Annotated in this window: 52 protein-coding genes (2 of these 52 cut by a window edge); 49 read left to right on the top strand and 3 right to left on the bottom strand. The window is 39.4% G+C overall.

Annotation, left to right across the window (positions count from 1 at the left end):
- Both BLS20_RS07570 and BLS20_RS07565 read right to left on the bottom strand, forming a co-directional pair.
- Positions 1 to 2,570, bottom strand: partial view of a pyruvate carboxylase gene (locus BLS20_RS07570; protein ID WP_090173770.1) — the 5' portion only. The gene continues 901 nt to the left of window position 1, outside the view; only the first 2,570 of its 3,471 coding nucleotides appear in the window; the start codon lies at positions 2,568 to 2,570; its stop codon lies off the left edge, out of view.
- A gap of 105 nt (positions 2,571 to 2,675) precedes the next feature.
- Positions 2,676 to 3,908: a tRNA(Met) cytidine acetate ligase gene (locus tag BLS20_RS07565; RefSeq protein ID WP_176762335.1), complete on the bottom strand. Its 1,233-nt coding sequence runs from the start codon at positions 3,906 to 3,908 to the stop codon at positions 2,676 to 2,678.
- A gap of 205 nt (positions 3,909 to 4,113) precedes the next feature.
- Between BLS20_RS07565 and pta the strand changes: the two genes are divergently transcribed.
- From pta to BLS20_RS07335, 46 genes are all read left to right on the top strand, one after another.
- Complete coding sequence (gene pta / locus BLS20_RS07560) at positions 4,114 to 5,118, top strand: phosphate acetyltransferase (protein WP_090173768.1); 1,005 nt, start codon at positions 4,114 to 4,116, stop codon at positions 5,116 to 5,118.
- An 87-nt stretch (positions 5,119 to 5,205) separates the two neighbouring features.
- Positions 5,206 to 6,396 carry an acetate/propionate family kinase gene (locus BLS20_RS07555; protein ID WP_090173767.1) on the top strand — a complete coding sequence of 397 codons (1,191 nt, stop codon included), beginning with the start codon at positions 5,206 to 5,208 and terminating at the stop codon, positions 6,394 to 6,396.
- A gap of 170 nt (positions 6,397 to 6,566) precedes the next feature.
- Positions 6,567 to 7,268 carry an ABC transporter ATP-binding protein gene (locus BLS20_RS07550; protein WP_090173766.1) on the top strand — a complete coding sequence of 234 codons (702 nt, stop codon included), beginning with the start codon at positions 6,567 to 6,569 and terminating at the stop codon, positions 7,266 to 7,268.
- Between the two features lies 1 nt (position 7,269).
- Complete coding sequence (locus BLS20_RS07545; protein ID WP_176762334.1) at positions 7,270 to 9,723, top strand: ABC transporter permease; 2,454 nt, start codon at positions 7,270 to 7,272, stop codon at positions 9,721 to 9,723.
- Positions 9,724 to 9,811: 88 nt separating this feature from the next.
- Complete coding sequence (locus BLS20_RS07540; protein WP_090173764.1) at positions 9,812 to 10,339, top strand: YceD family protein; 528 nt, start codon at positions 9,812 to 9,814, stop codon at positions 10,337 to 10,339.
- A gap of 4 nt (positions 10,340 to 10,343) precedes the next feature.
- Complete coding sequence (rpmF, locus tag BLS20_RS07535; RefSeq protein WP_090173763.1) at positions 10,344 to 10,523, top strand: 50S ribosomal protein L32; 180 nt, start codon at positions 10,344 to 10,346, stop codon at positions 10,521 to 10,523.
- 180 nt (positions 10,524 to 10,703) lie between these two features.
- Entirely contained in the window at positions 10,704 to 11,297 is a 594-nt protein-coding gene (locus BLS20_RS07530; protein ID WP_090173762.1) for a cytidylate kinase-like family protein, read from the top strand.
- Positions 11,298 to 11,319: 22 nt separating this feature from the next.
- Entirely contained in the window at positions 11,320 to 11,937 is a 618-nt protein-coding gene (locus BLS20_RS07525) for a flavin reductase (protein WP_090173761.1), read from the top strand.
- Between the two features lie 120 nt (positions 11,938 to 12,057).
- Entirely contained in the window at positions 12,058 to 13,098 is a 1,041-nt protein-coding gene (gene rsmH, locus BLS20_RS07520; protein ID WP_423230176.1) for a 16S rRNA (cytosine(1402)-N(4))-methyltransferase RsmH, read from the top strand.
- An 18-nt stretch (positions 13,099 to 13,116) separates the two neighbouring features.
- A complete protein-coding gene (locus tag BLS20_RS07515; protein ID WP_090173760.1) occupies positions 13,117 to 13,599 on the top strand; it encodes a MazG nucleotide pyrophosphohydrolase domain-containing protein in 483 nt (160 codons plus the stop codon).
- Positions 13,596 to 14,426, top strand: coding sequence for a deoxyribonuclease IV (locus tag BLS20_RS07510; RefSeq protein ID WP_090173759.1), 831 nt, complete (start codon positions 13,596 to 13,598; stop codon positions 14,424 to 14,426). Before BLS20_RS07515 ends, BLS20_RS07510 begins: the two co-directional genes overlap by 4 nt.
- Complete coding sequence (gene ybaK / locus BLS20_RS07505) at positions 14,427 to 14,909, top strand: Cys-tRNA(Pro) deacylase (protein ID WP_341443199.1); 483 nt, start codon at positions 14,427 to 14,429, stop codon at positions 14,907 to 14,909.
- Between the two features lie 36 nt (positions 14,910 to 14,945).
- Positions 14,946 to 15,791, top strand: coding sequence for a Rossmann-like and DUF2520 domain-containing protein (locus BLS20_RS07500; protein WP_090173758.1), 846 nt, complete (start codon positions 14,946 to 14,948; stop codon positions 15,789 to 15,791).
- Positions 15,792 to 15,947: 156 nt separating this feature from the next.
- Complete coding sequence (locus BLS20_RS07495; protein ID WP_090173757.1) at positions 15,948 to 16,586, top strand: GDSL-type esterase/lipase family protein; 639 nt, start codon at positions 15,948 to 15,950, stop codon at positions 16,584 to 16,586.
- Between the two features lie 106 nt (positions 16,587 to 16,692).
- Entirely contained in the window at positions 16,693 to 17,625 is a 933-nt protein-coding gene (locus BLS20_RS07490) for an AEC family transporter (RefSeq protein ID WP_090173807.1), read from the top strand.
- An 81-nt stretch (positions 17,626 to 17,706) separates the two neighbouring features.
- Positions 17,707 to 19,785 (top strand): helicase-related protein, encoded by a 2,079-nt coding sequence (locus tag BLS20_RS07485; RefSeq protein ID WP_090173756.1) that lies wholly within the window; start codon positions 17,707 to 17,709, stop codon positions 19,783 to 19,785.
- 100 nt (positions 19,786 to 19,885) lie between these two features.
- The gene (gene plsX / locus BLS20_RS07480; protein WP_423230175.1) at positions 19,886 to 20,893 is read left to right on the top strand and encodes a phosphate acyltransferase PlsX; all 1,008 of its coding nucleotides are present in this window, start codon (positions 19,886 to 19,888) and stop codon (positions 20,891 to 20,893) included.
- Between the two features lie 33 nt (positions 20,894 to 20,926).
- A complete protein-coding gene (locus tag BLS20_RS07475; protein ID WP_090173755.1) occupies positions 20,927 to 21,157 on the top strand; it encodes an acyl carrier protein in 231 nt (76 codons plus the stop codon).
- Between the two features lie 84 nt (positions 21,158 to 21,241).
- Positions 21,242 to 21,925 carry a ribonuclease III gene (rnc, locus tag BLS20_RS07470; RefSeq protein ID WP_090173754.1) on the top strand — a complete coding sequence of 228 codons (684 nt, stop codon included), beginning with the start codon at positions 21,242 to 21,244 and terminating at the stop codon, positions 21,923 to 21,925.
- 15 nt (positions 21,926 to 21,940) lie between these two features.
- On the top strand, positions 21,941 to 25,504 hold the full coding sequence (gene smc, locus BLS20_RS07465) for a chromosome segregation protein SMC (protein ID WP_090173753.1): 3,564 nt from the start codon (positions 21,941 to 21,943) through the stop codon (positions 25,502 to 25,504).
- 11 nt (positions 25,505 to 25,515) lie between these two features.
- The gene (gene ftsY / locus BLS20_RS07460; protein ID WP_090173752.1) at positions 25,516 to 26,469 is read left to right on the top strand and encodes a signal recognition particle-docking protein FtsY; all 954 of its coding nucleotides are present in this window, start codon (positions 25,516 to 25,518) and stop codon (positions 26,467 to 26,469) included.
- A 14-nt stretch (positions 26,470 to 26,483) separates the two neighbouring features.
- Entirely contained in the window at positions 26,484 to 27,695 is a 1,212-nt protein-coding gene (gene ilvA, locus BLS20_RS07455; protein WP_090173751.1) for a threonine ammonia-lyase, read from the top strand.
- Between the two features lie 116 nt (positions 27,696 to 27,811).
- Positions 27,812 to 28,144 carry a YlxM family DNA-binding protein gene (gene ylxM, locus BLS20_RS07450; protein WP_090173750.1) on the top strand — a complete coding sequence of 111 codons (333 nt, stop codon included), beginning with the start codon at positions 27,812 to 27,814 and terminating at the stop codon, positions 28,142 to 28,144.
- Positions 28,145 to 29,497 (top strand): signal recognition particle protein, encoded by a 1,353-nt coding sequence (gene ffh, locus BLS20_RS07445; protein ID WP_090173749.1) that lies wholly within the window; start codon positions 28,145 to 28,147, stop codon positions 29,495 to 29,497.
- Between the two features lie 60 nt (positions 29,498 to 29,557).
- Positions 29,558 to 29,803: a 30S ribosomal protein S16 gene (gene rpsP / locus BLS20_RS07440; protein ID WP_090173748.1), complete on the top strand. Its 246-nt coding sequence runs from the start codon at positions 29,558 to 29,560 to the stop codon at positions 29,801 to 29,803.
- A gap of 20 nt (positions 29,804 to 29,823) precedes the next feature.
- Entirely contained in the window at positions 29,824 to 30,054 is a 231-nt protein-coding gene (locus BLS20_RS07435) for a KH domain-containing protein (RefSeq protein ID WP_090173747.1), read from the top strand.
- A gap of 53 nt (positions 30,055 to 30,107) precedes the next feature.
- Complete coding sequence (rimM, locus tag BLS20_RS07430; RefSeq protein ID WP_090173746.1) at positions 30,108 to 30,617, top strand: ribosome maturation factor RimM; 510 nt, start codon at positions 30,108 to 30,110, stop codon at positions 30,615 to 30,617.
- Positions 30,618 to 30,626: 9 nt separating this feature from the next.
- Complete coding sequence (gene trmD / locus BLS20_RS07425) at positions 30,627 to 31,367, top strand: tRNA (guanosine(37)-N1)-methyltransferase TrmD (protein WP_090173745.1); 741 nt, start codon at positions 30,627 to 30,629, stop codon at positions 31,365 to 31,367.
- A gap of 135 nt (positions 31,368 to 31,502) precedes the next feature.
- A complete protein-coding gene (locus BLS20_RS07420; protein WP_090173744.1) occupies positions 31,503 to 31,733 on the top strand; it encodes a hypothetical protein in 231 nt (76 codons plus the stop codon).
- An 84-nt stretch (positions 31,734 to 31,817) separates the two neighbouring features.
- Complete coding sequence (locus BLS20_RS07415) at positions 31,818 to 32,231, top strand: TM2 domain-containing protein (protein ID WP_090173743.1); 414 nt, start codon at positions 31,818 to 31,820, stop codon at positions 32,229 to 32,231.
- 162 nt (positions 32,232 to 32,393) lie between these two features.
- The gene (locus tag BLS20_RS07410; RefSeq protein WP_090173742.1) at positions 32,394 to 32,858 is read left to right on the top strand and encodes a hypothetical protein; all 465 of its coding nucleotides are present in this window, start codon (positions 32,394 to 32,396) and stop codon (positions 32,856 to 32,858) included.
- Positions 32,859 to 32,879: 21 nt separating this feature from the next.
- Complete coding sequence (gene nrdR, locus BLS20_RS07405; protein ID WP_090173741.1) at positions 32,880 to 33,332, top strand: transcriptional regulator NrdR; 453 nt, start codon at positions 32,880 to 32,882, stop codon at positions 33,330 to 33,332.
- Between the two features lie 94 nt (positions 33,333 to 33,426).
- The gene (locus BLS20_RS07400; protein ID WP_090173740.1) at positions 33,427 to 33,819 is read left to right on the top strand and encodes a hypothetical protein; all 393 of its coding nucleotides are present in this window, start codon (positions 33,427 to 33,429) and stop codon (positions 33,817 to 33,819) included.
- A gap of 134 nt (positions 33,820 to 33,953) precedes the next feature.
- On the top strand, positions 33,954 to 34,397 hold the full coding sequence (gene rpiB, locus BLS20_RS07395) for a ribose 5-phosphate isomerase B (RefSeq protein ID WP_090173739.1): 444 nt from the start codon (positions 33,954 to 33,956) through the stop codon (positions 34,395 to 34,397).
- On the top strand, positions 34,375 to 35,109 hold the full coding sequence (locus BLS20_RS07390; RefSeq protein WP_090173738.1) for a class I SAM-dependent methyltransferase: 735 nt from the start codon (positions 34,375 to 34,377) through the stop codon (positions 35,107 to 35,109). The genes rpiB and BLS20_RS07390 overlap by 23 nt, the downstream gene beginning before the upstream one ends.
- Before the next feature lie 202 nt (positions 35,110 to 35,311).
- Entirely contained in the window at positions 35,312 to 39,193 is a 3,882-nt protein-coding gene (locus BLS20_RS07385; RefSeq protein WP_090173737.1) for a fibronectin type III domain-containing protein, read from the top strand.
- Positions 39,194 to 39,344: 151 nt separating this feature from the next.
- Positions 39,345 to 40,394 (top strand): FecCD family ABC transporter permease, encoded by a 1,050-nt coding sequence (locus tag BLS20_RS07380; RefSeq protein ID WP_242870544.1) that lies wholly within the window; start codon positions 39,345 to 39,347, stop codon positions 40,392 to 40,394.
- Entirely contained in the window at positions 40,391 to 41,206 is an 816-nt protein-coding gene (locus BLS20_RS07375) for an ABC transporter ATP-binding protein (RefSeq protein WP_090173736.1), read from the top strand. Before BLS20_RS07380 ends, BLS20_RS07375 begins: the two co-directional genes overlap by 4 nt.
- On the top strand, positions 41,203 to 42,318 hold the full coding sequence (locus BLS20_RS07370) for an ABC transporter substrate-binding protein (protein ID WP_090173735.1): 1,116 nt from the start codon (positions 41,203 to 41,205) through the stop codon (positions 42,316 to 42,318). The genes BLS20_RS07375 and BLS20_RS07370 overlap by 4 nt, the downstream gene beginning before the upstream one ends.
- Positions 42,269 to 43,816, top strand: a complete 1,548-nt coding sequence (locus tag BLS20_RS07365; protein ID WP_090173734.1) for an Ig-like domain-containing protein — start codon at positions 42,269 to 42,271, stop codon at positions 43,814 to 43,816. The genes BLS20_RS07370 and BLS20_RS07365 overlap by 50 nt, the downstream gene beginning before the upstream one ends.
- Positions 43,817 to 43,823: 7 nt before the next feature.
- Positions 43,824 to 44,456 (top strand): MotA/TolQ/ExbB proton channel family protein, encoded by a 633-nt coding sequence (locus BLS20_RS07360; protein ID WP_090173733.1) that lies wholly within the window; start codon positions 43,824 to 43,826, stop codon positions 44,454 to 44,456.
- Positions 44,446 to 44,781 carry a DUF2149 domain-containing protein gene (locus BLS20_RS07355; RefSeq protein WP_090173732.1) on the top strand — a complete coding sequence of 112 codons (336 nt, stop codon included), beginning with the start codon at positions 44,446 to 44,448 and terminating at the stop codon, positions 44,779 to 44,781. Before BLS20_RS07360 ends, BLS20_RS07355 begins: the two co-directional genes overlap by 11 nt.
- A gap of 2 nt (positions 44,782 to 44,783) precedes the next feature.
- Entirely contained in the window at positions 44,784 to 45,524 is a 741-nt protein-coding gene (locus BLS20_RS07350; RefSeq protein WP_090173731.1) for a hypothetical protein, read from the top strand.
- A gap of 18 nt (positions 45,525 to 45,542) precedes the next feature.
- Positions 45,543 to 49,871 (top strand): InlB B-repeat-containing protein, encoded by a 4,329-nt coding sequence (locus BLS20_RS07345; RefSeq protein WP_090173730.1) that lies wholly within the window; start codon positions 45,543 to 45,545, stop codon positions 49,869 to 49,871.
- Between the two features lie 108 nt (positions 49,872 to 49,979).
- On the top strand, positions 49,980 to 50,537 hold the full coding sequence (gene efp / locus BLS20_RS07340) for an elongation factor P (protein ID WP_090173729.1): 558 nt from the start codon (positions 49,980 to 49,982) through the stop codon (positions 50,535 to 50,537).
- 382 nt (positions 50,538 to 50,919) lie between these two features.
- Positions 50,920 to 54,744: a S8 family serine peptidase gene (locus BLS20_RS07335; RefSeq protein ID WP_090173728.1), complete on the top strand. Its 3,825-nt coding sequence runs from the start codon at positions 50,920 to 50,922 to the stop codon at positions 54,742 to 54,744.
- Between the two features lie 84 nt (positions 54,745 to 54,828).
- On the opposite strand, the gene BLS20_RS07330 is transcribed toward BLS20_RS07335, so the two are convergent.
- Positions 54,829 to 55,524 (bottom strand): S1 RNA-binding domain-containing protein, encoded by a 696-nt coding sequence (locus BLS20_RS07330; RefSeq protein WP_090173727.1) that lies wholly within the window; start codon positions 55,522 to 55,524, stop codon positions 54,829 to 54,831.
- A 183-nt stretch (positions 55,525 to 55,707) separates the two neighbouring features.
- On the opposite strand from BLS20_RS07330, the gene hrcA reads away from it, so the two are divergent.
- The 3 genes in view from hrcA to dnaK are tightly spaced (at most 30 nt apart) and all read left to right on the top strand, a layout consistent with a single transcriptional unit that may run on beyond the window.
- Complete coding sequence (hrcA, locus tag BLS20_RS07325; RefSeq protein WP_423230174.1) at positions 55,708 to 56,751, top strand: heat-inducible transcriptional repressor HrcA; 1,044 nt, start codon at positions 55,708 to 55,710, stop codon at positions 56,749 to 56,751.
- An 8-nt stretch (positions 56,752 to 56,759) separates the two neighbouring features.
- Positions 56,760 to 57,386 (top strand): nucleotide exchange factor GrpE, encoded by a 627-nt coding sequence (gene grpE / locus BLS20_RS07320; protein WP_090173725.1) that lies wholly within the window; start codon positions 56,760 to 56,762, stop codon positions 57,384 to 57,386.
- A gap of 30 nt (positions 57,387 to 57,416) precedes the next feature.
- Positions 57,417 to 57,671: the start of a molecular chaperone DnaK gene (gene dnaK / locus BLS20_RS07315; protein ID WP_090173724.1), read on the top strand. 1,620 nt of this gene lie beyond the right edge of the window; 255 of the gene's 1,875 nt are visible here — the first part of the coding sequence; its start codon is at positions 57,417 to 57,419; the stop codon falls past the right edge of the window.

Genomic DNA, 57,671 nt, shown 5'->3' with positions numbered 1-57,671 from the left:
ATTTTTTCGAAATCTTTTTCAGTGGCACCCATGGATTTTGCCTGAGCAGAAAGGTTTGAATACTGTCCGCCAGGAATTTCATATTTATAGATGTCGGCGTTAGGAGAGTTGATATCAGCTTCAAAACTTTGATAAACTTTACGAACGCGACCATAGTAGCGGCTAAGTTCGCTTAAGTCGTCAAAGTTAAGACCAGTATCTCTCTTGGTTCCTTTGAGCGCTTCAACGACAGCATTCATAGAAGGCTGTGAGGTAAGAGTACTCATTGACTCAATTGCAAGATCGGCAATATCAACACCGGCTTCAGCTGCTGAAAGAACAGTGGCAACGCCTGCACCTGTAGAGTCATGTGTATGAAGGTGAAGAGGAATATGAAGTTCTTTCTTCAGTGCTCCAATTAATTCTTTAGCGGCATACGGTTTAAGCAGACCGGCCATATCTTTGATAGCAAGAGTATGACAACCTAATGACTCAAGTTCAACTGCTTTCTTCACATAGTAATCAAGAGTATATTTGGTTTCATCAGGACTTGTAATATCTCCTGTATAGCAGATGGTACCTTCTACAATCTTGCCGGTCTTTAATGCTTCTTCGATAGGCATCTTCATGTTCTCAACCCAGTTGAGAGAATCGAAGATACGGAAGACGTCAATACCATGGTTGGCAGCAAGTTTAATAAATTCTTGTACCACATTATCCGGATAGTTACTGTAACCAACTGCATTTGATGCACGAAGTAACATCTGAATCAATGTATTTGGCATACGTTCACGAAGAAGATCAAGTCTCTTCCAAGGTGATTCTTTAAGGAAACGATATGCAGTATCAAATGTTGCACCTCCCCAAGCTTCAACAGAAAATGCATTCTGCATAAAAGCATTGGTAGCATAAGCAGCGCCACATAAATCCTTGCTTCTCATACGTGTAGCCATCAGTGATTGCTGTGCGTCACGCATCGTTGTATCGGTTACATAGAGTTTGTCTTCTTTTAAAATCTTTTGTGTAAACGCCTCTGCGCCTAACTTTAAGAACTCATCACGAGCACCTGAGATTGGTTTAGAAGCATCATAGATAGGAAGAACACGATTATCATAATGCGGTTTTTTGCCATCGTTTGTGTTAACAATACGATTACCAATGAATTCTACATTCTTGGTTGCACGGTCCTGACTCATTTCAAGATTGAACAGTTCAGGGGTATCCTCAATGAATGTAGTATAACATTTACCGCTTTTGAATACTTCGTGATTCAGTACATTGATTAAGAATGGAATGTTTGTTTTTACACCACGAATACGCATTTCTTTCATTGCACGAAGGGATTTGCGAACAGCACCTTCGAAAGTACGGTCATGGGAAATTGCCTTAACCAATAAAGAATCATAGTAAGGTAAGATCTTGCCACCTGTATGAGCATTGCCACCATCAAGACGGATACCATTACCGGAACCTGTACGGTAAACGGAAATCGTACCGGTATCAGGCAAGAAGTTGTTCATTGGATCTTCGGTAGTAACACGAGTCTGGATGGAATATCCTGTACAATGAACAGATTCCTGGTTTGGGATGGCAATCTCTTCTGAATCAAGAGGGTATCCCTCAGCAACCAAAATCTGAGCCTGTACAATATCAATACCTGTAATCATTTCAGATACTGTGTGTTCAACCTGGATACGTGGGTTCATCTCGATAAAGTATGCATTGTTATCGGCATCAACTAAGAATTCTAAAGTACCGGCATTTCGGTATCCAACTTCTTTTGCAAGTCGAATAGAACTTTCAAAAATCAGTTGACGTGTATTATCAGGAATGGAGAAAGCAGGAGCGTACTCAACAACCTTTTGATGACGACGCTGTACAGAGCAGTCACGATCGTATAAGTGAACAATGTTGCCGTAGTTATCTCCTAAAATCTGAACCTCAATATGCTTTGGCCCACGTAAATATTTTTCGATGAAGATTTTGTCATCACCGAATGCCTTTTTGGACTCAGCTTTTGCTTCTTCAAATTCTTTTAACATATCTTCGCGACGATTTACGATACGCATTCCGCGACCGCCACCACCGTTGGAAGCTTTTAACATAACAGGATAGCCGATTTCATCAGCAACCTTTACAACGGTTTCTGCATCATGGATAGCATAATCAACGCCAGGGATGATTGGAACATCAGCTTTGATAGCCATCTGTTTGGATGAAATCTTGTCACCCATAGCATTCATCAATTCTGCAGATGGACCGATGAAAACAATACCGTTGCGCTCGCAGGCATTTACAAAATCCGGATTCTCTGATAGGAAACCGTAGCCGGGATGGATTGCATCAGCACCGCATGAAAGTGCGATGTCAATAATTGTATCTACATCCAAATAAGCATCGATAGGTCCCTTCTCCGGATTCAATTGGTAAGACTCATCAGCTTTAGAACGGAAGATGGAGTATTTATCTTCTTTCGAATAGATACTGACCGTCTTAATGCCCAATTCATTGAGTGCTCTAAAGACACGAATTGCAATTTCTCCTCGGTTTGCAACAAGTACCTTCTTGAATGGTTTAATCTGTTGGTTCATGATTTGATACCTCTCCTCTTTATTATTATCGTATTTACGACAGTTTAGTCGCATAAAGTATCATGTTAAGTATATGATAATCAATCTTCGTTTTCAAGTATCGATTCAAATCAAAGTCAGACCTCGTTGATATTCAATAAGAATGTCCTTATTACTGAGAATTCTTTGTGCATTTCGATAAATATCTGAGGCAAAAATATCGTGAGACAGTACTTTGGTACAGGCCGGATCGTTGAGTTTCCTGGCCATGCTTAGTCGGTCTATGATTGGAATCTTAGAATGAATTTTTAGTGTTTTTATAATGCTCGTTTGGCTTTGCCTACATCCAAGTATCCGGCAGTAAGGACAATAATTATGTTCCTTTGCAAAAGTTATCAGTTTATCTGTCTGAGATAAAAGCAGATGTGTCATAGTACGACTGATTCTGGTATAGGTATAATTCTTTGTTTTTAAAAGCTCGCAAAAAGAACTCCAGGAGGAAAAAGAAGTCCGCAGATTTTGAATACGATCGGCAAGATCGTGGTCAATTCCGTCTGTTTCCTGTAATTGTGTATTGCTTGCACAGGTGAGTGCATAGGAGAGAACATGGCTAAAATCATCTTCACATAAAAGCAGGTTGTCTTTCATACAAGTGTTAAGAATCTTAAACGAATCCTTTGGTAGAACCTGTTTTAGAAGCTGCATATTTGGAGCCGGTTTTAAGAGTTCACTTCGGATGGCACTTCCGGAGGCAAATCCGCAGGAATAGTCATTACTGTTATGCAAGGTACCTTTTCGAGTGATTACAACAGGCCTGATCGAAGAGCCGGTTTCGAGAAGGGCGCGAAGATATTCAAGAGCAAGTAGGTTATTTGGCTCATTAATATAGGAAGAAATGTCTTCGCCAATCATTTGGTTTAGTGCTTTTTGTCTTGCGAGTGGAAAGGATAATCCGTTTTTTAAGTGTTCTTTTAGCAGTGCTTGATATTGGATTGGTTCGTCTGACAAAATAGTGGCTAATTTGTTGAATAAAGACGCATCGTAAGTGGCACAACCAAATGCCAAATAATCTATGCAGCCCAAAGAATTTAACAAATGTATTGCGCCGTTGGCAAAATCATAAGCAGATGCGGTCGCCCATAATGTAGGGAGTTCTAGCACCACATCAGCGCCACCGCGAAGTGCCATTTCACAACGGGTAAACTTGTCAACGATAGCAGGAGCACCACGTTGTGTAAAATCACCACTCATCAGAGCGAGAATTTTAGTGTCGGGATGGTGTTCTTTTATATATGCAATTTGATATTGATGTCCATTGTGAAAAGGGTTGTATTCACAGATAATCGCAGCATATTTCAAAGTGTATTTCCTCCATAGTAATTGTAATATGTCTCTTATTTTATAATAGGAAAATTGAATACTCAAGTCATGTGTATGGTGAGAATACTTTGATATAAAACTAACGAAGTTAGAGACTTGTCGCAAATATTTTTAAGGTATATAATGTTAATGGTCTGACTATGAAATGGACAAAATAAAACTTTCTTTGGAAGGAGAAATTAAAATGGCATTTATTGATGAAGTAAAAGCAAAAGCTAAAGCAGAGAAGAAATTAATCATCTTACCTGAATCAGAAGACGATAGAACTTATTTCGCTGCTGAACAGACAATGAAAGAAGGAATTGCAGATCTTGTAATGATTGGTGCGCAAGATGTGATCGCTGATAGAGCGAAGAAACTGGGCGTTGATCTTACAGGCGTTAAGACAGTTGATCCTGCAACTTCTGATAAGCTGGATGCTTATGTTGCAAAACTTACAGAACTGCGTGCTAAAAAAGGCATGACAGAAGAAAAAGCTAGAGAAATTTTACTGAATGATTATCCAACATTTGGTATTTTGATGTTAAAGATGGGTGATGCAGACGGACTTGTATCCGGAGCTTGCCACTCAACAGCAGATATTTTAAGACCTGCTCTTCAGATCTTAAAGACAGCACCGGGAACAAAGATGGTATCTTCTTTCTTTATTCTTGATACACCTACTAAGGAATATGGCGCTGATGGCGTATTGATGTTCGCTGACTGTGCTCTTTGCCAGGATCCTTCATCTGAAGAGTTAGCAACAATTGCAGGAAGCTGTGCAGAAAGCTTTAAGACTTTCGTTGGTGCAGATCCTAAGATTGCATTCCTTTCACACTCAACAATGGGATCTGCTAAGCATGATCTTGTAGATAAGGTACACAATGCAGTAGATATTGCTAAGGAGGAATATCCATCACTTGACCTTGATGGAGAGCTTCAGTTAGATGCTGCAATTGTTCCTTCTGTTGGAGAACTTAAAGCTCCTAACAGCAAGGTTGCAGGACATGCTAACGTATTAGTATTCCCTAACATTGATGCAGGTAATATCGGATACAAGCTTGTTCAAAGATTTGCTAAGGCAGAAGCTTATGGTCCTGTGCTTCAGGGTATCGCTGCTCCTGTTAACGATCTTTCCAGAGGTTGCTTTGCTGAGGATATCGTAGGTGTTGTAGCACTTACAGCTCTTCAGGCTCAGCTTTCTAAATAATAATTCATAATAGGAACGAATTTCCCCGCATTTTTGTTGCGGGGAATTGACGGTTATAAACTAAATAATATTTAAGGAGAAATTAGAATGAACGTATTAGTAATCAACTGTGGTTCTTCATCACTGAAGTACCAGCTGATCAATTCTGACACAGAAGAAGTATTGGCAAAAGGACTTTGCGAAAGAATCGGAATCGATGGTTCTTTGACATATCAGAAGGCAGGTCTTGATAAGGAAGTTACAACACCTGCTATGCCAACACACAAAGAGGCTATTCAGCTTGTTCTTGATGCTCTTACCAATGATAAGACAGGTGCTATCAAGGATCTTTCTGAGGTAGACGCTGTAGGACACAGAATCGTCCATGGTGGAGAGAAGTTTGCAAGCTCAGCTATTATTGATGATGAGATGCTTAAGGCAGTAGAAGAGTGTAATGATCTTGCACCACTTCACAACCCTGCTAACTTAATCGGAATCAATGCTTGTAAAGAGTTAATGCCTAACGTACCTATGGTAGGTGTATTCGATACAGCTTTCCATCAGACAATGCCTGAAAAAGCTTATTTATATGGACTTCCATATGAGTATTATGAAAAGTATAAGGTTCGTCGTTACGGATTCCACGGTACAAGCCACAGCTTCGTATCTAAGCACATTGCTGAATTCCTTAACATGGACATTAACAACTCTAAGATTATCGTTGCTCACTTAGGAAATGGTGCATCTATCTCTGCTGTATTAAACGGCAAGTGTATCGATACTTCAATGGGTCTTACTCCACTTGAAGGTCTTGTAATGGGAACACGTTCCGGTGATATCGATCCTGCAATCATGGAATTCATCGCTAACAAAGAAGGTCTTGATATCGCAGGCGTTATGAACGTACTGAATAAAAAATCAGGTGTTCAGGGTATCTCTAAGGTATCTTCTGACTTCCGTGATCTTGAAGAGGGAATGAACGATGGTAATAAGCTTTGCGAAGCTGCAATTGAAGTGTTCAGCTATCGTGTAGCTAAGTACATTGGTTCTTACGTAGCAGCATTAAACGGTGTAGATGCTATCGCATTTACAGCTGGTATCGGAGAAAATGCTCCGCTTGTACGTAAGAAAGTTGTTTCTTATCTTGGATATCTTGGTATTACTCTTGATGAAGAAGCAAATGGAAATCGTGGTAAGGACTTAGTAATTTCTACACCTGATTCTAAGGTTAAGGTTGCTATCATTCCGACTAACGAAGAACTTGCAATCGCAAGAGAAACAGTAGCACTTGTAAAATAATAATGACTGAATGAACAAGGAACTTTTCGGTTTTGCCGAAAGGTTCCTTTTTTTGATTTGGAATAGGTTGTAAAGACTAATAATTTGTGCTTAAATAATATAAGGTATACATAACTAACCAAAATTCGACATAAAAAGCAAAAGATGGTAACGAGATAAGGAGGTTTAGAATGTATATTCAGATTGAAGATGTGAAGAAAAGCTATGGCGAAGGCGGCAGTTACACACAAGTGCTAAAGGGGATTACTACAAGCATTAAACAAGGGGATATGGTCTCGATTCAGGGGACTAGCGGATCGGGAAAATCAACTTTGCTTAACTGCGTAGGAGGTCTAGATCAGGTAGATAGCGGAAAAATTATGATTGATGGAAAGGATATCGTAGGACTTAAGACAGAAAAACTGTCGGATTATCGTCGTGAATATCTAGGATTTATTTTCCAGTTTTATAATTTGATTCCAAATCTTACGGTGAAAGAAAACATTGAAGCGTGTAAATATTTGACAAAATCACCCTTGGACATGGAAGAACTATTGCAGGTTTTGGGGCTGAAAGAACACGAGAACAAATTTCCGTCTCAATTATCCGGAGGACAACAACAAAGATGCGCAATTGCAAGAGCTTTGATTAAAAATCCAAAGCTATTACTTTGTGATGAACCGACAGGAGCATTGGATTCGAAGACGTCGAAAGAAATCTTGATATTACTTGAACAGATTAATCAGACTTATAAAACGACAATGCTGATCGTGACACATAATAATGTCATTAAGAATATGATGGATCAGGTGATTGTTGTAAAAGACGGAGTGATTAAGCAGGATTATCGCAATGAAACAAAGATTCCGGCAGCGCAGTTGGAGGATTTGTAAGATGCAAAAATTATTGTTAAAAAGAGTGATACGAGATTTGAAACGACATGCGGCGCGATATCTGGCACTTGGTTTTATGATTTTACTTAGCATGTATCTGGTTATTTCAGTGGTAGGTGCAGCACAGGTTATTATAAATGGAACGCATAGACTAGCTGAGGACAATCATGTGGAAGATGGATATTTTGAGCTGTTTGTGCCACTTGATGATGCGCAATATCAAACGCTGACCGAGGCCGGAGCAACGATTGAAGAGTGTTTTTATCAGGATTATGATGTGGATGATCAGACGCAGCTTCGGATATTTAAGAATCGAAAGAAAATCGATCTTGTGAATATCGATGAGGGAACGTCGTCGGAGGAAAATAATCAAATTGTTCTGGAAAAAAGATTCGCCGAAGAAAATGGTTTTGAAGTAGGCGATCGTATTATAATTGCAGATGTTACTCTTACGGTGTCGGGAATCGGATCAAGCCCGGATTATGAATCGGTACTTCAAACGCCCGGTGATGTAGGCGTGGATTCGGATGAGTTTGGTATCGCGTTTGTAAACGATGAAACTTACGAACAATTATTTGCAACGAATCAGGCTGTGACATCAGAAACGTATCAATATAGTTATCTGCTTGGTGATGAGCTGACTGATAAAGAATTAAAATCAATTCTTAAGGATTTTGAGCTGAATGCAGATGATGTGGATGATGAATATTTCCGAGAATATTATGATCGTATGTGTGGAACAGCAAAGGAACTCAAAGAGTATAAAGATGGTATCGAAGAATATACAAAAGGTGTCGAAGATGCACAAGAAGGAGCGGATGAATTAGCGGAAGGTGTTAGCGAATTTTCGAAGAATAAGTCAGAGATTGAGGAGAGTACTGATGGAGAGTTGTCAGACCTGACAGCCTTCGTGAAAGCGGAAAACAATCCGAGAATCTATGCGGCAGCATCAGATCTGTCTGTTAATTATTCTTCCGGGGTGGTAATCGGCGTTATCATAATTGTTTTGTTTACCTTTGTAATTTCGGTATTTGTAGTTCATCAGATTGATTCGGAGTCGCAAGTTATCGGTGCTATGTATTCGCTCGGAGTGAAACGAAGAGAACTGATTGTGCATTACATTATGCTTCCTACGATTGTAACTTTTGCGGCCGGATTGATTGGAACGTTGATTGGCTACTCAAAGTGGGGAATTACGACACAGATGGCGGATACTTATGCTTATTATTCTGTCCCGGATTTGGAACCGTCATTATCGGCAGGGCTTCTTATCTATGGCGTTATCATGCCGCCGATTGTGGCTTTAATCGTAAATGTTTTAGTGATTCAAAAACGTCTTAAAAGGACAGCGCTTTCGCTTCTTAAAAATGAGCAAAAACAAGGAAGAATTGCAAGCATTCAGCTTGGTGATATGAAGTTTTTAAAGAAGTTTTGCATCCGGCAGATTCTACGGGAGTCGCGTTCTTATGTAGCGGTTATGTTTGGAATGTTTATTTCGCTGTTGCTGGCAATGATGGGCGTGAATTGTTTGATGCTGTGCTTGCATTTGTGTGAGAATTCAGTAACAGATACAAAATATTCTTACATGTATACTTTAAAGTATCCGCAAGAAGAAGTGCCACAAAATGCACAAGAAGCATATGGCGTATCGCTTTCAAAGGAATGTTTTGGCTATCATTTTGATGTGACGATCCTTGGCGTAAATGATGACTTTAGCTATTTTGACGTAGAAGTGGGAGAAGGTACGAATCAGATTGCCATCTCTGATGCTATGGCAACCAAGTACGGAGTTGACGTCGGAGACGAATTGGTACTCGACGATGATGGGAATGACCGTAAGTATGCATTTACCGTAACTGATATATTTGAATATTCGTCAGGATTTTTTGCGGTGATGAATATTGATGATGCAAGGGAGTTATTTGAAGCACAAGAAGATGATTATAATATCTTGTTCTCCGATGAAGAACTGGATATTGAATCGGGCAGAATCTATTCTGTTGCGACAAAGGATGATGTGGAGAAGAGCGCCTTGGTCTTTTTGAACCTGATGAGCGGAATGATTTATGTAATGTGTATTGTGGCAGTCATAATCTTTGTACTCGTTATGTATTTGATGATGAAGGTTATGATTGATCGTTCTTCGTACAGCATCGCGCTTGTGAAGATTTTTGGATTTCGCAAGAGAGAGATTCGAAAACTGTATTTAAACGGAAATTTTCTTATTATTGCAATCGGAGCACTTATCTGCATTCCGGTATCAAAAAAGGTTATGGATCTTATCTATCCATATTTTGTTTCTAATGTTGCAATTGGAGCGAATTACTCTTTTTATTGGTGGATGTATCCACTCATCTATGTGTTTGTCATTGGGTGTTATTTTCTGACAAATGTATTGCTGATGAGACGCTTGGCTAAAGTGGAACCTAATGAAGTCTTAAAAAACAGAGATTAAGTATAAAAAATTATAAAAACAGGTTGACAAACGGCCCCTGGAAAAATATAATATCTTAGTACGCGTAATTGTTTGATAGGAGTGCGCCATGGTAATTGAGTTAAAAGAGTTATTAACAACGGCGGATAAGGAACAAACCTTTGAAGCAAAGCTTGAACAGACATCAGTTATGGTAAGCGGCGTTGAATATCCTATTGTAAAGCAATCACCGTTTACGCTGAGTATGAAGAATGTTTCCAATCGGGAACTTTGCATATCAGCTGATCTAGAGATTGTTGTTTCGATTCCGTGCGACAGATGTCTCGAAGCGGTTCGGCGAACGCTTTCTTTACAGATTGCAGAAAAGCTTAAGCTTGACGGAGCCGGAGAGATTGTGGCGGAAGAAGAAGAAACGGCAGACTATATGATAGGATCGGGCCTGGATGTGGATAAACTCATCTATGGAGAGATTCTGGTTAACTGGCCGGCGAAGGTTCTGTGCAAGGAAGATTGCAGGGGAATCTGCAGCAAATGTGGAACGAATTTAAATATTCGAACTTGCGATTGTGACCAGACGGAACTAGACCCGAGAATGGCAGTGATCCAAGATATTTTTAATCAATTTAAGGAGGTGTAACCAGATGTCAATTTGTCCAAAGAACAAATCTTCCAAGGGAAGAAGAGATAGAAGAAGAGCGAACTGGAAAATGAGTGCGCCTACATTAGTTAAATGCAGTAAGTGCGGAGAACTGATGATGCCTCATAGAGTATGTAAGTCATGCGGCTCTTACAACAAAAAAGAGATTATCCCTCAGGATTAATTTCATAATATGAAACGAATTAAGGATTTTCCGATTGGAAAATCCTTTTTTTAGTATAAGAGTTGTAAATATACGATACATTGTATGTTTTTGACGGAAAAGTTATATACGTAATTCGTTCGCACGTGGTATAATTTTCCTGTAAGATAATAAATTGGGACTAGAATTAGGAGGTGCATTATGAAACATTTTGTTATCGCAATTGGTTGTGATTTTGGAGCCGGAGGTATTGAAATAGCGAAGCTTATTGCAGGAAAACTAGGTGTAGAATATTATGATCGATATTTTATTGATGAGATAGTGAAAAAAACAGCTGCAAAGCGCTCGGATGCTGAAAAAGCCGATATGAAAAAGGGTGTATTATATGGTATGGAAACAGGTTCCGGCGTATATTATACTAATTTATCCAAGAAGGCAATTAAATTACAAGAGGAAATCATACAAGAACTTGCAAAGAAAGATTCGTGTATTATAGTCGGAAGAAGTGCGAATTATTACTTGAGAAATCGAGAGGATGTGCTGAGTATCTATATCTATGCACCGAAGGAAGCTAAGATAAAGCATATAATGGAAGAATATCATATCAGTGAGAAGAAAGCGGCTGAAATGCATAAAGAAAAAGAATTGGCATTACATGCAAGACACAAACAAATTACCGGAACATACAGAGGGGATCGGTATGGTCGCCAATTAATGATTGACAGTACTTTGTTTGGATATGTTAAAACTGCAGATTACATATGCAGGATTATACAGGAGAAGTTTAAGGATTAATACAATTAGGGAGGAAAACATTATGGACAAAAAGGCACTATATAATTTATCTTATGGGGTATTTATGCTTTCGACAAAATCGGGAGATAAAATCAATGGATGTATTACCAATACAGGAATTCAGGTGGCAAATAATCCGACAAGAATTGCTATAGCGGTGCTAAATTCTAATTATACCTGCGACCTTATAAAAGAAAGCGGAGTTTTTGCATTGTCACTGCTAGATAATACCATTACATTTGAAACGGTCAAGCATTTTGGTTTTCAGTCCGGAAGAGATGTTGATAAGATGGCGGGACTGAATTTTCCGACAGATGTCAACGAAGTTCCATATCTTGGCTGGCAGGCTTGTGCGGTAATTAGCGGCAAGGTTGTAGAGAAGATGGATCTTGGAACACATACACTGTTTGTTGCGGAGGTTGTCGATGCGAAAGTGTTAAGTGAAAATGCCCCTCTTACATATGCGGATTATCAGGCAGATATAAAACCAAAGCCGGCTAAAGTGGAAAGTGATAAGAAAATTGTTGGATGGAAATGTAAGATTTGCGGATATGTATATGAAGGAGAAACACTTCCGTCTGATTATGCCTGTCCGCTTTGCGGTCATGGACCGGATGATTTTGAACCAATCTATGAATAGAATTTGTTAGAAAGAAGGTAAAAAGGACCGTCATATGTGTGATGGTCTTTTTTAGGTTGTGAATCTGAAAAAAATGTTTTACAATTTTCATTGTTGGAAATGAAATGAGCAGGAGATAGAATTGTGGCAGAACATAAAAGAAGAGTACATTATTCCGGAAAATATCCGAGGAAATATGAAGAAAAATACAAAGAACTTCAGCCAGAGAAATATGCGGATATGGCAGAACATGTGATCGCAAAAGGTTCAACGCCTGCAGGAACACATATTTCCATTATGGTGGAAGAAATACTAGAGTTTCTTGATATTCAGCCGGGACAGATAGGTCTTGATTGTACGCTAGGATATGGTGGACATTCTGAAAAAATGTTGGAAAAGTTGTCCGGGAGAGGGCATTTGTATGCGCTTGATGTTGATCCAATCGAGTCGGAAAAAACGACAAAACGGCTTCGTGAAAAAGGGTATGATGAAGAAATTTTTTCCGTAAAACGGATAAATTTTGCGAATATAGATCAGGTTGTCAAGGAAACGGGAAAGTTTGATTTTGTGTTGGCTGATCTTGGGGTATCATCGATGCAGATAGATAATCCTGAACGAGGATTTACTTATAAAGCCGATGGACCTTTGGATCTTAGAATGGATCCGACACAAGGAATCAGTGCCGCACAAAGGTTAAAAGAATTATCAAAAGAAGAACTGATTGGACTTTTGACGGAAAATGCGGATGAGCCATATGCGGTGGAAATTGCCACGACAATCACAAGTTTTTTGAAAGCGCATCAACCGATTGAAACAACATTACAACTAAAAAAAGTAATTGAAAAGGCACTTGGTTTTTTACCTAAGGCAGAGCAAAAAGAAGCGGTAAAAAAATCGTGTGCCAGAACTTTTCAAGCGCTTCGTATTGATGTGAATCATGAATTCGAAGTGTTGTATCAATTTATGGAGAAGCTTCCGACGGTGCTCAATCCGGGTGGTAGGGTAGCTGTTTTGACATTCCATTCCGGTGAAGATCGATTGGTGAAAAAAGCATTTAAAGATTACTATCGTGCCGGAATTTATGAAAATGTTGCAAGGGAAGTGATTCGTCCTTCGCAGGAGGAATGCAGAAGAAATCCCAGAGCAAAGTCTACGAAGATGCGCTGGGCAATTAAATCTTGAGTTTGGTGGAGAATTATTATGACAGAGTTTGAAAAGTTTGTGCAGACGGTAGAGGCGCTTCGCGATCGACAACATGGGTGCTTATGGGACAAGGAACAGACGCATGAAAGCTTAAAAAAGTGTTGTGTAGAAGAAGCGGCAGAAGTTGTTTGCGGAATTAATATTTTGAGTCATACAGGGAACTGGGAGAACTTGAAAGAAGAATTGGGCGATTTGTTGATGCAGGTGGTTATGCATGCACAGATTGCGAAAGAGGAAGGGTATTTTGATATAGAGGATGTTATAAAAGGAATTAATGATAAGATGATTCGTAGACATCCGCATGTGTTTGGCGATGCTAAAACTTTTTCAAAAGAAGAATGGGAGCGCATAAAACATGAAGAAAAATTAGGGAAAGAATGGATGGAAGATTATTTGCCGGGGGCTTTTGAAGAGGCGAAAGGCCTTATCGATGTTGCAGCGAAGCGCAAACAGGAAAAAAGACGAGGTGACAAATTATGATTTTTATTGGAAATCATTTATCTGTTTCTAACGGATATTTGGAAATGGGGAAAAAAGAATCGGCCCTAGGAGGTAATACATTTGCATTCTTTACAAGAAATCCAAGAGGTGGAAAGGCAAAGCCGCTTGATATCAAGGATATGCAGGCGCTTGATCAATATATAAAAGAACATGAATTTGGGACATTGGTAGCTCATGCGCCTTATACCATGAATCTTTGTTCGTCTAAGGAAAGTGTTCGAGCTTTCGCAAAAGAGGCTATGGCGGAAGACTTAAAACGAATGGAATATCTGCCGGGGAATTATTATAATTTTCATCCGGGTTCTCACGTGGGGCAGGGAATTGGACCTGCCATAGAGATGATTGTAGAAGGCTTAGATCAGGCGATGTTTGAAGATATGCATACGACAGTGCTGCTTGAGACTATGTCGGGGAAAGGGACGGAAGTTGGAAGAAATCTTTCAGAACTTGCAGATATTATAAGCAAAGTTCGTTATCCACAGCATTTAGGAGTGTGTTTTGATACCTGTCATGTTTGGGATGGCGGATACAATATAGAGCAAGAATTAGATGAAATTCTAAAAACATTTGACGAAGTTATCGGAATTGATAATTTAAAAGCGGTGCATATTAACGATAGTATGAATATATGTGGTTCTCATAAGGATCGTCATGCGAAAATCGGAGAAGGTGAGATTGGAATTGCTGGTCTTAAGAAGGTTGTGCAACATCCGTGGCTTCAGAATAAGCCGTTTATTTTGGAAACGCCTAATGATGATGAAGGATATGCAAAAGAAATCGCAATGATAAAGGAATGGATGATTTAAGTGAAGAAAGAAGAAAAAACCAATGTGATGCGCTTGTTAGAACAAAAAAAGGTCCCGTACCGAGCTTATAAGCATGAGCTGGATGCTTCGGTGAGTGGAGAACAAGTGGCCATAGCTATGGGACAAGATCCGAATCAGACATTTAAAACACTGGTAACAGTAGGACATTCTAAGAGTCATTATGTCTTTGTTGTGCCGGTGAATAAAGGGTTGAGTCTGAAAAAGGCGGCAAAACTTGTTGGCGAAAAGAAGGTTGAAATGATTAAATCCAAGGAATTATTACCACTAACAGGGTATGTTCATGGTGGTTGTTCGCCGATTGGAATGAAGAAGTTTTTTCGTACAGTAGTTGATGAAAGTGCCGCTTCTTTTGATACGATTTTCTTTAGTGGCGGAAAGGTGGGACGTCAAGTTGAAGTGGCGCTAGACGACCTTTCGAAGATGATAAAATATGAATTAGGAGATGTCACAGAAGAATTATAGGAGTGATATCTGGGTGAAGGAGCAAGGCGGAAATTTATGGATATTGGAATTATTGGTGCCGGAAAGGTAGGATGTACGCTTGGCAAGTACTGGTCAGAGCAGAACAATCGAATAATCGGCTATTATGATACTAAGGAAGATGCTGCTGCATGGGCAGCTTCTTTTACGCATTCAAAAATCTATCGGACTATAAAAGAGCTGGTTGCAGACAGTGAGGTGGTGTTGATCACGGTACCGGATGGATTGATAGAAAGTGTCTGGCAAGAGGTTAAGACATGTTCGATACAAGAAAAATGTATTTTGCATTGTTCGGGAAGCATCAGTTCAAAAGTGTTTGAAGGCGCACTGAGTCTAGGAGGATATCCGGCATCTATCCACCCATTATATGCGGTTAGTGACAAAAAAAGTACATATCTTTCGATAAAAGATGCGGCATTTTCAGTAGAAGGCAATCCAAAAGCAGTTGCTGTTATCAAAGATATTTTTGCGAATTGTTCAAATCCTCTTTTGACATTTGATACAAATAAGAAAACGTTGTATCATACGGCAGCTGCTACGGCTTCAAATCTGGTTGTCGGACTTTTATCCATGGCGCAGGAAATGATGGAAGAGTGTGGATTTGATAAAGAAGAAGCGTTAAAGGCTATGGCACCGTTAATTATCGGCAATGTAGAAGCGGTTATTGAACGAGGACCGCAAGCGGCACTGACCGGTCCGATTGAACGTAATGATTTGATTACGGTTGAAAAACATTTATCTCAGTTGAGTCAGGAGCAAAAAAAGATTTATAAATCAGTTTCAAATCAGGTAATAAACGTTGCGCAAAAAAAGCATCCGGATAGAGATTATCATGCAATGAGGGAGTTGCTGCAAAAAGACTAAGGGGGCTTTGAAACATGTAACATTTAATGACGGTTGAGTTTTTTTGTTAGAAATGCTACAATTTCTTTGGGTATAAAGACAAAATTCACAGTTTATTTTTGTTTGCGCCAAGTTTCGTTTAGCAAGACTTGAATAATAATAATTGGGTGGGTACTGATGAAGAATATTTTATGCTATGGCGACTCCAACACATATGGATACAATCCATTGAATGGAATGCGCTTTTCAAAGAAGACCAGATGGACAGCACTATTGCAATCGAATCTTCAAGATTTTTGTGATTTGATAGAAGAAGGGTGCAATGGTAGAACAACGGTGTTTTCGGATCCAAAAGAACCATGGAAGAATGGTTATGATTATCTAAGACCTTGTCTTAATTCTCATAAACCGCTTGATATGGTGATTTTTATGTTGGGAACAAATGATTTAAAAAAACAGTTCAATGCCACCGCTATTGATGTGGCGAGAGGAATGGAAAAGCTTGTTGAGGAAACCATTTCGTTTACAAAGGAAAAGCAAGGGTATGTGCCTAAGATTATTTTGATGGCTCCGCCGATTATTGGAACGGGAATTAAGACAAGTGCTTTTAATTATTCGTTTGATGAAAGTGCAATTGAGCGATCGAAGGAATTGCCGGCATTATATGAACAGATTGCCGAACAGTATGGATGTATTTTTGTAAATGCGGCAGCTTATGTAAGATCGTCGAGACAAGATAGCGTACATATGATGCCATCGGAACACGAAATTTTAGCAAATAAGTTGAGCCGATTGATTCGTCTGATTGACTTTTGATTTGCCAAGGATATGATATTTGAAATGAAGAACAATGGGGTTACTGTGAAAATCAGTAACCCTTTTATTTGACATGGATAATTGATTGTGGTTTGATAATAAAGTTATGGGTGTTATTTTTAGTAGAGTATTTATATTGTTTGTCCTGATTTTTTTGGGATTTTATTTAGGAAAAAGAAATATATTGAGAGCTCAGTTTGCGCCGGATTTGTCTACTTTTATTTTAAAAGTGGCATTTCCTGCAACGGTTTTTTTGACGATGATTCGACCGTTTGAGAAGGAGCTGGTACAGCAAAGTGGTTTGATCTTAATCGCTGCTTTTATTATGCATCTTGGAGGAATGGTTCTCGGACTGGTTTTGATAAAAGTATGTCGTGCGCAGCGAAGCAATCGTGGCGTTTGGATCTTTTCTTGCATGTTTATGAATAACGGATTTATGGGATTTCCGTTAGTGCTGTCTTTATATGGGGACGAAGGTCTTTTTTTGATGGTATTTGCAAACATCATTACGAATTTTGTGATGTTTTCGTTTGGAATAAAGCTCTTAACAAAAGGATATGCGGTAGGAAAGACGGTAAGCATAAAGAAGATGTTTGTAAATAATATTAATATTGCAGTTGTGGTAGGTCTAATATTCTACTTTTTTCAGATTCCGGTTGTGCAATTGGCAACGGATTTATTAACTTATGTGGGAAATCTGACGGCCGGTTTGTCTATGATTGTGGTCGGACTATCGTTATCAAGGATTAATCTGAGAAATGTCTTTAAGGGGCGAGACGTATGGATTGCAACGATTATGAGACTTTTTGTGATGCCGTTACTTACGATTTTGGTAATAAAGTTGGTTTTTAAAGAAAGCAGCCTGATGATGCCAAAAGTGTTGGTTTTGATGTCGGCACTTCCGATTGCATCGGCAATATCTATTATTTCTGAGCAATATGGGACCAATACTGATCTGGCAGCAAAGACGGTTTTTGTTTCAACTTTATGCAGCTTGATTACGATTCCGCTTATGATGACGGTTTTTAATATGCTATAGAAGATTTTGTAAGGATGGATGTATTTTTATAAGGAGATATTACGATAGCGGTGCTATTTGTAATACGGTATTGGTTATAATATGGCAGGAAAATATAAGAAAAGAAAAGGAAAAAATGAAGAATTAAGATATATTCGAAAAGTAATCGGTTCGCAGATGAATCAGCTTTTGATGGAGATATCAACGGAAGAGATATTAGAGATTCTTTCGCAGAGAAAACTCTATGCACAAGAAGAAGGACGATTTGTGCCTGTGGAGGATCGTCATATTGATCAGACGATTTTATACCGCTCAAAAGAGGATGAAAGACAATCACAAAAGCATTCGATATCTTCTACATTTGCGATTCGAAATAAGCGTGGATTTCAGACGATTCGTAAAATGTATGTAAGAATCTATAAAGGGAAAATTATTTATCATCTTAAGAGTTTTGATGATTATGGAGCTAAAATTGCGGATCATATGCCGGAGCTTATTAATCGCTTTGTGAACCAAAAACTTGAGCAGCAACCGCTTGATCGTATGTTGATGATGCAGGGAAAAGCATTAGATGCCATAGGCTCAAATCCGAATTGTGAGCATCTTCGGATTGCAGGGCTGCACAGGTCGGTTTTGGATAGTATTCCGGATGATATTACGATGTTGTATCCGAATGCAAGACGATTGAATAGACAGTTTTATTTGCATGTTGGAGGCACGAATTCCGGAAAGACGTATGAAGCATTAAATGCCTGCATGGATGCAGCAAGCGGTGTGTATCTTGCACCACTTCGACTTTTGGCATTGGAATGTCAGGAGAAGATGCTTCAGCTGGGTGTCGTGTGTTCGATGATTACAGGAGAAGAGGAACATATTATTCCGGAAGCAACACATATGTCAAGTACGGTGGAATTGTTAGACCCCGATCATTATTATGAAGTATGCGTTATCGATGAGGCGCAGATGCTAAGCGATGAAATGCGAGGCTGGGCATGGACGAAAGCAATTCTTGGAGTATTTGCACAAGAAGTGCATGTGTGTATGTCTGAGGATGCGCTGCCAATCGTGAAGAAATTGATTGACAGTTGCAAAGATGAATATGAAGTTGTTTGGCATAAGAGAAACACCCCGCTTGTGGTAGAAAATGAACCATTTGATTTTCCGGACAATGTAAGAGAACACGATGCTTTAGTTGTCTTTTCAAGAAGAAATGTATTATCGGTTGCTTCTGAGCTCAAACGCCAAGGAATTGAAGCAAGTGTTATTTATGGTGCTTTGCCTTATGATGTTCGTAAAAATGAATTGCATAAGTTTGCAGAAGGTACAACAAAGGTGGTTGTAACGACAGATGCAATCGGTATGGGGATGAATCTTCCGGTTGAGAGAATTGTATTTATGGAAACGGAAAAATACGATGGAAAATCCAGACGATTTTTAAATAGTTCTGAGGTTAAGCAGATTGCCGGAAGAGCAGGACGCAAAGGAATCTATGATAAAGGGTATGTGAATGCAATTTCCAATAGGGGTAAGATGAAACATTTGCTCGAACAACCTTATAAGGCAATAAAAAAAGCACGTATTCAGATGCCGGAACGACTTTTGGATCTGGATTTGCCGCTTGCAAATACGCTTAATGCGTGGGCAAGAACTGCAAATGAAGATTTATATGAAAAGGCAAATATAGAAGAAAATTTAAGACGAATCAATCTCATTGATGAACTGATGGTGCAGTATGAGACGGAGCTTCCAAAGAAACTGCAATGGCAATTTGCACTGGTGCCATATGATGAAAAGAATAATGCGCTTGATAAGCTTTGGATGCACATCGTAACACTACATATTACGGGGATGGATATCTTTTGTGATTTCGATTCGCAGGTGCAGGATACGGAAAAACTTGATGAATTAGAGACCAATTATAAGAAGCTCGATTTGTATTTTTCATTTGCAAGAATCCTTCGATATGATAACGGAGAAAAGGAAGCAATTATGCGAGAAAAAGCACAGGTGGCAACTATGATTATGAATGCGCTTGGCGATATGGAAGCGCAACATAAGACGTGCAGAATGTGCAAAAGAAAACTTGCATGGAATTATAGATACGGAATCTGCAATCGTTGTCATGCTATGCAAACCGGAGGATTTTACAAGAAATATGTATCTGAAACTGCGGTAAAATAGTTGAATTTGAAATGAGATTATAGTATATTAAATTTCAGTCAGAGAATCATGAAAAACTGTGATTTTTCGATTGAAGAAGAGAAGGAAGCGAGGATGGATAATGCAGGATATGGTACGAGTTGCTGTTGATGCGATGGGAGGAGATAACGCTCCGGATGAAATCATCAAAGGTACCGTTGAAGCTGTTAATTCGCAGCAGAATATCTTTTGCTATCTGGTAGGAAAAAAAGAAGTGATTGAACCGTGTCTTCAGGCGTATTCGTACCCGAAGGAACGTATAGAAGTGGTTCACGCTTCGGAAAAGATTGAGACGGCAGAGCCGCCGGTTAATGCAATTCGTAAGAAGAAGGATTCCTCAATTGTAGTTGCACTTAAGATGGTGAAAGAAGGAAAGGCGGATGCATTTGTATCTGCTGGCAGTTCTGGAGCAGTACTTGTCGGAGGTCAGGTGATTGTCGGCAAGATTAAAGGAATTGAAAGAGCACCTCTTGCGCCGCTGATTCCGACTGAGAAAGGGATGTCTCTTTTGATTGACTGTGGAGCAAATGTGGATGCACGAGCTTCACATCTTGTGCAGTTTGCGCAGATGGGAACTATTTATATGGAAGGCGTTATGGGAATTTCGAATCCAACGGTTGCAATTGTGAACATTGGAACAGAGGAAGAAAAAGGAAATGCGCTTGTGAAAGAAACGTTCCCGTTGTTAAAAGAATGCGATGGGATTAATTTTGTCGGTAATATTGAAGCGCGGGAGATTCCGCACGGAGGCGCAGATGTGATTGTTTGTGAGGCATTTACCGGTAATGTAATTTTGAAATTATATGAAGGCATCGGTAGTGTGATGCTTGGGGCAATTAAGAAGGGGCTTATGGCCACTTTGAAAAGTAAGATTGGAGCATTGCTGATCAAATCATCATTGAAGTCAACGATGAAGCAATTTGACGCTTCACAATATGGCGGAGCACCTCTTTTGGGATTGAAGGGACTTGTGGTAAAGACACATGGAAGTTCGAAAGCAAAAGAAGTTAAGAATTCTATTATTCAATGTCAGACATTTAAAGCGCAAGATATTAATGCGAAAATCAAAGAACAATTAGGTAAAGAATAGAAAACAAAAGAGAAAAGAAAGGAATTTTAGATTATGGAGTTTGATAAGTTAAAAGAGATTATAGCTGAGGTATTAAGTGTAGATCCAAATGAAATCACGTTAGAAACAACTTTTGTGGATGATTTGGGAGCTGATTCTTTAGACATTTTCTCAATTCTTGAAGAAGTAGATGATGCTTTCAATATTGAGACTGAAATTGAGGATGCGGATAAAATCGTAACCGTAGGTGACGCTCTTGAACAGATAAAAAAAGCAATTGGTTAATCAAAAATTTTTTATTTTTCAGAAAGAAACTACAACACCCCTCATATAAGTATATGAGGGGTATCTTAGTGAAAGGAGAAGTATATGGAAGACGCAAAGAAGCTTGAACGGGAGATTGGTTATGAATTCAAGGATTGTGAATTGTTAATACAGGCATTAACACATAGTTCTTATGCAAATGAAAATAAGCGCCAGCATAGAAAAGACAATGAGCGACTTGAATTTCTCGGAGATGCTGTATTAGAACTGGTATCAAGTGAATTTTTGTTTGAAAAGTATTCGAAATATCCGGAAGGAAAACTTACAAAACTTAGGGCAAGTCTGGTATGCGAGCCAACTCTTGCAGATGTTGCCAATGTAATAAGGCTTGGAAATTATATCAGCCTTGGTAAAGGTGAGGATGCAACAGGAGGAAGAAATAGAAAGTCTGTACTTTCAGACGCATTAGAGGCTTTGATTGGAGCGATTTATTTGGATGGTGGTTTTGCTAATGCAAAAGAGTTTATTTTGCGCTTTATTCTGACGGATATTGAACATAAGCAGCTCTTTTATGATAGCAAGACTATCTTGCAAGAATATGTGCAGGCGAACTATTCTGAGCCGCTTTCCTACCGGCTGGTATCAGAATCCGGACCAGATCACAATAAAGTCTTTGTTGTGGAAGCTTATATCGGGGAAGAAAAAGTGGGACTTGGTGAAGGCCATAGTAAGAAGAATGCACAACAACAAGCAGCATACAAGGCTCTTTTATTGTTACAAAATAAATAAATCACGGAGAAGATTATGTATTTAAAGAAAATTGAGATTCAAGGATTTAAATCCTTCGCAAATAAAATCAAACTGGACTTTCATGATGGAATCACCGGAATTGTCGGACCAAATGGTAGTGGAAAGAGTAATATCGGGGATGCTGTTAGATGGGTTTTAGGGGAACAAAGAGCAAAGCAACTTCGTGGTGCAAGTATGCAAGATGTTATTTTTGCAGGAACGGAGAATCGAAAGCCGCTAAGTTATGCATCAGTATCTATTACTTTGGATAATACAGATCATTCCTTGGCTATAGATTTTGAGGAAGTAACGGTAACAAGACGAGTTTATCGTTCCGGAGAAAGTGAATATCTAATTAACGGTATGCCATGCAGATTAAAGGATATTCATGAATTGTTTTATGATACGGGAATTGGTAAAGAAGGATATTCGATTATCGGGCAAGGACAGATTGACAGAATCTTAAGTGGTAAGCCCGAAGAAAGAAGAGAGCTTTTTGATGAAGCTGCCGGCATAGTAAAGTTTAAACGCCGAAAAGCTACGGCGCAAAAAAAACTGGAAAAAGAACATGAGAATCTTTTGCGTGTGGTTGATATCCTTACGGAGCAGGAAAGACAGATTGGACCACTGAAAAGACAGTCTGAGACGGCTCGCATTTATCTGACGAAGAAGGAACAGCTTAAAGAAATCGATGTTAACATGTTTTTGCTTGAACTTCAGGAAATCCAGCGTAATATGGAAAAGACCGAGACGTTGCTTACGAATTCCGGAAAAGAGTACGAACAGACGAAGGATTCTTACGAAAATACAAAACAAGAATATGAGAAGATGCAACTGGCCATAGAGCAGATGGATCAGGAGATTAACGAGACACGAGAATCCATTAATGAGATTGGTTTATCGAAAGGACGACAAGCTGGAAATATTAATGTCTTAAAAGAACAGATTCGTTCTCTTGAAGCGTCAAAAGAGCAATTTCAGACGCGGATTGAAAATGTACAGCGTCGTATTGACGATAAAGCAGAGGAAAAAAAGAAGTTTGATCAGGAAAAGGAACAGATTGTACAAGAACTAGAGCAGGCAAAAGGCAGCGTTGCGGCGGCAAACGATGAACTGCTTAAAGTGCAAAATGTGATAGAAGAACTCAGCGGACGCGTTGAAGAAAAGAAAAGTTTTATTATTCGTCTATTGAATCAAAAAGCATCCATTCAGGCGGATCAGCAGCGGCACGCAACGATGAAAGAACAGGTCAATATCCGCAAAGCACAGATGACAACCGGTCTTTTGACACACAAAGGAGAGGAACAAAGCTTAAGTGAATCTTGTGCGCAGGCAGAGAAAATCTATGATGAGATTACCGGGAAACTGACAAAACAAAAGAATGAGCTGCAAAAGACAGAAAAGATGCGTGAACAGCAAAAGAAGGATCTTGCTGCGGCTCATGGCGAAAGAGAGCAGTTAAATGGAGAAAAGCAAAAGATTACTTCGCGTCTGGAGGCTTTAAGAAATATTGCAGAGCGATATGAGGGATATGGCAACAGTATTAAGCGTGTTATGGAACAAAAGGATTCCAATAAAGGAATTCACGGAGTTGTAGCAGATCTTATATCCGTCGATAAAAAGTACGAAACTGCAATTGAGACGGCGCTTGGTGGTAATATTCAAAATATTGTAACCGAAGATGAAAAGACGGCAAAGCAGATGATTTCTTATTTAAAAGAGCATCGTTATGGTCGAGCAACATTTCTTCCGTTAACTAGTGTTGGAAAGGAAGCGGAAGATAGAAGTGATAAGCCTTATCTAAAAGAGGAAGGCGCAATAGGTCTTGCAAGCAGTCTTGTCAAGGCAAAGGATATCTATGATGGTGTTGTAAAACATTTGCTTGGACGAATTGTCATTGTTGATACAGTAGATCATGCACTTAGTCTGGCAAAGAAGTACTCTTATACGCTTCATATCGTGACACTCGAAGGGGAATATTTAAGACCGGGTGGTTCTATTTCAGGTGGTGCTTTTAAGAACAATTCCAATCTGCTTGGACGTAATCGAGAAATTGAGCTTCTTACGAAGAAGTTAGAAGAACTAGAAAAAAAATCCAAAGAAGTCAAGGAACGCCTTGATAATCTTGTGGTTGCCAGAGATTTGTTAAAAGAAGATCTGTCAGTTATGAATGAGGAAGTGCAAAAGCTTTCCATTGAACAGCATGAAGCTTTGCTTGATCGGGATAGCCTTCGCACGCAGATGACAGAAGCTAAGGAAGCTTATGAACAGCTGCAAAAGGAGCAAAAGGATATCGATGAGCAGCTGGCGCAAATCAAACGAGACAGTGAAGTTGCTGCTTTAAAGATGCAAGAAGTGATGGATAGCGAAGAAAAGACAAATGCTGAAATTGCTGAAGCAGAAAAGCAGATGGAAGAGCATAGTAAGATCTTAGAAGAAAAGCAACAGGTTGTATCTCAGCTCTCATTGGCAGAAGCGTCTGTCAAGCAAAGAGTTGAATTTGTAGATCAAAATATTGATCGAACAGTTCGTGAAGCAGCCAGCTTAAACGAAGATAAATATAAGATTGAAAAAGAAAACAAAGAATCTGACAGCCGTATGGAAGAAAAGCGTCTATTGATTGCTGAAAAAGAAAAGGAAATTGCGGGATCGGATGTAACGGCGCAGCAATTAAATGATAAGCTTGTTGATTCTATGAAGAAGAAAGACAAGATGATAGCGGACAATAAAGGATTCTTTGAAAAACGTGAGCAGCTTTCGGAACATATGAATGCGCTTGATAAGGAGCTATACCGTCTTAATTCGATGAAAGAGCGTTTAGAAGAGACGCAGGAAAAGAGAATTGCTTATATGTGGGCTGAATATGAACTGACCATGCATTCAGCAAAAGAACTTCGCAATGAAGAATTAAACGATCTTTCGAGCATGAAGTCACAGGCAGTGCAACTTAAAAGCGATATTCGAGCGCTTGGTAATGTTAATGTAAATGCGATAGAAGACTATAAAGAATTGTCAGAAAGATATGAATTCCTTCTTGGGCAAAAAAATGATTTGACGCAATCAGAAGAAAATCTGCAAAGAATCATTGAAGAACTAGATAGCGGAATGCGAAAGCAATTCTCGGAAAAGTTTGTTGAGATTCAAAGAGAATTCGATAAAGCATTTAAACTCCTCTTTGGTGGTGGTAAAGGAACCTTGGAATTACTAGAAGGAGAAGACCTTCTTGAAACTGGTATTTCCATTGTTGCACAGCCGCCGGGAAAAAAATTGCAGAATATGATGCAATTATCAGGTGGAGAAAAAGCACTCACGGCAATCGCATTGTTGTTTGCAATTCAGAATTTGAAACCGTCTCCGTTTTGTTTACTTGATGAGATAGAGGCGGCACTTGATGATTCCAATGTAGGACGATTTGCTGAGTATTTGCATAAGCTGACAAAAAATACGCAGTTTATTGTTATAACACACCGTCGTGGAACGATGGCGGCAGCTGACCGTTTGTATGGAATAACGATGCAGGAAAAAGGTGTTTCGACACTGGTATCGGTCAATCTTATTGAAAACGATTTGGATAATTAATGGAGGAAGTTATGAGCGAAGAAGTGGTGAATAACGAGTCGGAAGAAAAAAAGGGTTTTTTTGCAAGGCTTGTAAAAGGGCTTACAAAGACGCGCAATAATATTGTGAATGGATTTGAGTCTGTGTTTAGCGGATTTTCCAAGATTGATGAGGAATTTTATGAAGAACTTGAGGAAATTCTCATTATAGGAGATATTGGTGTAAGGGCGACGGAAGAAATCCTTGATTCATTACGGGAAAAAGTGAAAGAAAATCATATAAAAGAACCAATGGATTGCAAGCAGCTTTTAATGGACTCTATTAAGGAGCAAATGGATGTTGGAGAGGCCGCATATCGATTTGAAAATGAAACCTCTGTAATCCTTGTTGTCGGAGTGAATGGTGTTGGTAAGACAACATCGGTCGGAAAACTTGCAAAAAAACTAAAAGATCAAAATAAAAAAGTAGTGCTTGCAGCGGCAGATACTTTTCGTGCGGCGGCAAAGGAGCAGCTTGAAGAATGGTCGCATCGTGCCGGAGTAGAAATGATTTCCGGTCAAGAAGGTGCAGATCCGGCATCGGTTGTTTTTGATGCTACCCAGGCGGCAAAAGCCCGTCATGCAGATGTGCTTTTGTGTGACACAGCCGGACGTCTTCATAATAAAAAGAATCTTATGGAAGAATTAAAAAAAATCAATCGAATCTTAGAGCGAGAATTTCCGGATGCATATCGCGAGACGCTTGTGGTACTAGATAGTACAACCGGGCAAAATGCACTGGCTCAGGCAAGAGAATTTAAAGAAGCTGCAGATCTTAGTGGTATTATTTTGACGAAGATGGATGGAACAGCAAAAGGTGGAATTGCAGTGGCAATTCAGTCGGAGCTTGGAATACCGGTAAAGTATATAGGTGTCGGTGAGCAGGTAGAAGATTTGGAAAAATTTGATTCAGATGCATTTGTTGATGCGTTGTTTGATGTAAAGTAGGAGGCGACTGTCAGATGTTGACATTGCAAAGTTTTGAACAGGCAAGTGAAATAGTAAAGCAGGTAACGCTTGAAACAAAACTTATATACAGTGAATTTTTTAGTAAGCAGACCGGAAATAAAGTCTATTTCAAACCGGAGAATCTGCAATTTACCGGTGCATATAAGGTGCGCGGTGCATACTATAAGATTAGTACACTTACAGAAGAAGAAAGAAAGCTGGGGCTGATTACGGCTTCGGCAGGAAATCACGCACAAGGTGTTGCATATGCAGCACAGCGATTTGGGGTGAAGGCTACAATTGTAATGCCTACTTCGACACCGCTCATTAAGGTAAACCGAACTAAGAGTTATGGTGCTGAGGTAATCTTGAAAGGCGATGTTTATGATGAAGCATGTGCGTATGCATTAGAATTGGCAGATGAAAAAGGATACACTTTTATTCATCCGTTTGACGATCCGGTGGTGGCAACCGGGCAAGGAACTATAGCTATGGAAATCTTTAAGGAACTTCCATTGGTTGAATACATTCTGGTGCCGGTTGGCGGCGGTGGGCTGGCGACCGGTGTATCAACGCTTGCTAAGTTGTTAAATCCTAAGATTAAAGTGTTTGGTGTAGAACCGGTTGGAGCGGCATGCTTAAAGGAATCGCTAAAGAATAATCAGGTTACAACTTTGAATGGTGTAAATACGATTGCGGATGGTACAACTGTTCAGACACCCGGAACCAAGATTTTCCCTTATCTTCAAGAGAATTTGGATGATATCATTACCGTGGAAGATGATGAACTTGTTGTTGCTTTTTTGGACATGGTAGAAAATCACAAGATGATAGTGGAAAATTCAGGGCTGCTTACGGTGGCTGCTTTGAAGCATCTTGGTATTCAGGACAAAAAGGTAGTATCTATTCTTAGTGGTGGTAATATGGATGTTATTACGATGTCATCTGTTGTGCAGCAAGGTCTGATTTTCCGAGATCGTATCTTTACGGTATCGGTACTTCTTCCGGATAAGCCGGGGGAATTGTCGCGTGTATCTAAAGTAATTGCAGATGTGCAAGGAAATGTTATTAAGCTAGAACACAATCAGTTTATTACGACCAATCGTAATGCGGCAGTGGAACTTCGTATTACGATGGAGGCATTCGGTACGGAGCATAAGAAAAAAATCCTAAAGACGTTAGAGCAAAATGGATATAAACCTAGAGAAGTTCAGGCTTTGCTCTAAGAAAAATGTATAGTTGAAGAAGAACAGAAAAAAGTTTGGCGGTGTAAAGAAAAAATACTTGACACCGCCGATTGCTTTTAGTAATATAGCTTATGTATGAAATGAGGCCGGACGTAATGGATGAAAAGATAAGACAAGCATACCTGTATGATTTTTATGGAGAATTATTAAAGGAACGTCAGCGAATGATTTTTGAAGATTATGTGCTGAATGATTTATCTTTGGCAGAGATTGCGGCAGATGAAGGGATTACCAGACAAGGTGTGCATGATATGGTAAAACGGTGTACGCAGACACTTGAAGGGTATGAACAAAAGCTGCATTTATTGGAACGTTTCATGCAGATTCGTAAGCAAATTGGAGCGATTCAGGAACTTACACAACAAGATGACAAGCAGTCTCTTGAGAGAATCCGTAAGATTTCACAACTTATTTTGGAGGAATTATAGATGGCATTCGATAGCTTAACAGATAAACTTCAAAATGTATTTAAAAATCTTCGCAGTAAAGGAAAACTTACGGAAGATGATGTAAAGGCAGCACTTCGGGAAGTAAAGCTTGCTTTACTAGAAGCAGATGTTAATTTCCGTGTTGTAAAACAGTTTGTAAAGGATGTACAAGAACGAGCAATCGGACAGGATGTTATGAACGGACTGAATCCGGGGCAGATGGTCATCAAGATTGTAAATGAAGAGATGGTCAAGCTTATGGGCTCGGAAACAACCGAACTTGCTTATCGTCCGGGACAGCAGATTACAATCGTGATGATGTGTGGTCTTCAAGGTGCCGGTAAGACGACAACAACGGCCAAGCTTGCAGGCAAGATGAAATTAAAAGGTAAGAATCCGTTGCTTGTAGCTTGTGATGTATACCGACCGGCAGCTGTAGAACAGCTGAAGGTGAATGGAGAAAAACAAGGCGTGGAAGTCTTTTCTATGGGAACGGGCCATTCGCCGGTTGATATAGCTAAGGCTGCAGTCGAACATGCCAATAAAAATGGAAATCACGTAGTTATATTAGATACAGCCGGTCGTCTTCATGTCGATGAGACAATGATGGAAGAACTTAAGGCAATCAAAGAACAGGTGGATGTAGCACAGACATTGCTTGTTGTCGATGCCATGACAGGTCAGGATGCTGTGAATGTTGCATCTACATTTGAAGAAGAGATTGGCATTGATGGTGTTATGTTAACCAAGTTAGACGGTGATACTAGAGGCGGTGCTGCACTTTCAATTCGAGCAGTGACCGGTAAGCCGATACTGTTTGCGGGTATGGGTGAGAAATTATCTGACCTGGAGCAGTTTTATCCGGAGCGTATGGCTTCAAGAATTCTTGGTATGGGAGATGTGCTTACTTTGATTGAAAAAGCACAAGATTCCATTGACGAGGAAAAAGCTAGAGACATGGAAAAACGCTTTAAAAAAGCGGAATTTAGTTTTGATGACTATTTAGAATCCATGAATCAGATGAAGAAGCTCGGAGGATTGTCAAGTGTACTTTCGATGATGCCCGGTGTGAATGCTTCACAGCTTGGAGATATTGAAAGTGCAATGGATGACAAGAAGATGCGCCGGATTGAAGGAATTATTTATTCTATGACACCGCAAGAGCGCGCGAATCCGAATATATTAAATCCGAGCAGAAAGCAAAGGATTGCCAAAGGTGCCGGTGTAGATATTGCAGAGGTCAATCGTTTGGTAAAACAATTTGAACAAGCGCGTAAGATGATGAAGCAGATGCCAAATATGATGGGCAAGCGTGGAAGAGGTAGAAAAGGAATGTTTAAATTTCCTTTCTAAATAGATGTGACAATAGTACACACATATATAGATTATTTGAAAGGCAGGTGAATCAATACAATGGCAGTTAAAATCAGATTAAGAAGAATGGGACAGAAAAAAGCTCCTTTTTATAGAATCGTAGTTGCTGATTCTAGATCTCCTAGAGATGGTAAGTTCATCGAGGAAATTGGAACTTATGACCCAACACAGGAGCCTACAGCTATCAGCGTTAATGAAGAGTTAGCAAAGAAATGGTTAGGTAACGGTGCTCAGCCAACTCAGAGAGTAGAGGCTATTTTTAAGCAGGCCGGAATCGAAAAGTAGGATTGTGAGGTGTCCCTTATATGAAAGAATTAGTTGAAGTAATCGCAAAATCACTTGTAGATGAACCTGACGAAGTTGTTGTAACGGAGACTGTAAATGAAAAAGCAATTCTTTTAGAGCTCCATGTTGCACAAAAAGATATGGGCAAGGTGATTGGCAAACAGGGACGCATTGCCAAGGCAATCCGCTCTGTAGTTAAGGCAGCAGCCTCAAAAGACGATAAGAAAGTTATTGTCGAAATTGTACAGTAATCATAAATCCCTTTCCAATCGGAAGGGGATTTTATGCTTTTAGGAGAAACTATATGGATGATATGTTAAAAGTAGGAGTTATTGCGAATACGCATGGGATTCGCGGTGAAGTCAAAGTATTTCCGACTACAGATGATATAAAGAGATTTGGAAAATTAAAAGAAGTATATCTTGATACCGGCAAGGAAAAGCTTCTTATGAAGATAAAAGCAGTTCGTTACCAGAAGAATATGGTGATTGTGAAGTTTGATGGGATTGATAATATCAATGATATTGAAAAGTATAAAAGCTGTGGTCTTTGGGTAACGCGTGATCATGCAGTAAAATTAAAAAAAGATGAGTATTTTATCGCGGATATGATTGGAATAAAGGTTACATCTGACGAGGGCGAAGAACTTGGAGAATTGATTGATGTCATTCAGACCGGTGCTAATGATGTGTATGTGGTAAAAGGAAATGATGAGAAAGAACTTTTGATTCCGGCAATCAAACAATGTATTTTGCAGGTGGATATAGAGTCGATGACCATGCAGGTTCATCTGCTGGATGGACTTCGTGATTAAGGAGAGGCTATGAAATATTATGTTTTAACAATATTTCCGGAAATGATTGAACAAGTGCTTTCTACGAGTATTCTCGGGAAAGCAGCGGACAAGGGAATCATCTCATTTGAGGCAGTGAATATTCGGGATTATACCTTGGATAAACATAAGAAGACGGATGATTATCCGTATGGAGGCGGTGCAGGCATGGTGATGAGTGCACAGCCGATTTATGATGCTCATAAAGCAATTATAGAAAGGGCAGGGCATCCGATTCGTACAATTTATTTAACGCCGCAGGGCAGTGTCTTTAAGCAGCCAATGGCAAAGGAGTTTGCCAAGGAAGAAGATCTTATCTTTTTGTGTGGACATTATGAAGGGATTGACGAACGTGTTCTAGAAGAAATTGTTACCGATTATGTGTCCATCGGAGACTTTGTATTAACAGGCGGAGAATTGCCGGCGGTAGTTATGATTGATGCGATTTCGCGCATGGTTCCCGGAGTGCTGACCAATGAAGAATCTGGTATTAATGAATCTTTAGAGGGAAATCTTTTAGAGCATCCGCAATATACCAGACCGGCTGAATGGAATGGAAAGAAAGTTCCGGACATCTTACTGTCGGGCGATCATGCGAAAGTCGATCAGTGGAGACATGAACAGTCACTGATTCGGACGGCAAAGGCGAGACCGGAACTTTTAAATAAGGCAGAATTGAGCGATAAAGATGTTGTATTCTTGAAACAAAACCAGTTATATCCCGAAAAATAATAAATAGGTACTATAAAAAAATAGTAAGATAGTTTTGTCTTTAAAAATAAAAGAAAAATAAAGATAATTAAAATTGCATTAAATATAAAAGTATATTATGATGAAGGAGAATAAAGAGGGAAAGGAGAGTTAACAATGGTTGCATTTTCTATTATAGGTACTATTGTTTGGATTATTTGTCTTATTGCGAATATTAAACTTGCTATTAAGAAGAATCGTAGTGTAGCTGCGTGGGTTGTATTAAGTATTTTCTTCTCATGGATTGCACTTATTATTTTAGCAATTTTAAAACCACTTCCAAGTAAGGAAGAAGTTGATCAGCTTAAAAGAGAAGTGGATCAACTTAAAGCAAATCAGAATCAATAGTTTTTGATTGGAGATATCCTGAGGGGGATATCTCCTTAATAAGTTTTTTGTGAGAGATGTAGATTTGGAAAGGAAATTTGATTAATGAAATATTGTAAGAATTGTGGTAAGGATTTATTAGATACAGCAGATTTTTGTCCTGCATGTGGAACCAAAAGCGGAATGGGTGAGCATTATTGCTTCGCTTGTGGTGCACAGACCAACCCGGGACAGATGATTTGTACTAACTGTGGAACGGCAACGAATAAAACTGCAGTTGGAACAGGTGGTAAATCAAAACTTGCTGCCGGATTATTGGGAATCTTTTTGGGACAGCTTGGAATTCATAATTTTTACCTGGGATATACGAAAAGAGGCGTTATACAGCTTGTTTTAACACTTGTATTATCTTGGACGATTGCAGTACCTATTGCAATGTGGATTTGGGGACTTGTTGAGGGAATTCAGTGTCTTACAGGTAAGATGGTGGATGCTGATGGCAACGAATTGTCCGATTAATCAGATATCTTTTAGAAGAAAAGTGGAGATCGTTTGTATCTTCACTTTTTTTTGTTATGAAAAGTCCTATAAACATTGAAAAAACCTTGATTTTATGCGGTATAATAGATAAAATATATATGTATATATGTGTGTTGCATTATATTTCGGGGATGTGATGATATGACGATTGGTTCTGTTGGGGCAGCTTATTCGCCTTATCAACTTCATACAGAACAGCAGGCTAAGAGTGCCGGTCTTTCCGATGGAGAGATTAAGAATCTTAAGCGAGTTGGGAATATTGAGTGTGCAACGTGTGCGAGTCGTAAATATCAGGATGGTTCTGATGAGATGGTTTCCTTTAAGGCGGCAGCACATATTGATCCATCTGCGGCAGCTGCAACTGTTTCGGCTCATGAGCAGGAACATGTTTCGAATGCATATAAAGATGCAGCACAGAATAACGGCAAGGTGATTAATGCGTCTGTTCAGTTACACACATCTATTTGTCCGGAATGTGGCAGGTCTTACGTGTCCGGAGGTACAACAACAACACAGATTATGTATAAAGATGATGAGTATTCGCAAAATGCTAAGAGCCGGGATGCGGCAAGCCTTATTGGTGGAAATATAGATTATGCTTGCTAAGGATAGAGGAGGATATGTATAATGAAGTGCCCTTTTTGCAGTAGTGATAATACTAGAGTAATCGATTCAAGACCGGCAGATGATAATACTTCCATTCGACGCAGACGTGAGTGTGATGATTGTCAGAAGCGTTTTACGACTTATGAAAAAGTAGAGACCATTCCGCTTATTGTAATTAAGAAGGATGAAACTCGTGAACAATACGATAGAACGAAGATAGAAGCTGGTGTGCTAAGAGCTTGTTATAAGAGACCGATTTCGATAAATCAAATCAATCAATTAATTGACGAGGTAGAGACGGAGATCTTTAATTTGGAAATGAAAGAAATTCCAAGTACAAGAATCGGAGAAATCGTAATGAGAAAGCTTAAAGAGCTAGAACCGGTTGCCTATGTAAGATTTGCATCTGTTTATCGAGAATTTAAAGATGTGAATACATTTATGGATGAACTCAAAAATATTTTGGATAAATAAAAAATATTTTTATTTGGGGTTAAGTAATTAAAATTATCGCCGATATAATAAGTGATAATAAAGGGATAAATTTACCAGGGAAGGTGGTGTTAAGATGAATATTTCCGGAATTCGTGGATATGCAGGTTATTATAATAACGTAAGTTCTGTATATAATAAACCGGAGTCTAATCAGGTTGCATCTGAAAATTTGTCACTTGATTCACAGACAAATTCATCTGGTCGCCCATTAGAGGATTTTTCAACTTCCCTTTCTACTGAAGACTCTATTAAAGGTGCAGAAAGCTTTGCTAATCAGTTTGAACCAAATGCAGAGCATTCTTTAAAGGGCACAGATAGTGATCTTTCTTCACTAGATGAGACAAAGAGTGTTGCCAATTCTCAAAAACAGCAGATTATGGCACAGTATAGAATGTTTGTAGGTTCTGCACAAGCTGTTTCAAACGTTGCAGTTGCATCTAGACCAATGGAGGATTTTTCGTTATAATATAGTAATTGTAAAAGCTGTCGCTTTTGCGGCAGTTTTTTTGTGCGACAGATTCGTTATATAGAGTTAGCTGTCATATAATGGACTGCTGAGAATTCGCCATCGTGTGAAAGTATTAGAAGAGGAGATTCAAGATGAAGATTGCAATTGGAAATGATCATGCAGCTGTAGAGATGAAAAATGAAATCAAAGCATATCTAGAAGAGCTAGGACATGAAGTGATTAATTATGGAACTGATACAAATGAAAGCTGTCATTATCCGATATATGGAGAAAAAGTTGCAAATGTTGTTGCAGCAGGAGAGGTAGATTGCGGCGTATTAATTTGTGGTACCGGAGTTGGAATCTCGGTTGCTGCGAATAAAGTAAATGGAGTTCGTGCAGCTGTTTGCTCAGAGCCAACAACCGCAAGACTTGTTAAAGAACATAATAATGCCAATATCATTGCGTTTGGAGCACGTATTGTAGGAATGGAAACAGCAAAAGCGATTGTGGATGCATATTTGAATGCGACATTTCTTGGCGGAAGACATCAAAACAGAATTGATATGATTCATGAAATCGAGAAAAGACAGTAAGATGTTTGTTTGGACGGAAGATAAGAAGCGCTGGTATAAGGACGCGCTTGCGTATACGGGATTTGCGAACAAAGTTGCGGCACATTTAAAAGAATATATTGGTAGTACGGATTCCGTAGTGGATTTGGGCTGCGGTCTTGGAACAATCGACTTGTTACTTGCACCTTATGTAAAAAGTATTGTGGCTAATGATATTAGTAAGATTGCTTTAAATGATTTACATCAGGAAATAAAGAAAAAGAAGGTTTCTAATATTACCATACATCATGGGGATTGGGAATCTTTGGAAGATGAAATGGCAGATGTTGCGATTACTACATTTTTTGGATCACTGGAAAAAGATGGTGAAAAACTGTTTTCGAAATGCCGTGATCGTTTGCTGCTTGTAAAACGTAATTCGCTTGTGGATTATGCATCGCTACCGAAGGGAATTGGTCATTTGGCGCTTGCGATGGATGAGGAAAAGTGGTTGAAGGATCGAAAGATTCCTTATGAGTGCAGCATTTTTGAAGCGGAGTTTGGACAGCCACTTATAGATAAAGAAGATTGTCTGAATTATCTAGAAAGCTATAAGATGGATATAAAAGATGAAGCGATTTGTGATTTCGTAGAACGGGCAAAGCTAAAAACGCAAGATCAAGGATATCAATATTATCTTCCAAATCGGAAGGAAATCCGGGTATTGTGTATTTGTAAAAAAGATATAAAATAAAAGAAAAATAATATATTTTAGAGCTGATTTTTTGACATTATGTTAAAAAATCGGCTCTTTTTAATGTCTAGCTACTATACATGACTATAGTTCTGTTTTGTGTTGTTTTTCAATAAAAATAGGCAAAACCATTGAAAACATTATAAAAATAATATAAACTAAACTGCGAGAATTGGATTGGGTAAAAGGAGGAGAAAGCAAAATGATGAGAAGAAAAAGTTTATCCATTACTTTAGCTTGTGCAATGATTTTGGGAACGCTTACACCAATTAGCGTAGTTGCACAGGAAGATTCATCTCGGGATACATCCTGGTACAATGAGAATGAATCAGCATTTGAAATTGATTCAGCTGCAGAGCTGGCGGGATTGGATTATCTGGTTGATCGCGGCACATCTTTTAAGAATTGTACGATTGCATTGACGGATAATATTGATTTAAGTTCTGTGGAATTTGAAGCAATTGGAACGGAGAGCAATACGTTTAAGGGAACCTTTGATGGTAATGGTAATACTATTTATGGATTGCAGATTGTGGCAACAGATGGATATGAGGCATTATTCGCCAATAATGCAGGAACGATTAAGAATCTTACGGTATCCGGAACTGTCACATCAACCGGAACCGATTCATATGTAGCCGGTATTGCGGCATATAATAGTGGAACAATTTCCAATGTTACGTCTCAGGTGACCGTTACGGCTAATACCACTTCTTTTGTTGGGGGAATTACCGGAATTAATACAGGAACAATAACGGACACCAAAAATGTTGGAGATGTTAGCGGAACTAAGCCGGTAGGAGGAATTGCCGGTGAGAATGCTGCTACAATTATAAAGTCTTCGAATATCGGAAATATTACGGAAGCCAGTGGCGTAAGCTCCAAAGCTGGAGTAGGAGGAATTGCCGGATGGAATGGAGATAAAGAAGCGAACGCAACAGCTGAAATTTCAGATTGCTATAGTTTGGGAACGATTAATGGAGGCTCATCTAGCTGGGTAGGAGGAATTGCCGGATTTAATAATAGTAAATCAACCATTAATAAGGTATATTTTGCCGGTGCTTTAAGTTATGGTAGCACAAAGTGGTGTGCGGCAATTGTTGGACAAAATGAGAATCTTACGATGAATGGGGAGAGCTTATTTAGTCTTGATAGCATTGCCTCTACGTCAACTGCTTCGGATACTGCACAAGAAATTGCAGGCACGGCTAAGACAAGTGATGAGCTTAAAGAATCAGCTGCAACGCTTGGTGAGAATTGGGAGACAGATACTTTGGCAGTAAATGATGGCTATCCGGTGATGAAAGGAACGATTGATACATCCTGGTATACCGAGAATGCAACAAGCGGTTTGATTGACAGTGCTCAGGATTTGCTTGGTTTAGCATATCTTGTAGATAATGGAAATGATTTGAGCGGAGTAACGGTTACGCTTTCAAATAATCTTAATCTTGCCGGATATAATTTTAATCCAATCGGCGGAGAAGTTTCGGTTAATGAGATAACTTCTGTATATGGATTTGCCGGAACGTTTGATGGAAATGGTAAGACGATTAAAGGACTTAGTATTGCAAGTGAAGATGGATATGCAGCTTTGTTTGCAAAACTATCTTATACGGGAAGCATTGCGGATATGACCGTATCCGGAGCTGTTGCTTCGACTACAGCAGAAAATTATGTTGCAGGTATTGTTGCATATAATGAGGGTGCAATCAATTCGGTTTATAACAAAGTTTCGGTTACGGCAGAAAGTGCATTTAACGTCGGTGGAATCGCAGGATATAATGCGGATCCTACACTTGAAGGTGATGCAACCGAAACGGCAACAAATAAAGCATCTATCACTAATTGCTGTAGCGTTGCGGATATTACAGGAAATAAAGTGGTAGGAGGAATTGCCGGAGAAAATCATGGTGTTATTAATAGGTGCTATACCACAGGTGTGATTGATGGAACTAATAGCTCGAGTAAGAATGGTGTTGGAGGCATTGCAGGACGAAACGGTAATAATAATACGGCGACCTATGCAGCGTTGATTAATAATTGCTATTCTGTTGCGAGCGTTGGTAGAAGCGGACAAAGATGGGTTGGCGGAATTACAGGATTTAATAATAATTTATCTTCTATTACGAATTCTTATTTTGCAGGAACTTTAACAGGTGGAAGTTCATATGCAGCGATTGCATATAATGATTCTGATACAGCCAGAGCAAACTGCTCAAATAATTATGCTTTGAGCACGATAGAAAGTGGATCAGCTGAAGAGGCTGATACGGGTATTGGAAAGACGAGTGATGAACTGAAAGCACTTGCTTCCACATTAGGTGAAGATTGGACTGGTGATTCGAATGCAATTAATGCTGGATATCCGGTACTTACATGGCAGACTGTTGTAATTGCGGCGGATGCAGATGATACGGTTGCACCGACTGTGACAGAGACAGAATATACTCCAACTTACACGAAGACATTTACAGAAGGTGGCACATATTCTATCGAAGGAAGTAAAACACTGATTACCATCAGTACAACAGAAGCTGTTACGATCGAAGGTGATGCAGATACAACTTATAAGGATATTAATATTGTAAGTACGATAGCCGGTGCGGATATTACAATTAAAAATCTGAAGACAGAAATCAGCAAATCAGGAACCTATATCATGGAATTTACAGGTTCTGATAATACACTTACCGTACAAGGAACCAACGTACTCGATAATGACCAGGGTTCCTCATATGCAGGTATTCATGTGGCGAAGGATGCAGGGCTCACTTTGATGGGCGATGGTTGTCTTTATATGTATAAAAATAATGGCGGAGCAGCTATTGGCGGCAATGGAGAATTGACGTTGGAGAGTGAAACGATTGCAGCAGAAGGTAACGGAGCGATTACATTTGAAGGCGGTAATTATTTCTTATATGGAACAAGAGCATGCAACCTTGTTGGGGTTGGCTCTGGAAGTACTGCGCAGTCGGATGTGATTACGATTGATGGTGCTAATATCTATTGCATTAATGCAGCTATGGGCGTAGCGTTTGGTGGAAATGAGAATAGTGCGGTAGAAATGAAGAGCGGTTTGGTTAATGTCAATGTTGATTGGGGTGGCCTTGCTGTTGATGGAACAATGACCTATGCAGGTGGTTCTGTTAGAACCTATCTGGATAAGAACACGGTTACTTCTTATCAAGGATGGAACGGCGCTTATTCAGCTCCTGGTGTGTATGGTAATGTCGGTCTTGGCACTACACCGGTTAATGCAACAGGGGATGAACTTGCTTTGTATGTATTAGATACTTCGCAGATTTCTTCTTCTTTGGAAGACATTTGTGTAAAAGAAGGAACCGAAACCCTTTACGATGGAGGTCTTTATGCTTATACCTATTACAATGCAGATGGTACAGCAACTTCAACTGCATCGAGTACGATGGAGCAGTGGGGTGAATTAAATGACACGAATTTGTATCTGTATTTGACGAAAGAAGCACATACTTTGACCGTTGACGGCACAAAGATTTCTATAATATATGATGATACGAATGGTTTTACGAGGGTCAGTGATGAAGAAACGGACGCTTCGGTTACCACTATTTCAATGAATCAGTGTAAAGTATCATCCATTTCGAACAAGGTTTATACAGGTAAGGCAATTACACCGAATGTAAAAGTAACTTATGGAACTAAAACCTTAACAAAGGGAACAGACTATACGGTTTCTTATGCTTCTAATAAGAAGATTGGAACTGCAACTGTAACAATTACAGGTATTCATAACTATAAAGGAACCATTACAAAGAAGTTCAAGATTGTTCCGGGAAAAGCTGTAATTAAAAGTGCGAAGGTCAGCAAGAAAAAAGTAACACTTAAATTTGCAGCGTTAGGCAATGATGTTTCTTATCAGATTAAATATAAGAAAAAGGGTTCTTCATCATGGAAAACGGTTACCGTAAGTAAGAAATCAAAGAAGATTACGAAGTTAACATCAGGAAAAAAATATGTATTTAAGGTGCGTGCTTATAAGAAAATAGGCAAAACGACGTATTACGGTGCGTGGTCAAAGAACGTTACGAAAAAGGTAAAATAAATTATTTTAGTTGGTGACAATCCCATCTTCGAAACGAAGTACTGGGAGGAAACCTTGAATAGACATGGAGGAAATGTCTTGATGAGCTTTAGTTGCACAGGGGAGAAATGCTCCTGTGCATCTTTTGCTGTTTGATAGACAAATTAGTTGTATGGAACCAAGAATGCGAAAAGGTAAATACACATTCTTTATATTGCTTTTTGCAGCGGTGCTTATCATTTTGTTTTTGACTTCCTTTTTGATGGGGAGATATTCGATTGCAATATCAGATATAGTAGCGATGCTTTGGGAGAAAATAGCAGATTTATTACATTTTCCGCAAGTTATGCATACTGAGGCGACATGGTCAGCAAGAACGCAATCGGTATTTTTTTACGTAAGATTACCTCGTATTTTACTTGCTTGCTTGGTTGGCTGTTGTTTGTCGACCGCCGGAGCGTCTTATCAGGGAATTTTTCAAAATCCGATGGCTGCACCGGATATTCTGGGAGCTTCTTCCGGCGCTGCATTTGGAGCAGCATTGGCTATTTTGCTAGGACAGACAACGGTTATGATTACGGTGTTTGCATTTGTATCAAGCATGGTCACGGTATTAATTGTTACATTAATAAGTCGAAGAGCTTCTGGAAGTAAAGTTTTGGTATTGGTATTATCTGGAATTATGGTGAGCTCGCTTTTTTCGTCCGGAACTTCTTATATAAAACTTGTTGCCGATCCAAATGACCAGCTTCCGGCAATTACCTATTGGTTAATGGGTAGTTTGACCGGTGCTGATATTAAGACGGTGGGGTTAGTGTGCATTCCGATGCTGATAGGAATCATCCCACTTATGTTATTGCGATGGAGAATGAATCTCTTAACATTGGGAGATGAAGAAGCAACGAGTATGGGAATTAACACTGGGCGAATAAGGATTTTGGTTATTATATTTGCTACTTTGATAACGGCATCGAGCGTATCTGTAAGCGGAATGATTGGATGGGTAGGACTGGTAATACCTCATTTTGCAAGAAGAATTGTAGGGAATAACTATATGCATTTATTGCCGATGACAATGATTATAGGAGCAATATTTTTGCTGGGAGTGGATGATATATCGAGGAATTTGCTAGCTACGGAAATCCCTCTTGGAATACTTACTTCGATAGTAGGAGCTCCTTTCTTTATTTATTTGATTAGAAGAAAGGAGATATTGCGATGAGTCTTAAAGTGGAACATTTGCATTTTTCGTATGATCAAAAAAGACAGGTTTTAAAAGATATAAATTTTGAAATTGAAGATGGTAAGCTTGTATGCCTGCTAGGGCCTAATGGTGTTGGTAAAAGTACTTTGTTTAAAACAATACTTCGGCTTTTGCCGGGGTATGAAGGAAAAATATATCTAGATGGTCAGGATACTTCTAGTCTGTCGGTTAAGGATATGGCGCGTTTGGTTGCATATATTCCGCAATCACATGAACCGACATTTAATTATACGGTGTATGAAATGGTGCTCATGGGAACAACTGTGGGTCTTTCGACATTTTCATCTCCGGGGAGGCGACAAAAGGAGCTGGTAGATGAGAAGTTGGAAATGCTGGGTATAACTAAGCTACGCAATCGCGGGTTTGCGCAGATTAGCGGCGGTGAGAGACAACTGGCATTAATTGCGCGAGCTTTAGTACAAGAGACAAAAGTGTTGATTATGGATGAGCCAACAGCAAATCTGGATTATGGAAATACGATTCGTGTGTTAGAGCAGATTAAAGGACTTACAGGTAGTGGTTATACTATTTTGCAAGCTACGCATCAACCGGATCAGGCTTTTTTATTTGCAGATGAAGTGTTAGCAATCTCGCAGGGGACAGTTTTGGCTAAAGGAAATCCAAAGGATGTAATTACACCTTCGTTTGTTGATACATTGTATCAGGTTAAGGTGGATATTCAAAGTTTGTATAATGATGAAATAAGAGTGTGTGTTCCTACGTTTGGGAAAAATGGCAGGAATACACAAGGAGGAGACGTTGGAATATGAAAGAAAAGAGGATAATACCGCGAATTACTTCGATAATATTGATGCTGTGTTTGCTTTTTGGAATGCTGGTTGGCTGCGGTTCTACAAAAGCGGAAACAACGGTTTCGGATACAACAAAAGATGCAGGAAAAATGAAAACATTTACGGATTCGCTTGGAAGGGAAGTCGAAGTACCTGAGAATCTGACAAGTGTTGTTGCGTCTGGCTCAACTGCATTTATTTATTTGTACGCAATTGCACCGGAATCAATTATGGCGGTAAATACAGAACTTACCGATGCTGCAAATGAATATTTGCAAGAGGAATTGGACGAATTACCTGTAATTGGAAGTTTTTTTGGTAATCATGATTTGAATTATGAAGAAATCGCTAGTCTTGGCCCACAATTGGTTATTGACATAGGAGAAAATAAGCCATCAATGGAATCGGACCTTGAAGATATTACCAATAAGACGGGAGTTACAGCCATTCATATAGACGCTTATTACGATAATATGGATGAGACGTTCGAGATGCTTGGAGAATTGTTTGGCAAGGAGGAGGAAGCTGATGCTCTAGCAAAATTCTGTTCTAACTCGCTTAAACTTTCTCAAGATGCAGTTGATACGGCACAACAAAAGAATGAGAAAAAGTCGGTGTTATATTGTACGCAGGAGGACGGGCTTAATGTGCTGGCAAAAGATTCTTATCACTCTGAAGTGATTGATATGTTGGCAGATAATCTTGCAGTTGTTACAAATCCAAGTTCAAAAGGAACCGGTAATCAGGAAGATATCGAACAGCTTCTTAACTGGGATCCTCAAGTTATCATTTTTTCTCCGGACAGCTATTACGATTACGCCTGGGAAGATGAAAGCTGGCAGGAATTAACCGCAATTAAAAATGGAACCTATTATGAGACACCAAGTGGTCCATATGGCTGGATGGGGTCTCCGCCTGCATCAAATCGTGTGATAGGGATGCTTTGGATGGCAGATTTGTTGTATCCGGAATATACAGATTTTGATTTACAGGATATGACAATAGAGTATTATAAATTGTTTTATCATTACGATTTGAGTGATGAAGAATATGAAAGTCTGGTGGCAAATTCGATTGGAAAAAGATCATAAATACAAGCGATATTATAATTGCATATGGATTTTGGGATGTGTATGTTTGGCGGCTGTATTTTTGGGGATTCCGAAGAATGTATTCGCTTATGATGCTGTCACAGAGATTAAGGTTACCGTTGGATATTGGGGAGATGAAACAGTTGATAAAGGTAGTGCTTCTTTGAGTGAACTTTCAAGTAGTTGTGGATTACATAAAGAGCTCTATACCTGGATTAATGATGGCTCTTATCCTGGAACTACGGAAGCGGAAGGAATCTATATCAGTGACCTTATGGATTATTTCGGCGTAGATATTGACTCGGTATATTATTTTAATTTTGAGACGTCGGATTCGTCCACCTATTTAGGATCTGCGTATCAATGGACACTTTCGCAGCTGTTTGGTACCAGGTATAGCATGAAAAACTGTTTTTACGATGTGGTTGAAGATTATAACAATTCTGACCCGGATGATTTTGTAAATAATTATGAAGATCATTATACGGTTGCTAATATCTTCGATTCTGCATCTGGAGCATTTAGTAAAACTGCATGGAATGAAAGAGAAGAAGTGCAGCCGATGCTTGCATTAAGGACTTATTCAACATCCTGGAAAAATTATGAACCGGCATCCGTCTTGACTTTTGATGGCGGAGATGATTCCTATCTGGTATCTACCGGCAAACCAATCTTGCTGTTTGGTCAGACTTCAAGGGATTCTAGTACCAGAAATCTGATGGCAGAGATGGTGAAAGGAATACACATCTGGTTTGAAGGTTATCCGAACATTTCGGTAAATGAAGATTCTATTTCCGGTAAAGTAGGAAGCTCAAAAAAACTTAAAGTGACAGTGGAAACGCCGGATGAAGATCTTACAGAGTATGTTTCTTCGCAGATAACTTGGTCTTCGAGCGATGAAAGCATTGCCAGCGTCGATGAGAATGGCAATGTCACTATTAATGCAGAAGGTGATGCGACAATTACCGGAACATATAATGGAAAGACCTGCTTTCGTGTGGGTGTTAGCGGTTCGGCCAAGAGTAGTGATTCTGACACAAAAGAAGAGGAAGAAGAACAAAGCAATACGGACGAGTCTCCGGTTGAGGAAGAACAGTCGGAAGAAGAATCTAAGGATGCTAATGCAACAGGAGGAGTTCACAGCGGAAGCGGCTCAGGTGACGGAAGTGGAGACGATAGTGGTAATGGAAGCGGAACCGGAGAAGGAAAGCAATCAGGAGATGAAGTTGGAATTGCATTTGCTGATGAAGCTGATCAAACGACGGATAGTGATGCAGATGCAACGAATAGTTCTTTGCTTAAAGAAGGAGGCGGCAATAACACACAGATGTATGAAATTACAGAGGGGGTTACGTCTTTAGTAAAGACTGAGACCTCGCCTGAGTTGTTTCGGAAAATAATGCTTATCATTATAGGGCTGGTTTTGATTGGCGTTATTTCACAGTCGATTTACTTCAAAAGACAATTATATTTTAATAAGAAGATAAAAAGGAGTTAGTGAAAAGATGAGTTCAACAACGATAAGTTCTGCGCTTAGAACGATATGTTCAAGTCTGCAGACACCGGTTATCATCATTTTGTTTTGTATATTGGCCTTTACGCTGGTTTTGGTTGGGACATTAGTAGCGGAAGGTTTTACAGAGCGTATCCACCTAAAGGTGTGGATGCCAAGACTTGTGGATGAAATAAAAAATGGCAACGTACCACCTGCAGTTAGTATTAAACAAAGTGGACTTTTAAAGCGGCAAAAAATTGCTTTGATCGAAGTAACCGATCATAAGGAACTTACAGACAATATGCGAGAAGCGCTTGCGATTCGTCTGATTGAAGAGGCGAAGGGGCGCTATGATGTGATTGTAAAATGTTCGGACACGATTATTCGTTTAGGTCCGGTTTTTGGTCTGTTAGGAACATTGATTCCATTGGGGCCTGGAATTTTGGCACTTGGACAGGGGGATACATATACGCTGTCGAGTTCGCTGCTTACGGCTTTTGATACAACGGTGCTTGGGCTTATATGTGCGGCAATTGCGACGGTGGTTTCTACAATCAGAAAGAGATGGTATGCAAATGATTTATCTATTTTAGAATCTCTCATGGATTGTGTTTTGGAGGTGGAAAAGTCGGATGATAAGTAATCGAAAGAAGCGTTCTTTGAACAGTTTTGAAGAGGGAGAGTCTTCGCCAAGTGCAATGGCGGGGGTTTCGAATCTTGCCGATGCCATGTTGGTGCTTGCGGTGGGAATCATGTTGGCACTTGTGATTAACTGGCATATCAATATTGACGGAACGAAAGTAACACAGATTGATGAAAGTCAGGTAAAAGAAGTAGATGAAGAAGAGTATGAAGATACCACACAAGATACTAAAGAAAGTGATGAATCATCTCTTCAAAAGGCCGGTTCGGTTTACGTTGATACAGATACCGGTAAGATGTATATCATTCAAAATGAGGGCGAATAATCATGGAAAAGGCAGATTATAAGAATCTTAATCTGAAAAATGGATGGGATTTGCCAAAAGATATGGCGATACCGTTAACCGGTTTTCGGATGAAAAGAAGACGAGAACGCGAACTGCTTTTAAAGGAAGAAGTAAAAGAGTATGTCGTACCGGAAAATGATACGAAACGGGGAACGGATGCCGGCGAAGCGGATTTTGTCAAGAAGGCTAAGGAAGATACGCAGGCCGGCAAATTGGGAAATACGAAATTAAAAAGGCGTACGATTGGAGCTATAATACTTGCGGCTGTTGTAATTGTGGTGCTGAGATTAAGTTTTGGGCCTCCGATTCTTTTGGCGGATATATCTAGCTATGAGAATGTTGAGATTACCATAGAAGGGCTGACGGACGAAGCATTTACGATTACGCCAAAGGAATTATCGAAGATGAAACTGGACAAGACAACGGTGGAGATTCATTCGGAAGAAGCAGATACCGAGTCTGCCATTGGACCGACGCTGGATACATTTTTAGCATCTTATGGACGGTCAGTGGACGAGTTTCGTTCTATGAAAGTCTATACGGCAAAAGATGTATCAAATGCTTATGTCAAAACGTTAGAAGAAGAAACTTTAATCTTATCAATTGCGAATGGAAATGAGGCGCTTGAGGAAAAAATTGCTCCGCTTCAGATTGCAATTAAAGATGGATCCGCAGATGAGTGGACCGGTTATGTGGTTAAGATTGTCTTTACTGAGAAATAAGAAGAATGAGGGTGTTTTATGAAAGGGCAAATAAGAAAAAAAATCCTGGCGTTTTCGTTAAGTGCTGTGGTTTTGTTGCAGGTGGTTCCGTTGGAAAGTGTGGAAGCCGAAGAAGTAATAACGCTTCAAACGACTCCTGGTAGTTATTCGATAGAGAACACTTATACCGGAGGAAATTGTGAGTTTGATGGTTTGGAAAGTTCGGCTGATGGAGGTGATTTGGTTTCATTTACGGTATCACCGGCAACGGACTATTATCTGGCACAGGTGAGACTTGTGCAGGAACAAGGGGTGAATAACGAGGTTACCTATACGGTTCTAGAGCCTGATTCGCAGGGCGTTTATTCATTTGAAATGCCAGAAGGTGATGTAGAAATTATAGCAGATAGTATATCTATTGTATGGGATGGAACGATTGATTTAACATGGTATGATGCCCAGGAAGATACGTTCGAATTATCTTATGGGGCTCAGCTTGCAGGTGCTGCTGCTTTAGTAAATGGCTTGTTTAACGATTTTCCGATTCAAGAGACGGAGACGACGATAGAGGGGACTAGCGGATATTGGCCATGGCTTGATGAAGATGGACATCCTTATGGAACAGATGACTCCTATTATCATGTTTTTCATGATACCGGAACCTACTCGGATAATGACAATTGTGATACTACGGTTGTTGGGGATTTGAATCTTATAACAATTAAACAAGGATATAAATCATCAGGAGTAAACCTAGTGCAAAGTACTGGGGTATACTGGTATAGTGATATCGATTTTACGGATAAAACCATCTTATTGACCTGTGATATTAATATGGGCGGGGTGTGCTCTGATTTTGAGAATAAAAATGATGGAACATCTTGGTCTGGACCTAACTTTATGCCGATTGGAGGTTCGTTCGTAAGTTATGTAGATAATGGTTGTACTCGTTCATCGAATACGTATAACGGAAATTTTGATGGACAAGGTCATATTATTTATAATTTGTATTGTTCACGTCATGTAAATACATATTTTGGTGATTGTCAGGGAATTGGTATTATCGGAGAGTGTGGCTGTATTGATTCGTCAGACTCAAGCAAATGGCGAAAATTGACAATTGAAAATCTTGCAATCGATGGTTATATAAATGCCAATCGTTGTGTAGGTGGGATTCTGGGACGTAATGGAGTTACGACTTCTACAACGGTTTCAAATTGTATAAACTTTGCAAGAGTGGAAGGTACCGATGCAAAAGGCTGCGGAGGTATTGTCGGCGGCGGATTTAGTTCTATTTACGTAAATAATTGTGCCAATTTTGGTTATATATCAGAAGAATATAACAAAGGTGCCGGTGGAATTATCGGTTATAGTGAGGGGACAACAAGAAATTGTTACAATCTTGGATATGTAGCTGGTTTGGGTACAGGAAATGAAGATGCTGCATCAGCCATTGGAATGGATTACGGTGGAGCTTATTGGTATAACAATTATTATTTGAAAGATTCTTCGACTAGTGAATCATATCCGGGAATTTATGCTTCTTCGCTAAAGGGTGAAAATGCAAATATTATAGCCGGAACGGAATTTTGCTTTGCTGAATCGTCATATGATTTGGCGAATAAGGTATCCGGAACCGGAAGATGTTTTGCGTATAGTGACGAGGAGAAGGTATCAACGAATATGGCAGATGCGCTTAAAAGAGTGCATTCCATCGGAAGTGAATTAGAGGCGCTTGATGCAACCGGAATTCCGATTCCAAGAGTGTTTTTGGTAAATGCTGAAGTTGCAACAGCAACAGCAATTACAGCAACAGGCACACCGGTAACAGAATATTATGAAGGGCAGACATTTAACGATAATGATTCTTTTGTAGTAAAGGTTACCTATAGCGATCAAACTTCAGAGCAGGTAGAGGATTATACCGTTACCTATCAAAATGGAGATTATTTCAAGGAAGGGGATACCTATGTCACCGTTTCTTATGAAGTGGATGGAATAAGTTTTTCACAAAATATCACAGTGACGGTACATGAAGATGAACTCGATTCCTTAAAACTGATTACCTCGGCTACGAATACTTTGTACTGTCTTGGGGAAACATTTGATACAGATGGATTAATTGTAAGAGCGTATTATATATCCGGTCGAACAGAAGATCTAGAGGTAGAAGATTATAGTTATTCTCCGATGGATTCGCTATCGACGGAAGATGAGAAGATTACAATAAGTTACACTTATAAAAATATGACATTATCGGAAGATATTTGGATAGATGTGTTATCAACCAGAGCGCCTAATGTGCATATTACCAGCGATACGGAAGAAAGAACGGTAGATATTTATCAGGAAAATGATTTATTGTGGTTTGCCAATCAGGTATCAATCAATCGATATCCGGCAGAAAATGCTGAATTGATGAATGATATTACGGTGACGGGAGAAGAAGCCAAGTTTTTGCCGGTTGGTGATCAAAAGGCAGTTTCGTATGAAGGAACGTTTGATGGTAATGGTTATAGTATTACATTTGAAGATGAAATATCTGATGCTGTCAACAGAAATGCATTTATTTACAGTTTGTCGGGTACTGTGGAAAATCTCACGCTAAAAGGAAGCGTATCTGGAGGAAAATATACAGCCGCATTTGCAGCTTGTATAGACGGTGGTACGATTACAAATTGTATCAATGAAATGTCGGTTTCATCTACCGGAAATGATGTTGGCGGAATTGCCGCGGTTTTAAGAGATGGCGGAAAAATCATTCAATGTATGAACCGTGGCGTAGTTCGTTCTACGGGAAATTATGTTGGAGGAATAGCAGGTGATGTGACAGGAGATGGATGCGAGATAAAACAGTGTATCACAACATCTGCGTCAGTAGTTACTGGAAGTGCTATAGTTGGTGGAATTGCCGGTAGGATTAACAGCGATCAATGCCTGGTTACAGAAAGTTTGAATTTTTCGAAAGTAAATGCTAGCTGTTCTTCTTATGATAGTTCTTATTCTTGTGGTGGAATTGTTGGAACATTGCAAAATGGGAGTATCACAAAATCCGTTAATAAAGGCGAGGTCGCATCGGTATGTGCTATGACAGGTGGTGTAGCTGGAATTGCCTCAAATTCACAGACGATATTAGAGTGCTACAATACAGCTACCGTTTCGCTGACGGGAACGAATAACTCGCCTTGTATTGGTGGTGTTGCAGGTATGATAGCGACAGCAAAGACAGGAAAAACAAATATTCAAAATTGTTATAATACGGGAACAATCAACTTGGGAAGCAATACTACATCTTATCATGGGGCTTTGATTGGACGTGGCGGCGGACTAGATGGCGTATCGGGGAATTATGCGCTTGCACTAGCAGATACGCAGTTGATTGTATCATCAAAAACAGTTAGTGATGCGAATGGTAAATTCTGGGAAAGTACAATGGATATGCAGACTGTACCGGCCGGAACATATGTGGCTATTAAAACTGGGGTGCAAAAAAACGCACCATTGTTATTGTGGCAGACGGAGTCTTCGTGGGATGAAGTCTATGCGGAACTTTTGGCAGAATCTGAGAATGCGAATGAACTTAATGATTTGGCTTATTTGGTAAGATGCCATAGTACTTCGGCAATTGATGATTCGTATCAAGATAAGATTCAAAGCATGATTGAGACAGAACAAGAAGCGCTTGTTCAAGAGACGATTGCAGCCATAGATGCAATTGGAACTGTAACAGCTTCTAGTAAGCAGGCGATTGTGCAGGCAGCAAATCTTTATGGAAGTCTTTCGTCTGATTATACGGTTGAAATTACGAATTATGACATTTTAGAAAACGCTATGAGGCAGTATAAGAAAATTACAGCTTCTTATCATATAACATTCCAGGCAAATGACTCTACGTCCGCGAAAGCAACGCTTTCCTTTACAACACTGACAGTTGGTTACGATAAAGCACTATCCAAACTGCCAACTGCAAAGAGAAGCGGTTATACATTTGATGGATGGTATACGAAAAAAAGTGGCGGAAGTAAAGTGTCTATTACAACAAAAATCACAGAGGATACGACCTATTATGCTCACTGGACAAAAGTGAACGTGGCTAAGACGAAGGTGAAATCCATAAAATCCGGCAAAAAGAAACTGACCGTAAGAATAAAAGGTGTAAGCGGCGCAGCAGGATATCAAATCTGCTATTCTTTAAAGTCTTCCATGAAGGGATATAAAACTGTTACGATTACCGGCAATAAGACGGTTTTGAATAAATTAAAAGCGAAGAAGAAATATTATATTAAGGTGCGTGCTTATAAACTGGATTCGAAAGGCAACAAAGTGTTTGGTAAATGGTCAGTTAAAAAGGTAAAAAAGACGAAATAGTCCAAATTCAGTAAAAAGGTTGAAATATAAGCATGTTTCGTTTAAAATGTTTTAGAAGTGAACTTTTGCCGAGCAATAAGTGAGTCGGCATATGAAGGAGGAAAACAAATGATTTCAGCTGGTGATTTCAGAAATGGTATTACGATTGAGTATAATGGCGGTATTTACCAGATCATCGAGTTTCAGCATGTAAAACCTGGTAAAGGAGCTGCATTCGTTAGAACAAAATTAAAGAATATTATTAACGGTGGTATTGTGGAGAATTCATTCCGTCCAACAGAGAAGTTCCCACAGGCAAGAATTGAACGTAAGGATATGCAATATCTTTACAGTGATGGAGATTTATTCTACTTTATGGATGGCGAGACATATGATCAGATTCCGTTAAGTGCAGATATCATTGGGGATGCACTGAAATATGTTAAGGAAAATGAAACTTGTAAAGTATGTTCTCATGATGGTAATGTATTTGCTGTTGAACCACCACTTTTTGTAGAACTTGCAATTACAGAAACCGAGCCTGGATTTAAGGGTGATACTGCTCAGGGTGCGACTAAGCCGGCAACGGTTGAGACCGGTGCTAATGTAAATGTTCCACTTTTTGTTGAGCAGGGAGATGTAATTAAGATTGATACCAGAACAGGCGAGTATCTTTCAAGAGTATAATGATTTTATAAGAGGGCTATCGCTTTAGATGCAATCATCTAGGCGAGGCCTTTTTTTTGTGCAATTTAGGAATGATAATTTGCAGAAACTGTTTGTTGATATGGATGAAAAAAGTAGATGTATTGCAACATATAGCTTGGAACTTATAAGAAACTTCGCATGGTGATGGAGGAGAGAATTGGAAAAAAAGAATAAAAGAGAATAGATGCGGATAGAAAGTGGCTCAAAGATGTGGTGAAATGGTACTGCAATATGGGAAAATGAACCAATTTACTAGTACATTATTCACAAAAATTCGTAAACATATTGCATACATAACTAAAGTTATGTTATCCTTACGGCTAGTTAACTCTAACACAAGATAAAAAAGGGAGGTAAACGAATGTCTAGGACAAAAGGCGTGAAAGTAGGGCGCGTTATGGCTGCGGTACTTGCTGCAGCACTTACCGTTACCGGATTGCCTGCTGGATTGGTAGGTACTACTTCAGCCGGAGAGGTAACGGCTGAAGCGGCAGAGACAACTACGAGCTGTGCAATTGCATTTGCAAATGCAAGAAATTATGGAGGGTCGTATACGGATGCATTTACAAAAGTGGTGAATACCAATGATGGTGGATATGCGGTTATTGGTTATACGATGGGAGATTCAACTGACCCTGAGTGGACGTATACGCCAAACGGTACATCACATTCGAACAATGATGCATTACTTTTAAAGTACGATGCAAATGGTAACCTGGAATGGACGAAAATCTATGGAACAACCGGTGTTGATGTGTTTGAAGACATTACAGTTTTGACAGACGGAAGAATTGCGGTTACTGGAAGACAATCTTTTACCAGTAGTGATTCTGTGATTAAGGGAGTATCCTGGTACACTCTTGTTGTGGATGCAGATAATCCGGACAGTTATACGGAGTATCGAATTGGCTCCACAAAAGGAGATCAGTCTTATGGCATTGAAGCAACCAGTGATGGAGGTTTTGTAGTAGGAGGCTGGTCAGGCGGTGAAAGTGGATATATTACGTCCACGACTGATGGAGAAACATATACAGATACAGAGCAGTTATGGGAGTATGATACGTCAGAAACAGAGGACGACGGAATTACAAATAAAACCGTTGCGGCTTCAGAAAGTTTTATCATAAAGATTTCTAAAGATGGAGCTGTAGAATATACAACTGCTTATGCAGCAAGAACAGAGAATACGATAGGTGGATCTTCAAGCGGTACAAAACGATTAACAGGTCTTACCGTTGATAGTAATGATGATGTTTTGGTTACCGGATATGAAACTCTGGCTAAGAATATTACCAATGGAACCGTTGCGAAAATCAGTGGGGAGGATGGTTCTGTCTTGTGGAGCAAGATGATTGGTAGCGCTTATGACGAAGATGTGACACCATCTGATAAAGCAAATTATCAAAAGGTAGAAATGTTTGACCAAACTGTTTTATTGGATGGAACTTACGTGGTTGTTGGAACAGCAACAAATGATGCGACAACGGAAGAAGCCTGGGATGTGCTTGGTTCACAAGATACCATCATTATTCATTATGCTGCGGATGGAACACTGATTAATTCCGAAAGCTATGGAACCATCGATGATGAAAATAACAGACCTGGTGCTGTCGTTGCAGATAGTAATGGTGGTTATTATGTCGTCGGAAGTATTGATACTGTCGTGGAAGAAAGCTCTGAAATTGAAAAAGGATACGATTGGGGCAACTACGGTGCACAAGATAGTATTATCGTGAAGTATAACAGCTTAGATGAAGTAGAATGGACAGAAAACTATGGCACTAAAAATGGTGACTGGATCAATGATATGACAATTACGACTGCCGGTGATTATGTGGCTGTTGGAGAATCGAATGGATCTTATGGTGAAGTCGCATGGGGAAATAACGGTGGTATTGATGCGATTGTTATGACGACCGGAAGCCTGGCTGATGCAACAGAAACGGTAGATACAACGACAGATGGTGACGTGACATGGCAGGATGGAACATATACGGCATCCGGAGATGGTTATGTTGGGACTGGTTCTGTTGAACTCAAAGTGGTATTTGAGAATCAAACGATATCTTCTATAACGACAACATCTACAACGGATACAGAAGAGTATTATGATATGGTTGATCCGGACCTTATGGATTTAATCATTAGTGTGCAATCTACGGATGTAGACGGTATTTCCGGTGCGACATATTCATCTAATGGTGTGAAAGAGGCAGTGTCAGATGCTATGTCTCAGGCTGCTGCGGCGTATGTGGATACCTTGATTAGTGCAATTGAATCAGAGGATACAGCGCAGATAGCAGCGGATGCATATGCAGAGCTTGGATCGGTAGCACTTAGTTATCTGACAAAATTGGAAGCGCTACAGACAGCTGCTTCAACGTATAGTATAACACTTCAGACCAGAACGGAGGCGGCAGTTATTACTGAAACACAGCCGACTGTTTCTACAGAAACCTATGATTATAATGATACTTATTATAATCTTCAAAATGAATACTATGAGGATATCAACGCATCAGCACTGGCGAATAATTCTCTTACCGGAGAAGACGTTAAGATTGCGGTAATTGACAGTGGTCTGTCGGCCGGACATGATGATATTGATTACTCTAATGTTTTGGATGGATACGATTATACGACCGGTGCAGCTATGTATGTGAATCCAACGGATGATCAGATGGCGATGTATGATGACAATGGCCATGGTACAGCGGTTGTAAGTATTTTGCAGGCGACATCTAATAATAGTAAAGGAATTGCAGGTTTATTAAGTGAAGCGAAGATTGTTCCACTCAAGGTTGAAGCCGATGATGATTCGGAAGAATCGAGCGCACAGATTGCACAGGCAATTAAAGACGCGGTTGACACATATGGTGTTGATGTAATTACTACCAGTTTAGATGTAATGGATACCGATACCCTAGAAGAAGCAGTAGATTATGCGGCAGAGAAAAATGTTATTATTACAGCGGCGGTTGGTAACAGTTCAACTTCGTCAAGTACCGGAGATGATGCTCTGATTTATCCGGCAGCTTATGATAATGTTATTGGTGTTGGAGCAGTTGATAGTGACAGTGTTGTCAGAACAAATTCTCAAAAGAATAAATCTGTTTATGTAACTGCCCCGGGAGAAGAGATTGTTGTTGCAGCGCCAAGCGAAGGTGCAAAAATGACGATCAGCAGCGGAACATCATACTCATCGCCAATGGTTGCGGCAGTTGCTGTTGCAGCAAAGCAGGTATATGCAGATATGACAGTTGAGGAATTTAAAACTTTACTTCAGGAAACTTCAAAAGATCTTGGAAGTGAAGGATACGACACTTCATATGGTTATGGTTTAATTAATATGAAAGCTGTCTCAAAGAAACTGGTTTCAACGGTAAGATATGACGTGGTAGGTGGAACGCTGGTTAACAGTGATGAAGAAGTTGATGTATTAAATGAAACCGAAATTACACTTCCGAAAATAAAACGATCAAATTGTACGTTTGTTGGATGGGAGATTAATGATAAATGGTATGCGGCAGGTGATACATATACGATTACGGAAGATACCACATTTACAGCTGTATGGAGAACGCAGATTACATTTGATACAAACGGTGGAACCATGACAGAGGCAGACACTATTTCTGCTGTTACCGGTGTGAAAATTACACTACCAAGTGCAAGTAGAAGCGGTTATACCTTTAATGGTTGGAAAATTGGAAATAAAACATATAAAGCAGGTGCTTCATATACCGTTACAGGCCCTGTGACAGCAGTTGCGCAATGGGCAAATAAGACAATGACCACCATTAGCGGAATTACGTATAAAAAATCCGGTAATGTTGCTGTTGTTACAAAGGCTGATAAGTCTCTTACGAAAGTGACAATTGCTTCTTCGGTTACGATTAATGGTAAAAAGTATAAGGTAACAAAGATTAACAGTAAAGTATTTGCTAAGCATACAAAACTGAAATCTGTTACAATTGGTGCAAATGTTAAGACCATCGGCTCACAAGCGTTCTTCAAAGCAACTTCGCTTAAGAAGGTTATATTTAAAGGAAAGAAAGTAAAGAGCATCGGCTCAAAGGCATTTAAGAAGATTAACAAGAAGGTTACTTACAAGTATCCATCGAAAAAGAAAAAGACAGCTTATCAGAAACTTCTGAAAAAAGCAGGAGCTCCAAATCTTTCATAAAATCAGGATGATATGATAAAAAAGAAAACCGCTCGTGGATGAATTCCATGGGCGGTTTCCTTCATATATAGAAAAGAAAAAATATTAGTCCAATTTGATGCCGGCAAGAAGACTTCCAAGACTAGTGCTTACATCGCCGCCAGACTGATAAGAGGATTTTGCTTCTTCTTCCTCAGCAGCCTGTTTGTCTTGCTGAAGGACTTTCATGCTAAGAGAAATCTTACCATCTTCTTTTTTGATAACCTTAACGGTTACTTCCTGACCTTCTTTTACAACTTCAGATGGCTTTGCGATACGCTTTAAAGACATCTGTGAGATATGAAGAAGTCCGGAAATATTATTTCCAAGATCGACAAATGCACCATAGGTAGTAAGATTCTCAACCTTACCGGTAACAACGCTTCCAACTTCAATAGAGTCAAAAGCGGCTTTTTTATCAGCGTCGCGTTTCATCTGTTCCACGGCTTTGCCGGATAGAACAAGGCGATTGTTTTCGCGTTCAGCGGTAATAACGATGACGTCAAGCTTTTTGCCAAGCCACTCATTTAAATCTTTTACATATTGAATGCTGATTTGGGAAGCTGGAATAAACGCACGAAGTTCATTGATATATGCGATGAGTCCACCGTTGACAATACCTCCGACTTTTACATTCATAACGGTTTTGTTTTTTAAAGCCTCTTCGAGCTCAATCCAGGCAGGATCGTCATTACCTTCGTTTGGATTGCGAAAAGATGCATCAATTTCTGCTTCAAAATCTTTCATAGTTTCTTCTGCCATAATGATAATAACCTCTCTTTCGATATAACTGTATTTATCATATCACAAAATAATTTTGAAAAAAATGAAAATCATGTTGACAAAGGGATTTTGTAGTGATACATTTGTTGATGTAAAGATATTAGCACTCCAAAACGTTGAGTGCTAACAACACAGAGAAGCAATTGCGATGGAGTGGTGCGAGTGAACGATCAACTGGACGAACGCAAGGTTAAAATCTTGAATGCAATCATACAGAATTATTTGGAGACCGGAGAGCCGGTTGGCTCGAGAACAATATCCAAGATTGAAGATATGAATATTTCTTCTGCTACGATTCGAAATGAAATGTCGGATCTTGAAGATATGGGATATATTCTTCAGCCACATACTTCGGCAGGACGTATTCCTTCAGATAAAGGATATCGTTTCTATGTTGATCAATTGATGCAACAAAAGGAACAGGAAATCTCTGATATGCAAAGCTTTATGATAGAGCATACGGAGAAGATGGAGACGGTATTAAAGCAAGTAGCGAAATTACTTGCTGCCAATACAAACTATACAACAATGATTACAGCTCCAAAGTCGAAAAATGCAACGATTAAGTTTATCCAGCTTTCTTCTATAAATGAAGAACAATTGTTGGCGGTAATCGTACTTGGAGGTAATGTTGTAAGAAACAAAATCATTGACGTAGATGAGATGCCGGATCAGGAAATGATATTAAAGTTGAATATCCTGCTTAATTCTGCATTAAATGGACTTTCTTCTGAACAGATTACTCTTGAAACCGTCGCGAAACTTAAAACAAGTGCCGGTGAACACAGCAACTTGATTACACAGATTATGGATGTGATTGGTGAAGTCATTTCAGAAGGAAAAGAATTTGAGATTTATACATCCGGAGCAACGAATATCTTTAAATATCCGGAGCTATCCACATCAGAGAGCGCATCGGATCTAATCAATGTATTAGAAGAGAAAAACCAGCTTGTCGATTTCGTGAATGAGATTGAAGAATCCGGCGGAGATGAAACTGGAATTCAGGTATATATTGGAAATGAATCTCCTATGGCGAATATGAAAGATTGCAGTATTGTAACCGCAACCTATAATTTGGGTGAAGATATGAAAGGCATGGTGGGAATCATAGGTCCAAAGAGAATGGACTATAAAAATGTTATGGAGAATCTGAAGACCTTAAGGTCACAGATTGATGATATATTCCATAAGGAAGAGCCTTAGGAAAGGAGATGGATAGTTTGGCAGAAGAAGAAAAGAAGGTAGAAGAAACCGTTGAGAATATAGATTTGGAGGAGCAGGTAGAAGAACAAGAAGCTGAGGAAGAAACAAGCACAGAAGATACTTGTGAAGCTACAGATGAATCTGAAGAGACGGAACAAGAGGACACAAAGAAAAAAGGCCCGAAAAAAAAGAAAAAATCTAAAGAGCAGGAAAAGATTGAAGAGCTGACCGATAGAGTCCAGCGTCAGATGGCTGAATTTGATAACTTCCGCAAGAGAACGGAAAAAGAAAAAAGCCAGATGTATGAAGTTGGAGCGAAGAGTATTATAGAAAAAATCCTACCGGTTGTAGACAATTTTGAAAGAGGTCTTGCAACAGTAAGCGAAGAGTTGAAAGATGATCCGTTTGCAGAAGGTATGGATAAGGTTTACAAACAGCTTATGACAGCGCTTGATGAACTAGGCGTAAAAGAGATTGAAGCTGAGGGAAAGGAGTTTGATCCGAATCTTCATAATGCAGTAATGCATATTGATGATGAAAATCTTGGAGAGAACGTCGTAGCCCAGGTATTACAAAAAGGATATACCTATCGCGACAGTGTTGTAAGACATAGTATGGTTCAGGTCGCAAATTAATATAGCAAAGAATTTAGGAGGACATCAGTCATGGGAAAAATTATTGGTATTGATTTAGGAACAACGAACAGCTGTGTGGCTGTTATGGAAGGTGGAAAACCGGTTGTTATTGCAAACACAGAAGGAGCAAGAACAACACCATCTATCGTAGCATTTACAAAAGATGGTGAAAGATTAGTCGGAGAACCTGCTAAGCGTCAGGCAGTAACAAATGCTGAAAAGACAATTGCATCTATCAAAAGAGATATGGGTACTGACAATAAAAAAACAATAGATGGAAAAGGT

This window comes from Eubacterium oxidoreducens, assembly GCF_900104415.1.
Lineage (GTDB): Bacteria > Bacillota > Clostridia > Lachnospirales > Lachnospiraceae > Eubacterium_C > Eubacterium_C oxidoreducens.
Note: the sequence above shows the minus strand (reverse complement) of the source record. Positions and strands in the feature narration are given on the sequence as shown.

What these genes read in the sequence shown, in the direction of transcription:
- pta (WP_090173768.1), top strand. Translation starts at nt 4,114, where the DNA reads ATGGCATTTATTGATGAAGTAAAAGCAAAAGCTAAAGCAGAGAAGAAA.
- BLS20_RS07555 (WP_090173767.1), top strand. Translation starts at nt 5,206, where the DNA reads ATGAACGTATTAGTAATCAACTGTGGTTCTTCATCACTGAAGTACCAG.
- BLS20_RS07550 (WP_090173766.1), top strand. Translation starts at nt 6,567, where the DNA reads ATGTATATTCAGATTGAAGATGTGAAGAAAAGCTATGGCGAAGGCGGC.
- BLS20_RS07545 (WP_176762334.1), top strand. Translation starts at nt 7,270, where the DNA reads ATGCAAAAATTATTGTTAAAAAGAGTGATACGAGATTTGAAACGACAT.
- BLS20_RS07540 (WP_090173764.1), top strand. Translation starts at nt 9,812, where the DNA reads ATGGTAATTGAGTTAAAAGAGTTATTAACAACGGCGGATAAGGAACAA.
- rpmF (WP_090173763.1), top strand. Translation starts at nt 10,344, where the DNA reads ATGTCAATTTGTCCAAAGAACAAATCTTCCAAGGGAAGAAGAGATAGA.
- BLS20_RS07530 (WP_090173762.1), top strand. Translation starts at nt 10,704, where the DNA reads ATGAAACATTTTGTTATCGCAATTGGTTGTGATTTTGGAGCCGGAGGT.
- BLS20_RS07525 (WP_090173761.1), top strand. Translation starts at nt 11,320, where the DNA reads ATGGACAAAAAGGCACTATATAATTTATCTTATGGGGTATTTATGCTT.
- BLS20_RS07515 (WP_090173760.1), top strand. Translation starts at nt 13,117, where the DNA reads ATGACAGAGTTTGAAAAGTTTGTGCAGACGGTAGAGGCGCTTCGCGAT.
- BLS20_RS07510 (WP_090173759.1), top strand. Translation starts at nt 13,596, where the DNA reads ATGATTTTTATTGGAAATCATTTATCTGTTTCTAACGGATATTTGGAA.
- BLS20_RS07500 (WP_090173758.1), top strand. Translation starts at nt 14,946, where the DNA reads ATGGATATTGGAATTATTGGTGCCGGAAAGGTAGGATGTACGCTTGGC.
- BLS20_RS07495 (WP_090173757.1), top strand. Translation starts at nt 15,948, where the DNA reads ATGAAGAATATTTTATGCTATGGCGACTCCAACACATATGGATACAAT.
- BLS20_RS07490 (WP_090173807.1), top strand. Translation starts at nt 16,693, where the DNA reads ATGGGTGTTATTTTTAGTAGAGTATTTATATTGTTTGTCCTGATTTTT.
- BLS20_RS07485 (WP_090173756.1), top strand. Translation starts at nt 17,707, where the DNA reads ATGGCAGGAAAATATAAGAAAAGAAAAGGAAAAAATGAAGAATTAAGA.
- plsX (WP_423230175.1), top strand. Translation starts at nt 19,886, where the DNA reads ATGCAGGATATGGTACGAGTTGCTGTTGATGCGATGGGAGGAGATAAC.
- BLS20_RS07475 (WP_090173755.1), top strand. Translation starts at nt 20,927, where the DNA reads ATGGAGTTTGATAAGTTAAAAGAGATTATAGCTGAGGTATTAAGTGTA.
- rnc (WP_090173754.1), top strand. Translation starts at nt 21,242, where the DNA reads ATGGAAGACGCAAAGAAGCTTGAACGGGAGATTGGTTATGAATTCAAG.
- smc (WP_090173753.1), top strand. Translation starts at nt 21,941, where the DNA reads ATGTATTTAAAGAAAATTGAGATTCAAGGATTTAAATCCTTCGCAAAT.
- ftsY (WP_090173752.1), top strand. Translation starts at nt 25,516, where the DNA reads ATGAGCGAAGAAGTGGTGAATAACGAGTCGGAAGAAAAAAAGGGTTTT.
- ilvA (WP_090173751.1), top strand. Translation starts at nt 26,484, where the DNA reads ATGTTGACATTGCAAAGTTTTGAACAGGCAAGTGAAATAGTAAAGCAG.
- ylxM (WP_090173750.1), top strand. Translation starts at nt 27,812, where the DNA reads ATGGATGAAAAGATAAGACAAGCATACCTGTATGATTTTTATGGAGAA.
- ffh (WP_090173749.1), top strand. Translation starts at nt 28,145, where the DNA reads ATGGCATTCGATAGCTTAACAGATAAACTTCAAAATGTATTTAAAAAT.
- rpsP (WP_090173748.1), top strand. Translation starts at nt 29,558, where the DNA reads ATGGCAGTTAAAATCAGATTAAGAAGAATGGGACAGAAAAAAGCTCCT.
- BLS20_RS07435 (WP_090173747.1), top strand. Translation starts at nt 29,824, where the DNA reads ATGAAAGAATTAGTTGAAGTAATCGCAAAATCACTTGTAGATGAACCT.
- rimM (WP_090173746.1), top strand. Translation starts at nt 30,108, where the DNA reads ATGGATGATATGTTAAAAGTAGGAGTTATTGCGAATACGCATGGGATT.
- trmD (WP_090173745.1), top strand. Translation starts at nt 30,627, where the DNA reads ATGAAATATTATGTTTTAACAATATTTCCGGAAATGATTGAACAAGTG.
- BLS20_RS07420 (WP_090173744.1), top strand. Translation starts at nt 31,503, where the DNA reads ATGGTTGCATTTTCTATTATAGGTACTATTGTTTGGATTATTTGTCTT.
- BLS20_RS07415 (WP_090173743.1), top strand. Translation starts at nt 31,818, where the DNA reads ATGAAATATTGTAAGAATTGTGGTAAGGATTTATTAGATACAGCAGAT.
- BLS20_RS07410 (WP_090173742.1), top strand. Translation starts at nt 32,394, where the DNA reads ATGACGATTGGTTCTGTTGGGGCAGCTTATTCGCCTTATCAACTTCAT.
- nrdR (WP_090173741.1), top strand. Translation starts at nt 32,880, where the DNA reads ATGAAGTGCCCTTTTTGCAGTAGTGATAATACTAGAGTAATCGATTCA.
- BLS20_RS07400 (WP_090173740.1), top strand. Translation starts at nt 33,427, where the DNA reads ATGAATATTTCCGGAATTCGTGGATATGCAGGTTATTATAATAACGTA.
- rpiB (WP_090173739.1), top strand. Translation starts at nt 33,954, where the DNA reads ATGAAGATTGCAATTGGAAATGATCATGCAGCTGTAGAGATGAAAAAT.
- BLS20_RS07390 (WP_090173738.1), top strand. Translation starts at nt 34,375, where the DNA reads ATGAAATCGAGAAAAGACAGTAAGATGTTTGTTTGGACGGAAGATAAG.
- BLS20_RS07385 (WP_090173737.1), top strand. Translation starts at nt 35,312, where the DNA reads ATGATGAGAAGAAAAAGTTTATCCATTACTTTAGCTTGTGCAATGATT.
- BLS20_RS07380 (WP_242870544.1), top strand. Translation starts at nt 39,345, where the DNA reads ATGGAACCAAGAATGCGAAAAGGTAAATACACATTCTTTATATTGCTT.
- BLS20_RS07375 (WP_090173736.1), top strand. Translation starts at nt 40,391, where the DNA reads ATGAGTCTTAAAGTGGAACATTTGCATTTTTCGTATGATCAAAAAAGA.
- BLS20_RS07370 (WP_090173735.1), top strand. Translation starts at nt 41,203, where the DNA reads ATGAAAGAAAAGAGGATAATACCGCGAATTACTTCGATAATATTGATG.
- BLS20_RS07365 (WP_090173734.1), top strand. Translation starts at nt 42,269, where the DNA reads ATGAAGAATATGAAAGTCTGGTGGCAAATTCGATTGGAAAAAGATCAT.
- BLS20_RS07360 (WP_090173733.1), top strand. Translation starts at nt 43,824, where the DNA reads ATGAGTTCAACAACGATAAGTTCTGCGCTTAGAACGATATGTTCAAGT.
- BLS20_RS07355 (WP_090173732.1), top strand. Translation starts at nt 44,446, where the DNA reads ATGATAAGTAATCGAAAGAAGCGTTCTTTGAACAGTTTTGAAGAGGGA.
- BLS20_RS07350 (WP_090173731.1), top strand. Translation starts at nt 44,784, where the DNA reads ATGGAAAAGGCAGATTATAAGAATCTTAATCTGAAAAATGGATGGGAT.
- BLS20_RS07345 (WP_090173730.1), top strand. Translation starts at nt 45,543, where the DNA reads ATGAAAGGGCAAATAAGAAAAAAAATCCTGGCGTTTTCGTTAAGTGCT.
- efp (WP_090173729.1), top strand. Translation starts at nt 49,980, where the DNA reads ATGATTTCAGCTGGTGATTTCAGAAATGGTATTACGATTGAGTATAAT.
- BLS20_RS07335 (WP_090173728.1), top strand. Translation starts at nt 50,920, where the DNA reads ATGTCTAGGACAAAAGGCGTGAAAGTAGGGCGCGTTATGGCTGCGGTA.
- BLS20_RS07330 (WP_090173727.1), bottom strand. Translation starts at nt 55,524, where the DNA reads ATGGCAGAAGAAACTATGAAAGATTTTGAAGCAGAAATTGATGCATCT.
- grpE (WP_090173725.1), top strand. Translation starts at nt 56,760, where the DNA reads ATGGATAGTTTGGCAGAAGAAGAAAAGAAGGTAGAAGAAACCGTTGAG.